Origin of the sequence: Pseudoalteromonas sp. PAR1, from assembly GCF_947311895.1 — a bacterium.
Taxonomy (GTDB): domain Bacteria; phylum Pseudomonadota; class Gammaproteobacteria; order Enterobacterales; family Alteromonadaceae; genus Pseudoalteromonas; species Pseudoalteromonas lipolytica_C.
On record NZ_CAMZMY010000032.1, the window covers coordinates 1 to 42,037 of the forward strand.

Annotated in this window: 38 protein-coding genes; 29 read left to right on the forward strand and 9 right to left on the reverse strand. The window is 40.6% G+C overall.

All coding sequences use genetic code 11. The annotated features are described in order from the left end of the window. Positions 1–90: 90 nt before the first annotated feature. The 4 genes from QL229_RS18950 (at position 91) to QL229_RS18965 (ending at position 3,430) form a co-directional block, all read left to right on the forward strand. Complete coding sequence (locus QL229_RS18950) at positions 91–510, forward strand: hypothetical protein (protein ID WP_138558990.1); 420 nt, start codon at positions 91–93, stop codon at positions 508–510. Between the two features lie 125 nt (positions 511–635). Beyond that, a complete protein-coding gene (gene fos, locus QL229_RS18955) occupies positions 636–1,034 on the forward strand; it encodes a FosG/FosC2-related fosfomycin resistance glutathione transferase (protein ID WP_135926945.1) in 399 nt (132 codons plus the stop codon). Between the two features lie 142 nt (positions 1,035–1,176). After that, a complete protein-coding gene (locus tag QL229_RS18960) occupies positions 1,177–1,461 on the forward strand; it encodes a hypothetical protein (RefSeq protein ID WP_135926506.1) in 285 nt (94 codons plus the stop codon). A gap of 1,066 nt (positions 1,462–2,527) precedes the next feature. After that, complete coding sequence (locus QL229_RS18965; protein ID WP_138558281.1) at positions 2,528–3,430, forward strand: alpha/beta fold hydrolase; 903 nt, start codon at positions 2,528–2,530, stop codon at positions 3,428–3,430. Here QL229_RS18965 and QL229_RS18970 read toward each other — a convergent pair. The 3 genes from QL229_RS18970 to QL229_RS18980 form a co-directional block, all read right to left on the reverse strand. Then, positions 3,363–4,847: a sulfotransferase gene (locus QL229_RS18970; protein ID WP_138558282.1), complete on the reverse strand. Its 1,485-nt coding sequence runs from the start codon at positions 4,845–4,847 to the stop codon at positions 3,363–3,365. The genes QL229_RS18965 and QL229_RS18970 overlap by 68 nt on opposite strands. Positions 4,848–4,991: 144 nt before the next feature. Next, on the reverse strand, positions 4,992–7,577 hold the full coding sequence (locus tag QL229_RS18975; protein WP_135926509.1) for a TonB-dependent receptor: 2,586 nt from the start codon (positions 7,575–7,577) through the stop codon (positions 4,992–4,994). Positions 7,578–7,863: 286 nt separating this feature from the next. Beyond that, complete coding sequence (locus QL229_RS18980) at positions 7,864–8,019, reverse strand: oxidoreductase-like domain-containing protein (protein ID WP_138558283.1); 156 nt, start codon at positions 8,017–8,019, stop codon at positions 7,864–7,866. 106 nt (positions 8,020–8,125) lie between these two features. Here QL229_RS18980 and QL229_RS18985 point away from each other — a divergent pair, with 106 nt between their 5' ends. Both QL229_RS18985 and QL229_RS18990 read left to right on the forward strand, forming a co-directional pair. Continuing rightward, on the forward strand, positions 8,126–8,536 hold the full coding sequence (locus QL229_RS18985) for a hypothetical protein (RefSeq protein ID WP_135926511.1): 411 nt from the start codon (positions 8,126–8,128) through the stop codon (positions 8,534–8,536). An 88-nt stretch (positions 8,537–8,624) separates the two neighbouring features. Then, positions 8,625–9,986, forward strand: coding sequence for a leucyl aminopeptidase family protein (locus tag QL229_RS18990; RefSeq protein ID WP_135926512.1), 1,362 nt, complete (start codon positions 8,625–8,627; stop codon positions 9,984–9,986). Between the two features lies 1 nt (position 9,987). Here the strand turns inward: QL229_RS18990 and QL229_RS18995 are convergent, their stop codons facing one another. Together QL229_RS18995 and QL229_RS19000 are read right to left on the reverse strand one after the other, a co-directional pair. Continuing rightward, positions 9,988–10,374: a VOC family protein gene (locus QL229_RS18995; RefSeq protein ID WP_135926513.1), complete on the reverse strand. Its 387-nt coding sequence runs from the start codon at positions 10,372–10,374 to the stop codon at positions 9,988–9,990. Between the two features lie 70 nt (positions 10,375–10,444). Next, positions 10,445–11,518 (reverse strand): ketoacyl-ACP synthase III, encoded by a 1,074-nt coding sequence (locus QL229_RS19000; protein ID WP_138558284.1) that lies wholly within the window; start codon positions 11,516–11,518, stop codon positions 10,445–10,447. A 151-nt stretch (positions 11,519–11,669) separates the two neighbouring features. Here QL229_RS19000 and QL229_RS19005 point away from each other — a divergent pair, with 151 nt between their 5' ends. From QL229_RS19005 to QL229_RS19065, 13 genes are all read left to right on the forward strand, one after another. Continuing rightward, positions 11,670–12,980, forward strand: a complete 1,311-nt coding sequence (locus tag QL229_RS19005; RefSeq protein ID WP_138558285.1) for an amidohydrolase family protein — start codon at positions 11,670–11,672, stop codon at positions 12,978–12,980. An 8-nt stretch (positions 12,981–12,988) separates the two neighbouring features. Then, positions 12,989–13,393 carry a DUF4440 domain-containing protein gene (locus QL229_RS19010; RefSeq protein WP_135926516.1) on the forward strand — a complete coding sequence of 135 codons (405 nt, stop codon included), beginning with the start codon at positions 12,989–12,991 and terminating at the stop codon, positions 13,391–13,393. 17 nt (positions 13,394–13,410) lie between these two features. Next, positions 13,411–14,622 (forward strand): ATP-binding protein, encoded by a 1,212-nt coding sequence (locus QL229_RS19015; RefSeq protein WP_138558286.1) that lies wholly within the window; start codon positions 13,411–13,413, stop codon positions 14,620–14,622. Next, positions 14,619–15,152, forward strand: coding sequence for a response regulator (locus QL229_RS19020; RefSeq protein WP_138558287.1), 534 nt, complete (start codon positions 14,619–14,621; stop codon positions 15,150–15,152). The genes QL229_RS19015 and QL229_RS19020 overlap by 4 nt, the downstream gene beginning before the upstream one ends. A 153-nt stretch (positions 15,153–15,305) precedes the next feature. Continuing rightward, positions 15,306–15,710, forward strand: a complete 405-nt coding sequence (locus tag QL229_RS19025) for a DUF1761 domain-containing protein (RefSeq protein WP_135926519.1) — start codon at positions 15,306–15,308, stop codon at positions 15,708–15,710. A gap of 41 nt (positions 15,711–15,751) precedes the next feature. Further along, positions 15,752–16,003, forward strand: coding sequence for a hypothetical protein (locus QL229_RS19030; protein ID WP_055021979.1), 252 nt, complete (start codon positions 15,752–15,754; stop codon positions 16,001–16,003). Positions 16,004–16,151: 148 nt separating this feature from the next. Further along, positions 16,152–16,421 (forward strand): hypothetical protein, encoded by a 270-nt coding sequence (locus QL229_RS19035; protein ID WP_138558288.1) that lies wholly within the window; start codon positions 16,152–16,154, stop codon positions 16,419–16,421. Positions 16,422–16,596: 175 nt separating this feature from the next. Beyond that, on the forward strand, positions 16,597–18,579 hold the full coding sequence (locus QL229_RS19040) for a TonB-dependent receptor (protein WP_138558289.1): 1,983 nt from the start codon (positions 16,597–16,599) through the stop codon (positions 18,577–18,579). A gap of 23 nt (positions 18,580–18,602) precedes the next feature. Then, positions 18,603–20,342, forward strand: a complete 1,740-nt coding sequence (locus QL229_RS19045) for an ATP-binding protein (RefSeq protein ID WP_138558290.1) — start codon at positions 18,603–18,605, stop codon at positions 20,340–20,342. Then, positions 20,339–21,709 carry a sigma-54 dependent transcriptional regulator gene (locus QL229_RS19050; protein WP_138558291.1) on the forward strand — a complete coding sequence of 457 codons (1,371 nt, stop codon included), beginning with the start codon at positions 20,339–20,341 and terminating at the stop codon, positions 21,707–21,709. The genes QL229_RS19045 and QL229_RS19050 overlap by 4 nt, the downstream gene beginning before the upstream one ends. A 212-nt stretch (positions 21,710–21,921) precedes the next feature. Further along, complete coding sequence (locus QL229_RS19055) at positions 21,922–22,881, forward strand: porin (RefSeq protein ID WP_281547314.1); 960 nt, start codon at positions 21,922–21,924, stop codon at positions 22,879–22,881. A gap of 57 nt (positions 22,882–22,938) precedes the next feature. Then, positions 22,939–24,369, forward strand: a complete 1,431-nt coding sequence (locus tag QL229_RS19060; RefSeq protein ID WP_249930243.1) for an SLC13 family permease — start codon at positions 22,939–22,941, stop codon at positions 24,367–24,369. A 139-nt stretch (positions 24,370–24,508) separates the two neighbouring features. Continuing rightward, positions 24,509–25,921, forward strand: a complete 1,413-nt coding sequence (locus tag QL229_RS19065) for a coniferyl aldehyde dehydrogenase (RefSeq protein ID WP_240704555.1) — start codon at positions 24,509–24,511, stop codon at positions 25,919–25,921. Between the two features lie 71 nt (positions 25,922–25,992). Here the strand turns inward: QL229_RS19065 and QL229_RS19070 are convergent, their stop codons facing one another. Continuing rightward, positions 25,993–26,715 (reverse strand): tetratricopeptide repeat protein, encoded by a 723-nt coding sequence (locus QL229_RS19070; protein WP_135926527.1) that lies wholly within the window; start codon positions 26,713–26,715, stop codon positions 25,993–25,995. 549 nt (positions 26,716–27,264) lie between these two features. Between QL229_RS19070 and QL229_RS19075 the strand changes: the two genes are divergently transcribed. From QL229_RS19075 to QL229_RS19085, 3 genes are all read left to right on the forward strand, one after another. Next, positions 27,265–28,116, forward strand: coding sequence for a DUF6279 family lipoprotein (locus QL229_RS19075; RefSeq protein WP_138558293.1), 852 nt, complete (start codon positions 27,265–27,267; stop codon positions 28,114–28,116). A 111-nt stretch (positions 28,117–28,227) separates the two neighbouring features. After that, positions 28,228–30,063, forward strand: coding sequence for a serine hydrolase domain-containing protein (locus QL229_RS19080; RefSeq protein WP_281547315.1), 1,836 nt, complete (start codon positions 28,228–28,230; stop codon positions 30,061–30,063). Positions 30,064–30,181: 118 nt separating this feature from the next. Further along, the gene (locus QL229_RS19085) at positions 30,182–31,225 is read left to right on the forward strand and encodes a GGDEF domain-containing protein (protein WP_138558295.1); all 1,044 of its coding nucleotides are present in this window, start codon (positions 30,182–30,184) and stop codon (positions 31,223–31,225) included. Between the two features lie 12 nt (positions 31,226–31,237). Here the strand turns inward: QL229_RS19085 and QL229_RS19090 are convergent, their stop codons facing one another. After that, complete coding sequence (locus QL229_RS19090) at positions 31,238–32,182, reverse strand: LysR family transcriptional regulator (protein WP_055199166.1); 945 nt, start codon at positions 32,180–32,182, stop codon at positions 31,238–31,240. A 118-nt stretch (positions 32,183–32,300) separates the two neighbouring features. On the opposite strand from QL229_RS19090, the gene QL229_RS19095 reads away from it, so the two are divergent. From QL229_RS19095 to ppiC, 7 genes are all read left to right on the forward strand, one after another. Further along, a complete protein-coding gene (locus QL229_RS19095; RefSeq protein ID WP_138558296.1) occupies positions 32,301–33,467 on the forward strand; it encodes an efflux RND transporter periplasmic adaptor subunit in 1,167 nt (388 codons plus the stop codon). 6 nt (positions 33,468–33,473) lie between these two features. Then, positions 33,474–36,620: a multidrug efflux RND transporter permease subunit gene (locus QL229_RS19100; protein ID WP_135926533.1), complete on the forward strand. Its 3,147-nt coding sequence runs from the start codon at positions 33,474–33,476 to the stop codon at positions 36,618–36,620. Beyond that, positions 36,613–38,019, forward strand: a complete 1,407-nt coding sequence (locus tag QL229_RS19105; RefSeq protein ID WP_138558297.1) for a TolC family protein — start codon at positions 36,613–36,615, stop codon at positions 38,017–38,019. Before QL229_RS19100 ends, QL229_RS19105 begins: the two co-directional genes overlap by 8 nt. A gap of 13 nt (positions 38,020–38,032) precedes the next feature. Then, positions 38,033–39,055 carry a zinc-binding dehydrogenase gene (locus QL229_RS19110; protein WP_135926535.1) on the forward strand — a complete coding sequence of 341 codons (1,023 nt, stop codon included), beginning with the start codon at positions 38,033–38,035 and terminating at the stop codon, positions 39,053–39,055. Positions 39,056–39,081: 26 nt separating this feature from the next. After that, positions 39,082–39,456: a DCC1-like thiol-disulfide oxidoreductase family protein gene (locus tag QL229_RS19115; protein ID WP_249930244.1), complete on the forward strand. Its 375-nt coding sequence runs from the start codon at positions 39,082–39,084 to the stop codon at positions 39,454–39,456. A 58-nt stretch (positions 39,457–39,514) separates the two neighbouring features. Continuing rightward, complete coding sequence (locus QL229_RS19120) at positions 39,515–40,147, forward strand: lysoplasmalogenase (RefSeq protein WP_138558299.1); 633 nt, start codon at positions 39,515–39,517, stop codon at positions 40,145–40,147. A gap of 63 nt (positions 40,148–40,210) precedes the next feature. Further along, positions 40,211–40,489 carry a peptidylprolyl isomerase PpiC gene (gene ppiC / locus QL229_RS19125; RefSeq protein WP_055021968.1) on the forward strand — a complete coding sequence of 93 codons (279 nt, stop codon included), beginning with the start codon at positions 40,211–40,213 and terminating at the stop codon, positions 40,487–40,489. A 220-nt stretch (positions 40,490–40,709) separates the two neighbouring features. On the opposite strand, the gene QL229_RS19130 is transcribed toward ppiC, so the two are convergent. After that, positions 40,710–41,243 (reverse strand): DinB family protein, encoded by a 534-nt coding sequence (locus tag QL229_RS19130; protein ID WP_138558300.1) that lies wholly within the window; start codon positions 41,241–41,243, stop codon positions 40,710–40,712. A 108-nt stretch (positions 41,244–41,351) separates the two neighbouring features. Then, positions 41,352–41,939 carry a hypothetical protein gene (locus QL229_RS19135; protein WP_099028683.1) on the reverse strand — a complete coding sequence of 196 codons (588 nt, stop codon included), beginning with the start codon at positions 41,937–41,939 and terminating at the stop codon, positions 41,352–41,354. Between the last annotated feature and the right edge of the window lie 98 nt (positions 41,940–42,037).

The following is a 42,037-nucleotide window of genomic DNA, read 5'->3' on the forward strand; positions in this document are numbered from 1 at the left end:
CACCGAGTAGGTAGCGGCTCAGTCCAACAAGCGATTATGCAACACAAACTGCGTGTCGCATAAATACTAAAATGTTAGGTGTACATATAGATGCAACCCAGATTAGAGCTCGAGTTTTTGCAAGATGATCCATCCAAAATATGGGTTAAGGCATGCAATGAGCGATTCGCAGGAGAAACGGAGCAGTATTTTAATGCTCAATCGCTGCGTGATCTCGCAGAAAATTTGTCTAGTTTTCCCAAGTCTAATTCGGATGAAATAATCTTCGAAGTAGGTGAAGTCGGCTCATCTTATGGACACTGTTTTCTTAAGTTTTATTGCATCGATTCTGCTGGCCATACTGCTGTATTTATTTCAGTTTCAGATGGCGAATCGAATTCAGCAAAATTTACGGTTCAATTTGAAGTTTTATCATTGGATATGTTTGTTTCTTCAATAAATTTCGCTTTAAAATCGGGTAATGGTGTTTCCGAATTAATTGGTATTAATGCATATACACAAAACATTTGAGTGTAAGTACACCTAACAAGCGCATTAAAAATGGACGTCTAAAGTTTGGCTGGCGCTCATTCTTCGCGATTTTAGCCAAGCTTTATCCGCCCATTATGCGGGCGTTATGTTTAATGGAGAAAGCGGTGATTTTAGGACTAAATCATATCACTATTGCAGTTAGTGACTTGGAATCCTCTCTTGAGTTTTATAGAGATATTTTGGGGTTCACTGCTCATGCTAAATGGGACAAGGGAGCTTACTTATCTGTAGGTGAACTCTGGTTTTGTCTTTCACTCGATGAACCTTGCCTAAAAGCCGACTATACCCACGTCGCTTTTGATATTGCATCTGAAGAATTTGACGCCTTTGCGAAGCGCATCGTTTCATTGGGGGTAGATGTTTGGAAAGAGAACAAAAGTGAAGGGCAATCACTGTACATTTTAGACCCTGATGGCCACAAGCTAGAGATACATTCAGGTTCGCTGGAAAGCAGGTTAGAATCTCTAAGAACGAAACCATATAGTGGGCTTGTTTGGCTTTAAACATAACAAACTGCTCAAGATGGACTGTCAACGCTCGGCAATTTTGATTCTAGTTTGATACAGTGTTTACGGTGGTTTGTTCAAGTAGAGTAGCTATGCGTTGTCAGCCACTTAGCAAGGGCGTTATGTTGCTAGGAGAGTTATGAGTACTACTGAGAAGTGGAAGCTAATATCAGAAGAGTTACTAGCCGCGTATAAACTTTTGCCCTCAGATATTAAAGAGTCTGATTTTGGTTACAGTAAAGAAGATTTTTTACATTACTTATCAGTAAACGAGCTTCGTTTGGCTATGGAAGAATTAGATGGTGTAATGGAAAACAACATCAGCCCTGGTGTTTTGTTTTGGGAGCATATGATTAATGCCGCAAACTTAATGAACCGACCTGAACATGCTACAAAATACGAGCGGTTTAAAATAGCAACATAACAAGGCAAATAAAGCGGGACTGCTAAAAGTTTGCTCGGTTCCTCTCCGCATCACATTTTAGCAAACTATTAATCAGCCCCTTATTGTGGGCGTTATTGATTAAATACTCTAACGTGTTTTTGTCCAAAGATGGGTTATAAATATAACTGCCACAAAGCGAGTTAACGTAAATGCTCTAAGGATCTATTCTTCAGAGGTAGCTAAACATTGAGGTTCCCTCTTGAGCGTTTTGTTACGGAACGACCTTCATCAAAATCTTTGTGTGCACACGTTGCTTCTCTACATTCTTGGTACCATAGCCCGAAGGGTATTTGCTTGATGTACTGGACGGAAAATAATTCGTATTGATTTGTATATTCGGATGCGATGAGAAGTTCGAATTAAAAAGGCTCCGGTAAGTTTATTTTAAATCCAGAAGCTTTCTCATTCAGTATGTTTAGAATATCTAGGCCTAAAATACATTTTGATTTTTCGGTTCAATGCTCCATTGTTTCATAATATTGATGAAGGTCTTAAATCCTACTAGTGAAAGCTGGGAAGTCCAGTTTTCCGTCAGAAATAATCGTTCCTGGTTAGTAAAGGAAATACCAAACTTTGATAGCTTAAAGATATTAATAAACCTAAATAATGCCTAATAAAGCAAGCAATAAAGCATATAATGCCAACTTTATTGTGCATCATGATTGCTAGAACTTATAAGTGAAGCCCACGAAAAATGTTTGTTGGTTAGACATGCCCTCGCGTTTATTCGGTGTTTCCTACATTAAATTTTGTATCTTTATCTATAAAGACATTAGCCCCGAAATCATAGAAATCATCAAACAAACTTTTTCAGCACCATTTCATAGCTTTTCGTTAGTGATCATTTAGCCAAAGGCTTCTGTAACTAGAACTTCTAATATCAATGAATAATGGCCCTGCATTGGAGTTACAATTTAGTCAAAATCTCATCGTGCCTGAGATTCTCATTTTGAATGGCAATCGCCACGCCAAAACTTGCTTTGCTGAATAGACTGGCGTAACTTAATACTGGTACGATGAGTCTATAAGAATAAAAAGGTCAAACGTGACGATTAAACAAGAATCGGTGTTTATTAAACTCGCCGAAAGCCAAACTCTACATTTACGTCGTATCAGTAAGACTGATGCGAAAGGCCCTGCGGTGTTTTTTATGCATGGTGCCGTTGAAAATGGCAAAATCTTTTACACCCACAGCAATAAAGGCTTGGCGCCATTTTTAGCTGAGCATGGTTATGTATGCTATGTAGCTGATTTACGCGGTCGTGGTGAGAGTAAACCTGCGATTTCAAAGCATGCAAAGTATGGTCAGACTGAGGCTATTTTAGAAGATATTCCTGCATTTCTAGATAAAATTAAACAGCTTGAAGGCGAGCCTGCCCGTTATTGGGTTGCTCACTCATGGGGCGGGGTGTTGATGAACAGTGTGTTTGCCCGTTTTCCTGAATTGATTGATGATGTGAAAGCTTGCGGCTATTTTGGTTCTAAACGGTCTTTGTATAATCATCATCCGAGCAAGTATATTCAAGGTAATATAATTTGGTATGGCTTGGCACCCTTAGTTGCCCGTAAGCATGGCTTTGTTCCGGCTAAAAAGCTGAAGTGGGGCAGTGATGATGAAACCCGTAAATCGCATTACCAAAGCATGCAATGGGCTAAACGTAAACCTTGGGTCGACACCGATGATGGCTTTGATTACGCCAAAGCATTAGCCGATAAAGCGCTACCACCTATCATGCACGTTGCGGGTATCAAAGATAAAGCACTATGTCAGCCAATTGATATTGCAAAATTTATGGAAGAGTCAGGCACTGGCAAGCAAACCATGACCATTTATGGCCGTAAGTTTGGCCATAAGGTCGATTATGATCACATTAATATGCTTACTCACCCACAGGCGCGTTTTGATCAGTTTGTTGATCTGCTGAACTGGTTTGAGGCTCATTCATAAGCGTGTGTATAGCGCTCTCGTAGCGTTTATATTTATCAATTGCTTTGTCGTTAAGCGGCTGTCTTACAGCCGTTTTACTGAGCGTTGCCACTGGCTTTTTCGATTTATAAAAATTTAAAAATTGCTTGTTATACTCAATGTTTAAGAATTTACACAATGCTGTTAATGTTTGTTCGCTTTCACTCACTAGTTCCTCATAGCTTAAATCAAAAATAGCTTCTGGCATTACGTTGTGCCAATGTGCCATTAACTGCTGATATAAATCATAGTATTGTTTAAACTCGGGTAGAGAACAAAAGTAGGGCTCATTTTCTGCGAAGTAGTTGCTAAACACCGACCAAGCAATGGCATTGTAATCCCGTTGCATATTGATGAATTTAGCGTTTGGAAACAATAAATAAATTAGCCCAAGTGATTGATAGTTTGAAGGTAGCTTATTGATCATAAAGGGGCGCACCACTGGTGCTTGCTTTAAGCGTTCAATATAAATATTTCGGGCTGTGTTGATGAGCCCTTGATCTAATTCAGCTAAGCAATCAGGGTAGGGGCGCTGAGTTTTTTGTTCAATATAAGCAACAACCTGATTACTGATACTGGCATCTTCTCCGAGGCTCGCAAAGTCACTATGACTTGTTAGCATTTGCTCTATGAGGGTAGAGCCGCTACGTGGCATACCAATTATGAATATTGGTGTAACTGTCCCTTTAAAAGTTTTATCGCGTGAGGCAATTAATTGGGCGTGACTTTGTTCAATAACACGTTGATAAAATGGAACTAGCTCAGCGGTTTTAAATTGCGTCAATTTAGACTGAAACTTATTTGCAAGCTTGTAATAATCAAACGCCTGTTGTGTATCACCAAGTACATCGTAACTCTTGCCGAGGGCGTAGTAACAGACCATTTTTAAGCGGACGTTATCGGTCAACGTTAAGAAGTGGTGGAGTTCGTTTATATAGTTTTGTTCGTTGTTAAACCGAGCAAACTGTACCAACTCAAATAAAATATAAGCTTTTACAGGGTAGTTACCCATAGTTAGCGCATGTTTTAAGGTGTTATAGGCTTTATCGAGTTCGCCATAAGTCAAATAGTGTTGGGCTAAGTAATAATGTGGTTCAGGGTTATGGCTGGCAATTGATTTTGCGTATTCAAGTACAGTCACTGCATCTTGCGGTGAGTGAACGCCATTAAAAGCATCCGCTAAGGCATGCAGTGGCTCGAGCATGTGCGGCAGTCGCTCGCAAGCTCGCTGTAATAGATATACTGCCGCATCATAGCGTTCTAGGCGCAGAGCGATTCGCCCTAAACCAAATAATGCTTCGCCATTTTCGGGTTCAGCATCAAGAATCGTTTTAAAATGAAACTCTGCTTCTTTTAGTTTGTTTTCAGCAAGTAGTTGATTCGCTTTTTCTAACAGCATAATGATGGGGCGATGTTTATTATTTTTATTTACTATAAAACGAAAAAGGCGAAATGTCTTTCGCCTTGATTAACTATAAATATCCAGAAAAGTCTGGGGTATAGACTCTCTAGGTTGATCTCTCAACCTAGAAAGCACCTCTATTTAGAAAGTATATGTTGCTTTCACGTAATAGAAGCCACCGTTAATACCATATGGTGAAGTCTCGTAGTATTTACCACCCCAGTTGTTATTAGGGATGCCAGTACGGTCGAAGAAATCAAGCTTTTCTGCTTCTTGGTCGAATAAGTTTGTCGCACCAACTGACAAGCTAATTTCTTCAGTTAGGAAGTAAGTAACTTCTGCATCAATTGTTACTGCTGCATCAGCTGTTTTAGCTGTTGCATCGTAATCTACGTGAACGCCTTGGTATTCGCCATAGTAGTTAACACGTGTAAATGCAGAGAAGTTCTCCCACTGTTGTGCCCAGCTAAGCGTTGCACGGTGATTTGGTAAGTCATTTTCTAAACGGCTTACTTTAAATTCACCTGTAATTGGGCTCGACTTAGTTACTTCAGTGTCGTTCCAGTTATACGCTAAGCTGAATGTTGAACTACCACCTAATAATTCAGTTGAATAGTTTGCAACAGCGTCAACACCTTGTGTTGTTGTATCAAAGTCATTTGTGAAGAAGCTTACTTGCGCTAAGTTTTGTACGTTTGGTACACCAGCCGCTTCAAGCGTGTCTTTGTCTGCTTGGCTCAACTCAATTTTGTCTGATTGACTGATACGATCATCAACTTGGATGTTGTAGTAATCAATAGTGAAGAATAAGTCGCCAATTGTCCATACAGCACCAAAAGTGTAGCTTTGCGATTCTTCAGGTTGAAGTTCTGTACCACCTAATTGCACAGCAATTGGGTTTGTTGGTGGTAATAGTGCTGAGTCAACTAGAACACCGCTGCTTAAGTTAGTTTGTACGTTACTTACGTTAGCTTGACCAACTGTAGGAGCACGGAAACCAGTACTGATTGAACCACGAATATTCAGGTCTTCAGTTAAGTGGTATTGAGCTGTTAACTTATAGTTAGTTGTTGAACCGAATGTATCGTAATCTTCATAACGTAGCGCTAAGCCCATTAGGAAGTCGTCAGTGAATGGTGCTTCAACATCAACGTACGCTGCATAGTTACGACGTGTATATTCGCCTGCATCAGATGGTTTGAAACCAGGGAAACCATTTGAACCGATACCAAAACCTTGCTCTGTTAGTGGGCCCGCAGTAAATGAAGCTACGTCGCCAGATACAACTGTAAACGTTTCTTCGTGCCATTCAAGACCACCTGCAACGTTAACGTCATACGCTAAACCAAAGTCAAAACCTTTTGATAAATCAGCGTTAAAGTTTTTCTCTAATTGTGAGTACTTACCAGGGCTAAAGTCACGCGGGCTGTCTGGGCCTAATGATGCATTGATTGTGTCATAAATGAAATAGCGTGATTCGTTGTAACCTACTGTACCGCTTAAGTCATAGTAAGCACCTTCAAGGAAACCAGAAGTGATTTCACCTTTAGTACCAATTGTTAATGCAGTATCTGTGATGTTACCACCGAAGTTAGGAGTAAAACCGCCCGGAAGCATTTCGTTAAACGCAAAACAATCTGGGTTGTTAGCAACTAGATCGATGTATCTTTGGTTATCTAAAACGTTATCATCAATCATGATATCGGTAGGACAGTTACCGCTCATATCGCCAGTTAAATCACCAACAAGTAGTGTTTCACCGCCATCATTTGAATAAACACCCGGACGAGTATGTGGGTTACGATAGTAGAAACCACCACGTACATCACGCTCAGAGTAGTTACCAAACATATAGAATTGCGCTGTGTTGCTTATATCTAAACCGATGTTACCGAAGATCGAGATATCGTCATCAACCTCAGGTGCACCCCAAACTTGCGCAAGAGAAGATACTTCTGGTACACCCGCTGCGTTAAGTGCAGCAGCATCTGGGCGTTGAACTGAACGGCTTGTCGCGTCAGCTGTTTTATATTGGAAGCTTAAGTTAGCAAAGCCGCTATCGGTAAATGGTAAGCCCACGTTACCTGAAATTTGCGTTGTATCGCCATCGCCTTCATAGTATTCGCCTTGACGAATTTCGAAAGAGCCACCTTCAGAGGCATCTTTTAATACAAAGTTCATTACACCGGCGATTGCATCAGAACCGTATTGAGCTGCTGCACCATCACGAAGTACTTCAACTTGCTTTAAGGCAATGCTTGGAATAACTGAGATATCGGCACCCTGAGCACCATCATTGATACCACCACCTAAGAAAGCGATTACTGATGCACGGTGACGGCGTTTACCGTTAACAAGCACAAGTGTACTGTCAGAAGGAAGACCACGTAAGTTTGCTGGACGAACAAGTGATGCAGCATCACTGATTGGGTTTTGGTGAACGTTAAAAGATGGTACAGAGCCTTTTAGTAGCTCAAGCATATCGGTGTTACCACCTTTGTCTAGCTCTTCACCACCGATGATATCGATTGGTACCGGTGAGTCACCGATTGAGCGAGGTGCAGAGCGGGTACCAACTACCGCAATCTTCTCTACATTTTTATTAACCTTTGTTTCTTCAGTTGCTTCTTCTGCCGCAATTACAGATCCAGATACAAACAGACCTGCAGTTGTTGTTGCTAAAGCAAATTTAATTGCTTGTTGCAGCGCGCTATTTTTGAATTTCATTCTGACTTCCCCAGTTAGAATAGTTATGATTAGGTCACCAACTCTAAATTGGTGTAAATAACTTATACAGACTGTGAAAATAATTTGCAAATTGTTAATTTAATGTTGTTTTGGTTGTGTTGGTTATTCTGGTATTCACTTTATTTGGATTATGTATATGAATTTTAAGGGGATAATTTATTCTTTGCGATTCATTTTTTTGTGAAAATTTATATAAAATATCTAAAAAAATTTTAAAAACAGAAAGTTTTGAGTGAAATGTAGGCAAAAAAGGAATTGGAACGGTCTATTTTGTTTGTTGCTTATCGTTCAGTAGTTGCCACTGTTGAAGCTTTTCTTTGTATTCATCCCACACGCATGGGCAACAGCTACCACCACCGCAACATTCATCAGAAGCGGGCTTTGTTGGTTTTTGCTCGTCCTTTAGTTGTTTTTGATTCATTTGAATTAATGAAAAATAATTAATAATAGAGTGCTAAGGATAAGTCAAAAACTAATATAAGTAAATTATGCTTTGTGAACTTCGTATGCTGTGTGAAAATACCTAAATGCGATTATACAAAGTTATTCATAGGGCTCCATTCAGAGTAGCCAAAATTACCAAAAAGCGTCAAACATTACGTTTTAAGCGCGCTATGGTAGCACTTAAAATCGCGCTTGCTCAAGAAAAGCAAGAAACCAAAGAAATGCTTCATATATATAGGCGGTACACTCAAGGCCTAGCTAGTAAAGAAGAGTTACATACTGCTAATGAACAATTCTTAGATATCTTGAAAGGCTTAGGTTTGGGTGTATTTGCTGTATTGCCATTTGCACCCATTACCATCCCCCTTGTTGTTAAGTTAGGGCAGTGGGTTGGTGTTGATGTATTACCAAGTTCATTCAATATTAATAAGTCACTTAAAGAGCTAGACCAACAAGTCGAAAAAGAAGAAAAAGAGAAGCAAAACAAACACTGATTTGGGTTTGGCAATCTGATTTTGCCTATACCTTTTGTACCAAGATATTGGTATGCTTAGTTATCTTTTCTTTATAACGAGTCGTTTAATGAGTGCATTAATTCGCCATTCTTCAACGGGTATTCCCCTTTCTTTTATTGCAAAAGCAAATCTTACCGATTGGTTAACTGAGCAACCACAATCACTTCAAAACTGGTTATCAAACTGTGATTTTAAAAATAAAGGCATTGCCCTTATTGCTGATAGTGAGTCGGGTTCATTGGAGCATGTTTATTGCTTAGTCAATGATCTTAATGACTTTTGGTTAGCAGGCGACCTATCTACGAAGCTTCCTGCAGGTTGCTATCAAATCCAGGGTGATGACACTTTCGTTGAGCAAGTTGCACTTGGTTTTGTGTTAGGTGGGTACGAGTTTAGTGAATATAAAGAAAAAGCTTCACCGCGAGCGCAGCTTGCTATTGCTGATGAGAGCCTAGTTAAGCGTTTAACTGAGCATGCCAGCGCAATTAATTTAGTGCGTGATTTAGTCAATACACCTGCTGCAGATATGATGCCACAACATTTATCACAAGTGATGGCTGATTTAGCTGACACCTTTGATGGTGAGTTCAGCGAATGGGTGGGTGATGAATTATTAGAGCAAAATTACCCAACGATTCACATGGTTGGTCGTGCTTCGGAAAACAAACCGCGTTTACTTGATTTACGTTGGGGTGCAAAAGATGCTCCGCAGATTACCTTAGTTGGTAAGGGTGTTTGCTTTGATTCTGGCGGTTTAGATTTAAAACCAAGTTCTGGCATGCGTAACATGAAAAAAGACATGGGCGGTGCCGCGCATGTTATTGGCCTTGCACAGTTAATTATGGCTGCCAACTTACCAATTCGCTTACGTGTATTGGTACCTGCGGTTGAAAATGCGGTTTCTAGAAATGCATTTAGACCAGGTGATGTGATCAAAACACGTAAAGGGATCACTGTTGAAATTGATAACACCGATGCCGAAGGCCGTTTAGTTCTGTGTGATGCACTTGCTGAAGCACAAAACGATAATCCAGATCTAATCGTAGACTTTGCAACCCTAACAGGCGCTTGTAGAGTAGCATTAGGTACTGAATTACCGGGCTTTTTCGCCAATAATCGTGATGTTGCGAACAAATTAATAGATGCAGGCGAAAGCTGTCATGACCCTGTTTGGCAACTTCCTTTATTTGATCAATACAAAGCATTATTAAAAAGTGATGTAGCAGATATCGCCAATTGTGCTTCAACGCCATTTGGTGGTGCAATCACTGCCGCGCTTTACTTAAAAGAGTTTATTGAACCAAGCACGCCTTGGGTTCACTTTGATGTGATGGCTTGGAACGTTCGTTCATTGCCGGGTCGTCCAGCAGGCGGTGAAGCATTGGGCATTCGTGCCGTGTTTAATTATCTACAAGATCGTTTTCAATAATTTAGAGTTGATATAGCTCTAACGGTAAATCATCGGGATCGGCAAAAAATGTAAATTGCTTCCCGGTGATTTCATCCACTCTTATTTCTTCTACGCTAATACCTTGTGTTTCTAAATAGTGTTTTGATTTTGCAATATCGGCAACTTTAAACGCTAAATGGCGAAGTCCTTGAGCTTCTGGGTAGCTTGGTCTTTGTGGCGCGCCAGGAAACGAAAACAACTCTAATTGGCTGCCATCAGGAAGCGCTAAATCTAATTTATACGAGTCACGTTCAGCGCGGTATAGTTCGTGAATAATCGGCAGTTTTAAAACTTCACTATAGAAGTGCTTTGACTTTTCATAGTTGCTACAGATGATTGCAGCGTGATGTATGCCTAATAACTCCATGGTCTAATCCTTTTATGCTCATAAAAAAACGCGGACTAAGCCGCGCTTTTCTATTAATGAGTGTAGGGTATTACTCTGCCGCTTTACATGCCGCAACAGCTGGTGCAACAAGTTCAAGACCTGTTTTATCACACTCAGGTAGAGCAGCATCAGATACCGCAATTGGTGTCACACGATCGCCCCATTTAATATAACTTGCAGCCCAAGTTAAACCAGCACCAAAGGCTGCTGACATAATGTTTGAGTTAGGCTTGATGAGGCCTTGCTCAACAGCTTCACAAATTGCAATTGCAATTGTCGCTGCAGACGTATTACCGTAATCGGCAATGTTCACCATGACTTTGTCGTCAGCTACTTTTAAGCGTTGCTGAATGGCTTGGATGATACGTAAATTAGCTTGGTGAGGAACTAATACATCAATATCATCAAGTTGCAATTGCGCTTGGTTTAGCACGTCATCACAGGCTTCACTCATGCCTTTAACTGCACGCTTAAATATCTCACGACCTTCAAATAATAAATTTGATGGACCAATTGGCTCATATTTATTTAAATCGCTACCAAAGTTCTCAATATGCAGGATATCGCGGTCTTCACTATCACAGCCTGTTTTAGTCGCAAGTAAGCCTGATGGCGTATCTGAGGCTTCTAACACAACGGCACCCGCACCATCACCAAACAGTACAGCACTGTCTCGACGTGACCAGTTGACATACCAAGTCATGCGCTCAGCAGCAATAACCACGGCCTTTTTAATCATACCGGCACGAATTTGTGCTGTGGCAGCTTGTAAAGCGTATAAAAAGCCTGAACATGCAGCGTTAGTATCCATTGCTGCAGCGCCAACAGCGCCAATGTTTTTTTGCACTAATGAAGCAGTATTTGCCACCATCGTTGATGGTGTACAGGTTGCTAATAACACTAAGTCTATGTCTTTGCCGTCAACGCCAGCACAAGCTAGAGCATGTTTTGCAGCAACAGTAGCAAGTTCAGCAGTAGAAACATGGCTGACACGGCGAGATTTAATGCCTGTACGTGTAGTGATCCATTCATCGTTGGTATCAACAATGTTACTTATTTCATCGTTGCTAATGCTAGCGGGTGGTATACATTTACCCCAGCCAGTAATTTGGGCATAAGACATAATGTGTTCTCTTTATGTGGTCAGACTTGTTAAAATTTTTCAAAGTTATACCAAAAATCACCTCTCAACACTAGCTTAACGCTTTACTGCGTCGTAAATAATGGCATTTGTTCGATATTTAAGTTAAACCTAGTATAAAAAAGAGGCGATTATGAAAAAAATAAACTTAAAAATAAGCACATTATCGGTACTGTCCTTATTATCTTCGTTTACGGTTAATGCACAAACCACCATTATTCACGCTGGAAAAATGCTGGTAGGCACTGAGCAAGATGCCAAAGAGCAGCAAACACTGGTTATTGACGATAACAAAATTACTGCAATTAAAGCAGGCTATTTAACAAAACAGCAGTTAAACCTTAGTAATGCAGATGTTATTGATTTAAAAAATCAGATGGTTTTACCAGGCCTGATTGATATGCACGTTCATGTTACCTTTGAGCGTGATGCAAAGCGTAACCCACACCAATGGGCAACTGAATACGAAGCAGATTATGCACTTCGTTCTCTAAAATATTTACAGCACACAGTCGATGCCGGTTTTACTTCTGTGCGCGACCTTGGTAGCAGCTATAAAGTGATCTTCCCATTAAGACGAGCTGTTGAACGTGGCGACATTGTTGGTCCGCGTATTTTTGCTGCAGGAGACATGATCACACCGACCGGTGGTCACGGTGACATGCATGGCTATCGTCGTGATATTACCAAAGCAACACAAGGCGGTGGCTTGGGTGTGTGTGATGGTGCTGATGATTGTACTCGTGCGGTACGTGATGTTATCAAAAGTGGTGCCGATGTGATTAAAATTACCGCGACAGGTGGTGTGTTGAGTAATACTGCTGCGGGTGTGAATCAACAATTTACTGATGAAGAGCTCAGTGCCATTGTTAACACGGCTCATCATTTAGGTCGCAAGGTAACGGCCCATGCTCATGGCACAGAAGGTATAAAAGCGGCACTCAGAGCTGGGGTTGATTCAATAGAACATGGTTCATTTTTAGATAAAGAAACCGTTAAATTATTTAAAAAGCAAGATGCTTATTTAGTCCCAACTTTACTTGCTGGTGCTACAGTAAAAGAAGAAGTGCAGAATAACCCAAATATGCCAAAAGCAATTGCTGATAAAGTCGAAGTTGTAGCGCCTAAGATGGAAGCATCGTTTAAGTTAGCGCTTAAAAATAACGTGAAAATTGCTTTTGGTACTGATTCAGGGGTGTCTAAGCATGGTGATAATGCCAAAGAATTTGAATTACTGGTTAAATACGGTATGACACCTAAAGAGGCAATTAAGTCCGCAACTGTTGAAGCTGCTAAACTATTAGGCCAAAGTGATAACCTCGGTGACTTGAGTGTTGGTAAACAAGCAGATATTATCAGCGTTAATATGAATGTGCTTGATAACATTAGTGAACTTAGACAAGTTAACTTTGTTATGAAGGGCGGTAAAGTGCTCAAACAGTAAGGGTTACTATGGGCGGCAAAATTAAAGAAACTTTATTTAATCATTTGATTGATGCCGAAAGGCAGCTGTTAGAGCCTGAGGTAAGACAATCTGCAGAAGCACTTGATGCTTTGCTAGATGATGACTTCATCGAAATTGCAGCAGATGGCACGTCTTTTAATAAGTTCCAAGTATTAACCCGTTTGCCGACTGAGGTGGTACCGCAGTTTTACAATCAACATTTTAAAGGCCGTATGCTAAGCGATAACATAGCGCAATTGAGCTATCAGGCGGCCTTTAGACGTTCTGCTCGCTCAGAATTTAACTATTCAATTCGTATGTCATTGTGGCGTTTTAACGGTAAACAATGGCAAATGGTGTTTCATCAAGGCACGCCATGTGCTGTTTTTACAATTTCTATGGATGATGAATAATCATTAACACCTCTGCTATGCAAACTGATCCGGCTCTTAGCCGCTTACTGGTGTTAAGAAGTGCCGCAATTGCAGTGCAATTTATTGCTGTAATGGTTGTGTACTTCTTATTTGAACATCAAATTGCCTTACTGCCTTTACTATCCGTTATTCTAATTGAAGCTATTTTTCAGCTGTTGAGCATATTTGCTTATCGAAAAGTAACAAAAGCGAAACCTTCTGCTGTATTAATGCAGTTAACTGCTGATTTATTGTTTTTGACGATACTTTTGTCATTGAGTGGTGGGGCAACTAACGCGTTTGTGTCGTTATTGTTGTTACCCATTATGATAGCTGCGGTATCTGTTAATGCCAAAGGACTTGCCTATACCGCAGTGCTGGCAATTGCAGCTTATAGCTTTTTATTGATAAAAATGCCTGAACACACCATGCACCAAATGCAAATGACTCATCATTTTATTGGCATGTGGATTAATTTTGTTATCAGCGCCATTGTTATCGCATTTGTTATTGGCACATTAAATAGCACGTTAAGGGCCAGAGAAGCTACTATCGCAAAGGCCCGTGAACAGCAACTTAGGCATGAGCAGCTATTAACACTCGACGGCGCTGCCGCGCAAGTTACGCATCAATTAGCAACACCTCTTGCAAATTTGCAGCTTTTATTTGAAGAGTTGCAAGAACAACAAGCTGATGATCCCATTGTGCAAGAAATGGCTAAGCCATTGGCACAGTGTAAACAGCAGCTTGAACATTTTAGGGCACTATCAAATGCCTTAAGAACCGGTGAAACACAAAAGGTGATCAGCGCTCAAACATTACAGCATACAATTGAAGATGCCATGACATTGCATTTTCCCGAGCAGAGCTTACAGTGGCTCAATGATGCACCACAGTGCTCCATTTTGAGTGATGCTATGTTATTACCAGCAATTTTGAACTTGTTACAAAATGCAGTTTTGGCGAATATAAAAAACCAACAAAATACTATAGAAGCTAACTGGCAAATAGATAACCAACAACTGTCGCTTTCTTTAAGAGATTTTGGGCCAGGTTTTAGTGAGCAACAAATGTCCGCATTAGGAGGACAGTTAATGCCAAGCAAAAGCGGTATGGGTATGGCAGTACTGCTATCAAATGTAACTTTAGAGCGTTTAGATGGTTCATTAACGCTATGTAATCACCAACAGCAGGGTGCAATTGCCACCGTAAGTCTTAAGATCGTATGAAACTGTTAATAATCGAAGATGATGTAAACCTTGCCACCACACTGGCAAGGCGTTTTACAAAACATGGCTTTGCATGTGAGCTTGCCCATAACAAAGAGCAAGCAATGCAAAAACTAAACGCTGTTGATGCGAGCCATTATTTGGTTGATCTAAAACTCGGTGACGACAATGGCTTAACCTTAATTAAACCGATAAGAACACAGTTTCCAACTGCTCGCATTGTGCTATTAACCGGTTTTGCTAGTATCGCTAGTGCTGTTGAAGCAATTCGTTTAGGTGCTAACGACTACCTACCAAAACCTGTTGATTTTAATTCATTATTAAAAACATTATTGGGTGACGCTGAAGCAAACCCATCATTAGAAGATACAAAGCCGAGCCAAGTTATGTCGCCAGAGCGATTAGAATGGGAGCATATTCAACATGTACTCCATAGTAATAATGGCAATATTTCCGAAACAGCACGACAACTCAATATGCACAGGCGAACTTTGCAGCGCAAATTACAAAAAAAACCAGTTCAACAATAAATAAGCTGTTTCCTTGGTGGGAACGCGTGTTAAGTGACATCCTAAAGTATTATTTTGATGTAGACAGGTATAAATCTAAGTCTTTTTGGTTTGCTGCATCGCAGATCCTTAACTACAGTCAAATTAGTACTGTTCGTTGTATGAGTTTGCAATATGCATTTTTCAGAACTTAATTTTTTTGCTATTTTTTTTGCTGGCCTTGCCTCATTTCTTCTAGGCGCGCTGTGGTACTCACCTTGGCTATTTAAGCGAATTTGGATGGAAAGCTGTGGTTTAACAGAGCTTGATTTACAAAGTATCAATCCAATTAAAGTCTTTGGTGGTAGTTTTATTTTATGCTGCATAATCGCCTTTAGTTTATCCTTATTCATTGGCTCGCACGTCAATGTAGGAGTGGCAGTAGGTACTGGCTTTATTATTGGTTTATGTTGGGTTAGCTGTGCCTTGGGGATTGGTTATATTTTTGAGCAGCGTCCATTAAAGCTTTTTTTGGTGAATGCAAGTTACTCTATATTACAGTTTTCGCTTATTGGCCTTGTTTTGGGACTGTGGTCTTAACATGGTAGGATCAGCGTTTTAGAAGTAAAATCGGGTAGTTAATGGCTAAACCAAATAAAAAAGGTCCAACTAAAACAGTCGATATTTTTTGCTCACAATGTAAAAGCCAATTATTTAAATACCGCAAAGGTGGAAAAGGGGCCTTGGTTAAATGCTTTGTTGAGCGTATTAGCCAAGACTTTACCAATGAAACAGGTATTTGCCCTGACTGCCAACGTCAATTTGCCCGCGAGACCATGATCCGTGGCGCACCTGCTCTAAAAATCATCGGTGGTAAGGTGACGCATAAATAGGTTTTAAAATACGGACATTTATCCTCGTTTATTCCTCATGCTCTGATACTATTGACCGGTTTGCTGTTTCAATGAATGAAAACAACCCTCCCCATGGATTGGGCCAGTTGTATGGGTATAAACACATGAACAAAATGGATTCACGCACGTGATAGCACTTTTATTTGATATTATTGGCATGACAGGCACATTCTTAGTGGTTGGTGCTTTCTTTTTATTACAACTGAATAAAGCATCGCCAACCGGCCTTGTGTATAACATGATGAACTTAACAGGGGCAATTCTGTTGCTGATTAGTCTTTGTTATAACTTTAACCTTGCTAGTTTTGTTATCGAAATTTTCTGGATAGCAGCGTCACTTATTGGTTTATATAAGTACATCAAAGCAAAGCGTACAAGTAATATTGAAACAGCTTAATTAAGCTTCATATTAAAACCCATTTTTAGTTTAAAATGGGTTTTTTTGTATCTACTTCCGAGAACTCTTCAACTAAAATTATAAAAACATTGCAAGCTTGCCAATCTTTTGTATTAATAGTGTAAACAATGTGTTGCTTTTGCAGCATGGGCTATTAGTACAGGTATCTCGCAGCGTGAAGCTATTTAGATGTTCAGCACTTTTTTCAATTGTAGTTGCTTCAACCACCTCTTCGGTTGCTCATTCAACTGAAGAACAAGACTTATTTTCTTTAAGTTTTGAGGACTTGCTTGAGGTACATGTTGATCTGGCAACTAAAACTACTGAGACCTTGTCGTCAGTTCCTTCTACTATGACGGTGTTTAATCGCAAGCAAATTCAAGCACTCGGTATCGATAATGCGTATGAGATAATGAACTTCGTACCAGGTATGCAATCAACTCGTGGAGATTGGGTTGGCGCCGTGCCTAAAGACCATGCTCGGGGCGTTTATCTTGATAGCGGTAATGTATTAGTGATGATCAATGGTGAGCGAGTTAATGAGTCATCATTTGGCAAAGCCTCTGTTTACATGCCTTATATTCCTATTGAAGTCATCGAAAAAATAGAGTTTATCCGCGGTCCAGGCTCAGCGATTTATGGTAGTAATGCGTTTTTAGGGGTGATGAATATTGTTACCTCTAAAGAGCGAAATGCTATGCAACTCGTGGTTGGCAATAATGGTCGCTATGGGGCAACAGGGCAGTTTAACCGCACTGTTAATGACAGTACCGCTGTGTATGCGACATTTTCTTATGATCAAAAAGACGGTGAAAGCTATCCGCAAGGGGTTAAAGATCCACTTGAAGCAATTTATCTCGAAGCGGGTGTCAATTACAAAAAGCTCAAACTAAGTGCTCGTTACAACAAAACAGAACTCGATGAGTTTTTAAACCTTGCAGGCTACTCAAAGCAAAACCAACATACTAGTGATAACACCTTTGTTGGCATTAAATATAACTGGGTTAATAACGATAAGCTAAAGCTTGATTCAAGTTATTCATACACTGAGCATAATATTTCTAGCGAAGGTTTAATCGTTGCATTTGATGATATGCCTGACTTTTTAGTTGGCCCAGCTTGGCAAACTACAGATAGTAAGTTTGAAACTGAGTTGAGTTATCAATTTAATAATCAATGGCAGCTTGCTGCAGGAGTAGAGTACTCAGAGGCTAAGCAAGTTGAAGCTGGAGTTCGCACCAGTTATTACGACGACCAATCAGGTCTGATAATTATAGATCCTAGCTATTATCAGCAGGGTATTGTTACTGTGATGGATTTTCCTGAGTTTGCGGCCCTCAAATACACCTTTGAAACATATAGTGCGTATGGGCAACTAAAAATCCCTTACACAAAAGCATTTACTTTATATGTTGGAGCACGCTATGACGATGTGAACAACATCGACAGCAAACTTTCGCCTCGTCTTGCTGGTGTATATGTCATAAACCCAGAGCATACCGTTAAGTTACAATATGGCGAGTCATTCAGAACACCTGTTACTAACGAGCTTTTTTCAAATGATGATGTCACAGTAGGCAACCCGGCACTTCGCTCTGAGTCAGTAAAAACCACTGAGCTGGTTTGGCATTTTCAAACATCTGAGTTACAAGCTAATGCAGTGCTTTTTTATAATGAATTAAACGACTTTATAAACATTGAACCTACACAATCTAATGATGCCTTATTTACCTTTGCAAACTCCTTTAATAGCCAAAACAGTGGTATTGAACTTGATGGTACTTGGCAATCAAATAAAGAGTTCTCTGTAACAGGCACCTATACTCAATACTTTGAAGACCCAATTAATGCAAGTTTCAAGCGGTTTGCAAGCTTAATAACTAGTTATAACTTATCTGACAGTTGGCAACTAAGTTTAAATGTATTGTGGCGAGACAAAGTTGAGGTGAGCTCGGTGAGTGGTGCCTATTTTAAACAGTCAGCCTATACCTTGCTAGGCGGTAGCTTAAAGTGGCAGCTAAATGCCAAAAGCCAGCTAATGCTTAAGGCAGAAAACCTGTTAGGCAAACAATATAACGTGTTTGATCCACGCATGGACAATGGCGCAGTTGCTGGTACAACTGAAGATTTATCGTTACACTACCAGTTCAATTTCTAGTTGCGCTTATCTCAAAGGTTTGAATGTCGTCATTAAGTAAAAAGTTAGTTTTTGCAGGTGCAATGCTTGTATTGTTGCTTGTGTTAGTTTTTTACCTTGGACGCGCTCACGATTATCAACAAGCAGAGCAACAAAGTCGTGTTCAAGCTACTCAGTTAAGTCATTATTTTTCAAGCGAGTTAGCCCGCTTTAAAACTATTCCTACCTTAGTTAGCGCCAATGATTTGGTTAAATCTTTTTTGGTTAATAAAGGTACTGGCGAACAGGCTGTTAACTATTACCTCGAAGATATTCAACGAGCCAGTGGTGCATCTGATGTTTATTTAATGGATTTAACAGGCTCGGTCGTGGCAAGTAGTAACTGGCAAGTTGATTACACCTTTTTGGGCAGTAATTTTGCCTTTCGGCCATATTTTTATTTAGCCAAGCAAGGTGAAAAAGTTGCTTATTTTGCTTTAGGTATGCGTTCCAGTGAGCGGGGGATTTACTTTTCAGAGCCCGTTATAGAGAAGGGCAAAGTGATCGCCGTTGTCACTTTAAAAGTAAATGCTAAAAAGTTTGAACAAGACCGCCAGCTTCTTAATGCATCAGACAGCACCCATTTTTATATCGCGCTAGAAGATAGCGTGATTGTGATGTCGGATGTCGCCGATTGGCGTTTAAAGTCACTTAATACACTAAGTGATGAACAAATGGCCGCTTTGGTTAAGTCACGCCGATACTTATCACATAAACCAAGTTTGCTTATGTACACCAACAAGCCATTAAGTGAAAAAACCGCTCAGCAAAGTATTCAACTTGATGGCAAAGAAGCGCGCTTTATCAGTGCGACAGAAACAATAGATATTATAAACGCTAAAGCTAATGTGCTGGTGGATGTGACGAATGTCGAGCTTGCGCAAATCCCAAGGCTCCTCTGGTTTTGTGTGTTTTATGCCATTGCGGTGGTATTAATTCATATGGCGATGGTGCGTTTTGCTGGTTATAAAAAGCTTTTGTTTTCAAGACACAGCCTTGAGCAAGAAGTGATTGAACGAACTCAAGCGCTCGAAAAAGCCCAAAAAGCGCTGATCCAAACAGCCAAACTTGCAACGATAGGTCAATTAAGTGCAGGCATTAATCATGAAATCAATCAGCCTTTAAGTGCTATGAATACTTATTTAGTGAGTGCAAAACGGTTACTTATCAAAGGCAATATTGAGCAAGCCAGCGAAAATTTAGTGCTAGTGCAGTCACTCATAGAGCGTGTCCATAAGATTGTAGCGCAACTTAAGCATTTTAGTAAACCGGCGCAAACTCAACTTAGGCAGCAAAGCCTGGCAAGTATGTTAAAAAATGCCTTAATGATTGCCAGTGCACAATTAAAACAAGACGATATCGAAGTGAAAGCCGCTGATATTGACGCACACATAACCGTGTGGGTTGACAGCGTTAAGTTTGAACAAGTATTGGTAAATGTGATCACTAATGCCAGCCAAGCAATGAGTGAATCTGAAAAACGCGAATTGAGTTTTGAGCTCGAACTTTTCGATGACCGCGTAAAACTCTCTATTCTTGATACTGGCCCGGGTATTGATCAACACGCGTTAGGTAACATCTTTGAGCCATTTTACAGTACTAAAACCAGCAATGGCTTGGGTTTGGGCTTATCGATTTCACGGCAAATTATCGACTCATTTAACGGTCGATTATCTGCGCACAACCGCCCTGAAGGCGGCGCACAATTTATAATAACCTTACAAACAAATAAGGAACCATCATGAGTGTAGTTGCAGCGACCTGTAATCAGGTAATCGTTATTGATGACGAAGCGGTGATCCGCGATTCATTAAAGCAACTCCTTGAGATTGAAGGTTATCAAGTTCAGTGTTTTAGTGAACCAACCGCGGCGCTTTCAAAATTGAGTCGTCGTTTTGAGGGAATTGTATTAAGCGACATAAACATGCCAAAAATGGATGGCTTGGCATTTTTAGAACAAGTTAAAGCCTTCGATAGCGAGTTACCGGTTATTTTTCTTACCGGCTTTGCTGATGTATCTGTTGCCGTGAAAGCTATGCAGCTTGGCGCTTATGATTTATTTGAAAAGCCTCTAACAGAGCAGTTGTTAGATTGTATCGCTCGCGCTTCAGAAAAGCGTGCTCTAGTGATGGAAAACCGCGCGTTAAAAATAGCAGTAGAGAAAACCTCTGCGCCCGGTGTGCGTATTTTAGGTGAAACAGAGCAAATGCAACAAATGATGCATTTACTCAATGCGGTAATTGACACTCCCGCCGATGTTTTAATAGAAGGTGAAACAGGCACAGGCAAAGAGTTAGTTGCCCGTTACTTGCATGATCAAAGTAATCGTTCTGGGGCTAATTTTGTTGCCATAAACTGCGGCGCTATCCCTGAGCAACTTATTGAGAGTGAACTTTTTGGTGCAGCCAGTGGCGCCTACACTGGTGCAACGCAATCTCGCCAAGGTAAGTTTGAATTTGCTAAAGGCGGTACTGTGTTTTTAGATGAAATAGAGTCAACACCTGCAAGCTTACAAGTAAAGTTATTGAGGGTGCTTGAAGAGCGAAAAGTAACCCCTGTAGGTGATAACCACGCCATTGATTTAGACGTGCGCATAGTTGCGGCCACAAAAGTCGACTTAATGACACTGGTCGAAGCAGGGGAGTTTAGAGCCGATCTCTATTACCGCCTAAATTTAGTAAAAGTGAGTATTCCGGCATTGCGCGACAGAAAAGCCGATATTCCATTACTTTTTAAACATTTTAGCTCAATAGCGGCTACACGTTTTCATAAACCACCGGCACCGTTGAGTAGTGAGGCAAAACAACGACTCCTTGCTTATGATTGGCCTGGCAATGTGCGAGAGCTTAGAAATCAAGCCGAGCGTGCTGTATTGCTGGGCTCTGATCTAGCCTTTGCCTCATACAGCGAATCAAACAATGAGAACGAACTTGCTCAGGACTTAAGCCTAGCCGAAAAAATTAGTTTTTATGAGCAATCACTCATTGAAGAAGCCCTTGAGCGTAACAACGGTAGCATCAAAGACACCATGGTCACCTTACAAATTGCGCGTAAAACTCTCTACGACAAGATGACCAAATACGGTATTAATCGCGAAATGTTCAAAGACTAAACAACCCTCTCAGATTAAACTCTTCACATGGGTGGAAGTGGTGACAGCATGTTTTTAAAAATGTGTGGATATCCACCCATAAAAGCCAGTCTTAGATAGATGAATAAATCTAACGTATTGTTATTTATTGGTTTTTATAAAATTAACTAAGTTGGCAACCAACTTGCCTTACTTGTTAGGAACAACAATTTGAACCTAATAAGGGGCGCATAATGACAACAATATTCACTCATACAAAAACACGCGTAGCAGCGGCTGTAATTTTAGCGAGCACAACAGGCTCAGCAATGGCAGCAGAGTACGCTGTATACGGTAAAGCAGAAGTTCAAATAGCAAACACAGATACCGGCGTTATGCGCTATGCTGACGAAGGTACACAAATTGAGGCACCTTTTTCGCGAATTGGTATTAAAGGCAGCCACAAACTAACAGAATCGCTTAAAGCGGTATTTAAATATGAAGTACAAGTAAAAGGCTTTGAGCACGATGACACAAACGAGCCATTTTCAGCGCGTAATACTTATTTAGGGCTTGCTGGAGATTTTGGTGAGGTCGTTGTGGGCCGTAACGACACTCGTTTTAAATACTCTGAAGGTAAACTAGACGGCTTTAACGAAACACAAGCAGATATCGCTCAGCTGATCCCAGGTCAAGACCGTATTGGCGATACCATTACTTACAGCTCAAAAACGTATGGTGGCGCATCACTTGCGCTAACTTATGCACCAAAAGATGACAGCAGCAACGATGAAGATGGTTTTGCGGCAACGGTTATTTATGGTGACCGTGCATTAAAATCTAAAGACTACTATGTTGCTATCAGCCATGTTGATGCGCTTAACAAGTTAACAGCAAGTCGTGTGGTTGCAGCATGGAAACATGAAAACCTCCAGCTTGCGGGTTTGTTCCAGCGCAGCGAGTCAACAGATGGCACGAAAGAAGGCAATGGCTATGCACTCAGTGCAAGCTATGCAATTGATAAATGGGTACCTAAACTGCAATACGTTAAAGATGACTCAAAAATTCGCCATGCTGAAGAAGGTAAACAATGGACAGCGGGTGTTGACTATAATTTTGATAAACAAACCACAGCATACTTATTCTATACTGATTTAGATTTAGAACTTGAATCAGACAACAGCGTTGCAATTGGCCTTAAATACAAGTTCTAAGGAGTCGGTATGTCATTAGTAAATCAAACAAAAGATGGCTCACAGCCACGCCCATTAATGAGCACAGTAATGTTACTTCTGGGCCCATTAGTGATGTTATTAACCTGTATTATTGAGCCTCCAGCAGGTATGAGTGTAGCTGCACTTCGTACCGCAGGCCTTGCATTTTGGATGGCTTCTTGGTGGGTCAGTGAAGTTGTGCCAATTCCTGCGACTTCATTATTGCCACTTGTAGTATCACCTCTTGCTGATATTGCAGCAATCAAAGGGGTCGCGTCACCGTATGCACACCCTTTGATCTTTTTATTCTTAGGCGGCTTTTTGATCTCAATCGCGATGGAGCGTTGGGGTTTACACAAGCGTATTGCACTTAACACTATGCTTCGTGCCGGAACTAAACCTAGCCTGCAAATTTTAGCCATGATGTTAGTAACAGCATTCTTATCAATGTGGATGTCAAATACTGCAACAGCAGTAATGATGCTACCTATTGCTATGTCGATTACTATGTTGGTTAAACAGTCTAACCCTGACAATGACCAATTTGGTAAAGCATTGTTATTATCAATCGCTTATGGCGCAAGTATCGGTGGTATTGCAACGCTAATTGGTACGCCACCAAATGCACTAATGGCTGCGTATTTATCAGACAGCTATAAGATTGATATTGGCTTTGCCGAATGGATGAAAGTAGGTGTACCACTTGCGACTGTTATGCTTATTTTATGCTGGGTTTGGTTAACTAAATTTGCTTATAAAGTAGATACACAATGTGCAAAAGCAGCGAGTAAAGATACTAAATCGCTATTTTTATCACAGTTGCAAGAGCTCGGTGCTATGCAGCGTGCAGAAAAAGGTGTAGCAATAGTATTTGTTTTGGCAGCTGTTTGTTGGATCTTCAGACCGTTACTGGCTGATCTTTCTGGCTTAAAAATTTCTGACACCGGTATTGCTATCGCAGCAGCCTTATTATTATTTGTGTTACCAGCAAACAAAGGTGATGGTGAGCGTATTCTTGACTGGGAAAGCGCAGCTAGAGTGCCATGGGGTGTGTTACTTTTATTCGGTGGTGGTTTAACACTGGCTGCACAAATCAAATCATCAGGCCTTGCGGAATACATTGCCCACATGATTGAAGGGGCAAGTGCAATTCCATTGGTTTTAAGTGTACTAGCAGTGGCTACCTTAATTACCTTCTTAACTGAGATCACTAGTAACACAGCAACAGCAGCAGGTTTCTTACCACTATTAGGCCCGGTAGCTGAATCTGTATTTGGAACGCCGCTTGTGTGGGTTATTCCGGCAGCGATTGCGTGTAGTTGTGCGTTTATGATGCCAGTTGCGACACCGCCTAATGCGATTGTTTTTGGCTCTGGGCAAATTCAAATGCGCGATATGATTCGTTCTGGTTTTGCACTGAATATTATTGCGATTGTTATGATCACTCTTGTCACAATGACAATTGCTGGAGCAGTATTTGGTTTTTAATAACTAGATTATCTTCTCAACCATTTTCCAACCACCGACAGCGCTCCTAGTGAGCGCTTTTTTTTTTGATACGACTAATGTTGCCCATACATGCATTGCTGGTTATAGTTGATAAAATCGCTTTGAAAGAGATGACGTTTTGACTGACACAGATGTACCTTTGCAAATACAATTTAAACAACTTGATGAGGCATTTTTAGCTCAGCCTTATTTACCTATCGCCAGTCGTATTAAGCTGTTGAAACAGATTAAAACTCGGCTTATTGAAAATGAACAAGCATTGGTCGCTGCAACGAGTAAAGATTTTGGTTATCGTACTTCCTTTGATACCGTACTTGGTGATTTATTACCAACGGTTAAAACAATTAGCGACATAATTAAACGTTTACCTAAATGGTCACGTAACGAAAAGCGTGCAGTTGGTATTAGTTTATGGCCTTCAAATGCACATATTCTGTACCAGCCAAAAGGTGTCGTAGGGGTTATAGCGCCGTGGAATTATCCTATTCAATTATCTTTAGTACCTGTGATAAGTGCCTTAGCAGCAGGTAATCGGGTAATGTTAAAGGTTAGTGAGTTTACACCCCACACTAACCAGGTAATCAAATCAATAATGACTGATGAGTTAGCACAGCACTGCGTTGTTGTTGAAGGAGATGCCCAAGTAGCCGCAAATTTTTGTGATATCCCATTTGCTCATTTGTTATTTACAGGTTCAACTTCTGTTGGTCGTAAAGTCATGCAAGCAGCAAGTAAGCATTTGACACCTGTTACTTTAGAGCTTGGCGGAAAATCACCCGTTGTTATTCTCGATGACGTAAATATTAAGATGGCGGCAAAAACACTGTTATTTGGAAAGCTCAACAATGCAGGCCAAATATGTGTTGCCCCAGACTATGTATTTGTACCTAAAAAGCTTGAGCACCAGTTGGTATTGCAGCTATGTGAACTGTATAAAAAAGTTTATAAACAAGGTGTTGAGGGCAAAAACTTAACTTCAATAATATCAGATGCTCAGTATCAACGTTTAAAGTCATACCTACACGATGCAGAGCAAAAGGGGGCGCAACTGTTTAGCCCACTTGATGATGATCAACATGATGACTTAAAACATCGTATGGGCTTGCATTTAATCACACAAGTGAATGACGATATGCAAGTTATGAAGGATGAAATTTTTGGCCCTCTGTTACCAATTATGACCTACGAAACAGAGCAGCAAGTCATAGATTACATCAATCACCGCTCTCAACCTTTAGCCCTGTATATTTTTGGCCATAATAAAGAACAAATCAAAAGAGTCAGTCAATCTATTCGCAGTGGAACTTTAGCAATTAATGATTTACTTATGCAGGTGACAGCAGATCAATTACCGTTTGGCGGAATTGGTGAGTCTGGAATGGGTAATTACCACGGTATTGAAGGGTTTAAAACTTTCAGTCATGCGCGCAATACTTTGGTTTCGGGTAAATTCAACCCACGCACACACTTGTTATTAAAGCAGAATAAGTGGCTTATTAAGATATTAAAATGGATGTACTTGCGCCCTTAGGCGCAAGTACAAAACATTTAATGCTCATTTTTAGCTAACTAGTTATCACTGAATTAAGCAAGTAGTTACACTTATAAGCGGCCATCAGGGGCATATAAACCTGCCTGAATTTTTGCGTAAATTGCATCAGCTTTTTCTTTTGCGGCTTCAATTTCTGCAGGTAACATACTGCGTTCATCAAGCTTGCGGCTATGGCTTGCATCCATGTTGCCGTTGTATTCAGCAATGGTATTCCAAATATAAGATTTCTCTAGGTTTTTTGGAACGCCAAGGCCTTCATAGTACATCAAAGCCATATTAAACTGGGCAAGTGTGAAATTATTCGCTGCCGCCTTTTGATACCAGCTAAGTGCAGTGCGGTAATCTTGTAATACACCTTCACCATTTGCATACATAACACCTAGGTTATATTGAGCTGCGGGGTGATTCTTCTTAGCTGCCATCTCAAACAGCGAAATAGCTTTTTCTTTGTCGAGTTTTACACCTTTGCCTTCTTGGTAAAGAACTCCAAGTGCAAACATCGAATCAGCGTGAACTTTTTTTACGGCTTGTTGATAAAGCTCAGCTGCTTTTTGGTAGTTACGCTGTACACCAAAACCACCTTCGTACATTTTAGCAAGTTCATACATTGCCGGCGCAAAGCCCCGATCTGCTAAATAGTTGTATTCTTTTAATGCTTCTTCAAAGCGACCTTCATTAGCCGCTAATTGAGCATCTTCTAGGCTAGCATGTACAAAAGGTGAGAGGATTAATGCGCTAGTAAGCAATAGTGATTTCAAGTTAGGCTTGATCATTGTCTGCCTCCAAATGTGTGTTAGTTATCAACAGCTACAAACTTAGATATTGATAAATGCATTGCCAAACTCGCAAAAGGGCAAAACATTATTTTTAGTTTAGACCCAACAGTATTAAATGCCCAATTTGAAGGCAATAGCAAGTACATAATTAAAAAAGTAGACACAAGATACAGATTTTACAGAAAAATTAAAGAAATAAAAAAAGCCCATGATGGGCTTTTTAGTGTCATATCTACCGTCACCGATATGAGCAATGTAGCAAGTAAAGTGTAACGTTTTATGTCGCTGCTTGGGTCGAGGAAGCCGCAAACAATCAAGTGTTAAATCTTGAACAAATCCAGAAAAACACCATCAAAGCCTTATAGACATTGATATTGTTGTGAGATTAATAGCCTACCTGAACTTGTTGATAACGATTATTACTTAGATTAACGTGGGCGTCAACACTTAAATGATAATTAATTTCATTTAGAGGATCTTGCTGATTATTTATTCTCAGTGTTAACTTAATAAGGTACTAATTAAAATTAGATTAATAAATTGAGCATGATGAAAAAAATAGCAAAGTGTTTAATCACATTGAGTTTACTTTTGGCAGTTGCTGGTTGTTCTCCTAGCTTCACTTATAACAATTTAGGTTGGCTGTCAGGATTCTGGATTGATGATTATGTTGACTTAAACAATGAGCAAGCTGAAAAATTTGAACATATAGTTAAAACCAGCCGTGATTGGCATCGAGAGACTCAACTGCCTCTTTATAAACAGGACTTAGAAAGTTTAAAACTAATGTTAGAAACTGACGTTAATCACGCTCAATTAAAACAGCATTTCAGCCAAGCAAAGCAACATTGGCAGACACTAGTTGATAAGCTAGGACCAGAATTGATCGATTTAGCAAACGCATTGAGTTATGAACAACGAGTTGAATTTGTAGCGGCACTGCAAGATAAAATCAATGAAGAATATTTAGAGCATCAAGAAAAATCTGCTGAGCAGCACAAACAAGAACGTCTAGATGAAAATCTTGAGAATTATAAAGAGTGGTTTGGCTCAAAGTTATCAGCTGATCAAAAAGCACTGATCGAATCGGCATCTAACACTCGCATTAGTACATTTTTACTTTGGATGCAGTACAAACAAAAGCGCTTAGATGCTTTAAAATCTTTGTTTATGCAAAAAACTAAGCCTGCGGATTTTGATCAACAGTTAGCGGTGATCATTAATAATCGTTTGGCTTTTATGAGTGATGAATTAATCAAAGCTGACGATAAAAATCTAGATGACTACGTAACCTTACTGCTTGCCTTAAAACCAACTCTTACAGACAAACAGCGTCGAAATGTTAGTGAAGAGCTTGATGATCTAATCGATGATGTTACAGATTTAATGAATGACTAAATAATCACACCTCGCTCATAGTCGTATTTTTAATAAATAACTTTCTAGCTTGCGGTTAGTAAATACGCCGCAGGTCAACTTCTTGTTGCCTAAGGAATGGTTTAATAAAACATGAAACACCTTGTAAAATTTTTAGTTATTGCTGTAACGGCATTATTTTTTGTATCTCATGTAACCTTGGCTAACGAAAAGTTTGGGTCAGAAATAGAGTTAAGTAATCAAATTGAACACTCTTTGCATAACGAATCTCTAATAGGCGTTGTTTGGTCAACAGTGAGTGCAAATAAAATTGCGCAAGGTGCAAAAGGCTATGCAGACTTTACGAATTTAAAACCTATGACGACAGCTAATAAGGTGCAAACAGGCTCTATCGTTAAAACACTTATTGCTACTGGGGTGTTGCATCTTGTAACAGATAAAAAACTCTCCTTGGATACCCCGGTTACTGAAATATTACCAGATATTGGCTTGCAAAATCCTTGGGCCTTGAACACACCAGTTCGGGTTAGACATTTACTTGATCATACGTCAGGGCTTGAAGACATTCGGCTTTGGCAATTATTAACGACACAAGCAAAGCCTGATACGGCTCTAAAAGAAACCTTTACTGAAAGTCAGTTGCGTATTAGAAATCGCCCCGGAAGCCGCTTATCCTATTCTAATCTTGGTTATGCAATTTTAGCTATGGTGATTGAAGCCGTTGTTAAAGAGCGCTATGAATCTTACTTAGATAAACACTTGCTTGAACCGCTGGGTATGCACATGAGTACATTTAATTTTGTTTCTCAAGTCGGGCAGTTTAGCGATCCTGCGCTTGCTATGGGCCATTTTGAAAATGGCGTTAGCCAAGCCACGTTACCAATGTTTTTAAGACCGGCAGGGCAGTTCACAACGACAGCTTATGATATGGCTTTGTTTGCGCAGTTTTTAATGGGCGATGGCAAGATTAATGACCGTATATTTATTGAACCGACATTATTAACAAGCATGGGAAAGCCTTTTAAAACAGAAGCTACCTTAAATAATTTAACTGATATCGGCTATGCGCTAGGCGTAACTACACGCGACCGGCATAATGTGGTTGGCAAATGCCACAGTGGCTCTACTTTAGGTTACCGCACCAACTTTTATTTTTTTCCTGAGCAAAAAAAAGCATTTTTTATCGCTTTTAATGCCGATGTAGAAACTGCAAATTACAAACAATTTGATAGCATGCTGATTAGCAACCTTGGTGTAAATAAGGCCGATGCAATAGCTCCATCAATAGCGCAAGTAGCGCTTGATGAATGGCAAGGGTTTTACACGCTTTCCCCAAACAGAATGAAAAGATTTGCCTATTTTGATCGCCTACTTCATTTTGCAACAGTGAGCTCAAATGGCGAAACGCTAACACTGTCACCATTTCAGTCTCAGCAAAAAACCTTGCTAGCTATAGGCGGTAATTTGTTTCGTGAAGAAACAAAGCGATTTCCTTCACACACTCTGTATATTTCTGAAAATGGTCAACATATGATCAGTGATGGTTTTCGAACATATGAACAAACCAGTCTTTGGAAGTTACTGCCGATGTGGCTCAGCCTCGCCATCGGCGTAATCGCCATACTATGGATATTAGTATATGGCGCTATTTGCTTGGTTAAGGGGCAATTACGCTTGTCGTCACCTCTATTATTGCCTTTTACGGCGACGTTATTTCTTTTTGTACCGCTGCCTTTATTTTTAACTCAATCATTTTTAAATATTGGTGAGTTTACACTTGCCAGTGCATTGTTAGCATTAGCCACGACAATATTACCGTTTGCTATGACTTACGGGTTATGGCGTATATTTACTCATGAAAAGTTGAGTAAAATGAATTTGTTAAATAGTTTAGCAATGGTAGCAGCTTTGCAATGGTCACTCATTTTAGCACTTTGGGGTGTATTTCCGTTATTGCTTTGGAGCTAAAATGTTTAACAATTGTAGGTAAAAAAGCGCATTGTTATGCACTGTTTGGTAATAAAATGTTCCTAATTATGGTGAATCACGTTAAAATCTGCTGACTATAATTACGGCAGGAAATCTAATGGATATCGGCGCACTGAGAGGTACTCAGGCTTTACGAAATAACGTTCTGAAATGGATGGGATTTTGCTTGGGTGTGCTTGCTAGTATCTTTGCCGTTTTTAATTTACTTGTTACAAACATGATTTTATTAGGGGCACTTGAAGTTATCTTCGCCCTGTTCTGTTTTTATATTTTCTTTTATACACGAAATCACAATGGTCATCGCTGGCAATCCGTTACATTATGTATTTTTTTAACGGTTTTAATCACGCTCGGCACGTATTTAAGTAACATAAAAAGCGTGTTGTTTATTTGGACCTGTTCATTACCTATTTTGTTTTACTTGCTGTTAGGTAAACAAGTTGGTTTGTACCTTTCACTAATAGCCGCTGTCACTCAAGCCGCGATTCTGTTAGCTAAACCCAGTTTAGAACCCCTTAATACTATTAATTTCTTGCTTAATTTTTCTTTCACCTACATCAGTATTTGGGCGGTGTCTCATACCTTTGAAAACAGTCGTGCAGAGTATGGTCAGCGACTCGAAAACTTAGCTTTACTTGACCCGTTAACGGGGGCTGGTAATCGCTTAGCAATGACACACTATTTTGAAATTGAACAAACAAATAAACATGGTTTGTTTATCCTTATGTTAGATCTTGATTTTTTTAAAAAAATTAATGATCACTATGGCCACGAAATGGGAGATCGCGTTTTAATTGAGGTGACTAGGTTTTTCAGACAAAGGATTACTAAAGGATATGTGTTTCGTATTGGTGGTGAAGAGTTTGCTATTTTTTTACCAAACAGCGACCCTCAAGGTGCATTAGATTTTGCACAAGAATTAAGGGAGCAGTTAGCATCGACAATTCACAATATTGACGAGCAAGCGATCAACCTTACTGTGAGTATCGGTGTTGCTTGCTATACACCAAATCAAACCCTAAAAAGCTTTATAAAACGAGCTGACGATGCGCTTTATCAAGCTAAACAGCAAGGCCGAAATAGAGTCGTAACGGCTTATGAGTTAAACCAACAATTAACCCGGTGTAATAAAGCGAGCTAGCGCTTTATAGACTTAACCCTTGTACATAGTGTCAAAGTCAGGAATGTTCGCTTCCCATACTGGAATATCTTTGCCTATGTATTCACGCATAGCATCAAAGAATAAACGTGTTCTTACTGGTAAGTCTCTGTGTGGGTAAACTGCATACACCGCACTGTAATCGAGTAATTCCATATCGGTTAAAATAGGCACGAGATCGCCACGTTTAACTTCATCATCAAGAATAAAAGCCGGTGCTAGCACATAAGCATTGCCTGAGATAGCCTTCATCAAAAGTACTTCGGCATCGTTCGCACGAAAGACGCTTTTGATATTTTGCTCAATAATATCGCCATCGGCATTACGATAACGAATACCGCCAATGCGTTTACTTGGGCTTGAATAGCTAGCAGCAGGTAATTCTTTTAAGTCTTCAACATGTTTAGGCATACCGTATGTTTCGATGAACTCAGGTGAAGCTAAAAGTAACATACGGTTGCGGGCGATTTTACGAGCAATGAATGACGAGTCTTTTGGTTCGCCAACACGAAACGCTAAATCATAGCCCTCTGATACTAAATCAATCAGTCTGTCGTCTAAACGAAGCTCCACTTCAACTTGCGGAAAACGCTTTTGAAAGTCATTAATGACTGGCTGAATATATCGTTTGCCAATAATACTTGATGAGGTAATTTTTAACGTACCTCGGGGTTCTTGGTGGTAATTCTCTGCAAGTCTTACGGTATCTGATAACAAATCTCTGAGTTCAGCTGCTTTTTTTACCATTTCAGCGCCAGCGGCAGTTAACGAAAAGGAACGCGTAGTTCGATTAAGTAAACGTACCCCTAATTCATCTTCAAGACGGCTAATTTGTTTTGATATGACTGAACGGTCTATATTTCTAGACTCTGCGGCTTTAGCAAATGAGCCTCGTTCAATCACTTCAAGTAACATTAATAAGCGGCTGGTGGTATCCATAGCAGTTCCTTAAACTTTATTGGTGCCATTCTGGCATTAATGAATTTAAAAATCTATCGTTTTTATCCTCTAATTAGTTCCGTAACATTGTCTCCAATCTATTAACAGGAGAGTCGTGATGAACAAATCTATTCTTGCAGTGGCAGTGACCATTGCGAGCTTAACGCTTGCAGGGTGTGGCACAGAAGCCAACCAAGCAGCGCAGCAACAGCATTTACAACCTATCGATGTAGCACAAGTACTTGTTAAGCCGGTACAAAATTGGCACACCTATACAACGCGTTTAGAAGCACCCCAAGAAGTTGCCCTTATGCCGCGTGTTTCGGGTGTGATTGATAAAATTAACTTTAAAGAAGGTGACAGCGTTAAAGAAGGCGATTTGCTTTTTACCCTTGATGCTCGTCCTTTTGCTGCCGTGGTTGATAGCTTAAAAGCGCAAATCGAGAGTGCAAAGGCGGCACTTGAGCAAGCAAAAAGTGAAGCAAAACGAGCAGAGCGCTTAACTGAACGTAAAGCGATTTCTACTGAGCAAGCTGAATCTCGTAAATCAACGCTAAGACAACGCGAAGCGCAATTGCTAGCTCTACAAGCTGAGCTTACTGCCGCTGAGCTTGATTTAGCATTTACCCAAGTGCGTTCGCCAATCGATGGCGTTGTATCGCGCGCTAATATCACCAAAGGTAACAACGTACTTGCCGGTCAAAGCGTGTTAACAAGCATTGTGTCAAACCAACAAATGTATGCCTATTTTGATATTGATGAGCGCACGTGGAATCAGTCATTCGCTGATGTGACTGCTCAAAGCGAACAAGCGGTTGTGATGCAAAAAGTGGGTGAAACCAGCTTTAACTACAATGGCAAAATCAACTTCATTGATAACCAAATTAATGAAACTACCGGTACTCTTCGTGTTCGTGCCGTGTTCGAAAACGATGAGCAACAACTGCGAGCAGGTTCATTTGCTCGTATTAAGCTTGCAGCCAATAAAGTAAGCGAAAAAGTAATCGTGCCAGAGCGTGCAATTGGGACTGATTTGAAAAACCGTTTTGTACTCACTGTCGGTGAAGGCAATGTTCTTGAATATAAATTAGTGACAGTTGGTGAGCGTTACGGCAGCCTACGAGCGATTACATCGGGCTTAAACGAAAACGATGTGATAGCCGTAAATGGCCCTGCGCGTGTAGGCCCTGGTATGCCTATTTCACCAAACACAGTCACTATAAATAGCGACGGAATTGCATTCACTCTTTCAAATAATCAATCTGATCTAGTCGCGAAGAAGTAGGGCAAAATGAAATTTTCACACTTTTTTATCCAGCGACCCATCTTTGCAGCGATGCTGTCGCTTATCTTTCTCATTGCAGGGGCAATCTCGTTATTTCAATTGCCAGTGAGTGAGTACCCAGAGGTAGTGCCGCCGACGGTTGTTGTGACAGCAAGTTACCCAGGTGCAAACCCAACGGTGATTGCTGAAACAGTGGCGACGCCACTTGAGCAAGAAATCAATGGTACTGAAAACATGTTGTATATGTTTTCGCAAGCAACCAGTGATGGTCGCATGACGTTAACGGTAACGTTTGCGTTAGGCACTGATTTAGACCGTGCACAAGTCCAAGTGCAAAACCGTGTAAACAGTGCGCTACCACGCTTACCGCAAGAAGTTCAGCGTTTAGGTGTTGTAGCCGAAAAATCATCACCAGATTTAACCATGGTGGTGCATTTATACTCACCAGAAAAAACGCACGATACGACCTACTTAGCGAACTATGCTGATTTGTATATCAAAGACCAAATTGCACGTCTTCCTGGTGTGGGTGATGTTCGTATGTTTGGTGGTGGTCAATACTCAATGCGTGTTTGGCTTAACCCTGATGCACTCTCTGCACGTGACTTAACAGCCATGGACGTAGTAAATGCATTACGCGCGCAAAACCAACAAGTTGCAGCGGGTAGCTTAGGTGCGCAACCTACCTCGAAAAGTAATCAGTTTCAAATTCTGATGAACGTAAAAGGGCGCTTAAGCTCACAAGAAGAATTTGAAAATGTGATCATCAAAGTAGGTGAGCAAGGTCAGCTTACACGCCTAAGTGATGTAGCACGCCTTGAATTAGGTCAAGACACCTATGCACTAAGAGCAATGTTAGATGGTCAACCAGCCCTTGCTATGCCGGTATTCCAACGTCCGGGGTCAAATGCGATTGAGCTTTCTGATCAAGTACGTGAAACCATGAAAGTATTATCAAAAGACTTTCCGGCAGGTGTTGAATACGACATTGTTTATGACCCAACTATTTTCGTACGCGGCTCAATCGATGCTGTTATCAAAACGCTACTAGAAGCAATCGCGCTAGTGGTAATCGTTGTCGTGGTGTTCTTACAGACATGGCGTGCATCGGTAATCCCACTGATTGCAGTACCAGTGTCTTTGATTGGTACGTTTGCGGTTATGCAATGGTTAGGTGTATCGATTAATACCTTATCGCTATTCGGCTTGGTACTTGCCATTGGTATTGTTGTTGATGATGCCATCGTGGTGGTTGAAAACGTTGAGCGTAATATCGAGCAAGGTTTATCACCACTTGAAGCAACAAGAGTTGCGATGACAGAAGTAACAGGGCCGATTATCGCCATTGCACTTGTCCTATGTGCGGTATTTATTCCTACGGCTTTTATTACGGGTTTATCTGGTCAATTTTATAAGCAATTTGCATTAACCATTACTATTTCAACGGTTATCTCTGCGTTTAACTCGCTAACACTATCGCCTGCGTTATCGGCGTTACTATTAAAAGGTCATGATGCAAAACCAGACCGTTTAACTAAGTTATTAAACCGTGTATTCGGTAATTGGCTGTTTAAACCTTTTAACCGCTTGTTTGATAAAGGCGCTAATGGCTACGAAAAGCTGGTACAAAAACTAATTCGTATGAGTGTCATTGTATTAGTTGCTTATGTTGCACTTGTCGGTGGCACAGTTAAATTGTTTGATGCTGTACCGGGTGGTTTTATTCCACAGCAAGATAAGCAATATTTAGTGGCTGTAGCACAGTTGCCTGATGCAGCAAGTTTAGACAGAACCCAAGAAGTTGTGCAAGAAATGGAAAAAATTGCATTACAAGTACCGGGTGTTGCAAACACAGTATCGTTTCCTGGTCTATCGGTGAATGGTTTCACAAATAGCCCTAACAGCGGCATTGTATTTACTCCGCTTGCCCCTTTTGAGGAGCGTCAAGATCCGAGTATGTCGGCAATGGCAATTGCGGCCCAGTTAAATCAAAAGTTTGCCAGTATTGATGAAGCGTTTGTTGCGGTATTCCCGCCACCGCCAATTCAAGGTTTAGGTACAACGGGTGGCTTTAAACTACAAATTGAAGACCGTGCTAATAAAGGCTTTGAAGCACTCTTTAATAGCTTACAAGCAACCATTGCTAAAGCGCAGCAAGACCCTGCATTAATGGGCCTCTACTCAAGCTTTAGAATTCAAGTTCCACAAATGGATATCGACATTGACCGTGAGCAAGCGCTTATCCAAGGTATTCCACTTGATGAAGTATTCAATGCCTTACAAGTGTACTTAGGTTCTATGTACGTGAATGACTTTAACTTGTTTGGTCGTACCTATCAGGTTAATGCACAAGCTGATGCTGATTACCGCCAAGATCCTGAGCAAATTTTGAATCTTAAAGTGCGTAACCGCATGGGTGAGATGGTGCCATTAGGCTCTGTATTAACGGTCACACCAACAACAGGCCCAGATCGTGTAATGCACTATAACGGTTATCCTACAGCTGAATTAAATGGTAGCCCAGCACCAGGGTATAGCTCTGACCAAGCGCAACATGCGATTGAAGCAATCCTTGCAGAGACATTACCAAATGGTATTGAGTTTGAGTGGACGGAAGTAACTTATCAGCAAATATTAGCGGGTAATACCATGGTGTATGTTTTCCCACTAGTTGTATTGCTTGTGTTCATGGTACTTGCGGCGCAATACGAGAGCTTAAGATTACCACTGGCTATTATTTTGATTGTGCCTATGACGATTTTCTCGGCCTTGTTAGGTGTGTGGTTTGTCGGTGATGACAACAACATCTTCACGCAAATCGCATTAATTGTACTGGTTGCACTAGCAAGTAAAAACGCCATCTTGATGGTTGAGTTTGCAAGAGATCAGCATAAAGGGGGGATGTCTCACCTTGAAGCTATCATCAAAGCGTGTCGCTTACGACTTCGCCCAATATTAATGACATCAATTGCCTTTACGGCAGGTGTTGTACCACTTGTTTTAGCAACAGGTGCTGGTGCTGAGATGCGTCATGCCATGGGGAACGCAGTGTTCTCAGGCATGATTGGTGTAACTGTGTTCGGCTTATTGTTCACCCCGGTGTTTTATATGTTAGTTACTAAAAAATCGCAGAAGGAGCAACACGATGCATAAGCCTCTTCATGCAATCTTTAAACAAGGCAAACTAGTCAGTGCGATGCTGTTAGCCGGTGCACTGGCTGGCTGCGCACAAAGCGTCGATATGCAAGAGCAGCAAGTGAGCCTGACACAATTTGTTAGCGATACACAAATAGGTGCACAAAACGAAGGTGCGAGCGAAAACAACTGGTGGCGCCGTTTAGATTCGCCGCAGTTAAACAATTTAGTGACTGATGCATTAGCAATGAATCACGACCTAAAAACCAGTCAACTTCAACTTGATGCAGCCATTGCCCGTTTAGGTGTAGCCCGTGCGGATTATTATCCGCAGGGCAGCCTAAGCGTAGGCGCAGAGCGCAGCAGCTTAGATGGCGCAATTTCGCGCCAATCAAACGCAGGGGTTAATGTTAATTGGCAGCTTGATTTGTTTGGTCGTATCACCGCACTTGTCGATGCTGCTAATGCGGGTGCACTAAACCAAGCCGAGCAGTTAAGAGCATTACAGGTTGAAGTGGTTTCAGCTGTGGTGCAAGGCTATGTGAGCTACCAAGGTAATGTGCAAAAGCAGGCTATCATTGAAATGCAAATCGAGGCACTCGAGCAAAGTATTGATGTGCTCAAAGCGCGAGTAGAAGAGGGGGTTGCGAATGAACTTGACCTTAATCGTACCCTTGCGCAGTTAAAGCAGCAACAAGCGCTTATTCCTGAGCTTAGCTACTTGCAATATCGTGACCTCGCAACCCTTGCGGTGCTAACAGGGCGACTTGCAAGCGATATAACACTGGTTGAAGAGCCTGAGTTATTAAGCCATGAATTTAGCGTGTCGTTTAGTAAAGCCAGCGAAGCAATGGCTCTCAGACCAGATATCACCAGTGCTTTATATCAGTTTAGTCAGGCTTATTCATTGAGTGTTGCAGCCTCAAAAGCACTTTTGCCAGATATTAGTCTGGCAGGGGTTGCAGGTGTGGTGAGTTTAACCAGCAATGGTTTAGAAGATACCGTACAACAATGGCAAGTAACGCCAAAAGTTGAATGGTCATTACTCAGCTATCCTGCATTATTAGCTCAGCGTGATGCACAGCAGTTTTTAAGTGAAGCCGCTTACAGTGACTATCAAAGTAAAGTATTAAAAGCGATTAGCGATAGTGAACTTACTTTGCAAAGACTAGTCAAACAGCAGCAACAGTTAAATTATGCTGAACAGCGTTTTAATTATGCGAATAAAGCATTTGGTCAAGCTCAAGCAATGTATCAAGAAGGACAAATTCCTTACTTAGAGTTGTTAGATGCGAGACAGGATGTTTTAATAGCGCAAGAGAACGCTGTTGATTCAACAATTGCTTCATTGCAGGCCAAAGTAAGTGCTTATCAAGCGTTTAATGGTCGTTGGAGCTTTGAACTAAACAACCTTTAACCCAGAGTATTAAATGTCGCATATTCAACAAACTACAGATCTTCCGTCAACAATGCGCGCGCTAGCAGTGGTTGAGCCCAACGACGCAATTGCGTTAGCTGAGCTTTCTTTGCCAGTACCGAGCCCTGAAGGCAATGAGCTTTTGATAAAAGTTGAATATGTGGGCTTAAATCATGTAGATGCCAACTTTGCAAAACAAGGTTTTTGTAAATGGCATTACCCGCATGTATTAGGTCATGATGCTGTTGGGGTGGTTGTTCAGGCAAATAAAGGTGTATTCCCTGGTGTTGGTGCACGCGTTGTATGGCACGCCAGCCTTGGTGATCAAGGTGTGTTATCTGAATACACCACGGTGCCTAATTATGCGGTATCGGTTGTGCCAGATAACGTATCACCTGCAGACGCTGCAACCTTACCTTGTTCAGGTATGACGGCATTAATTGCCCTTGATAAGTTGCAGCTGAGCGAAGGGGATTCACTATTTATTGACGCAGGGGCAGGTGGCGTTGGCCAATTTGCTATTCAATTTGCTAAGCAACGTGGCGCAACCGTATTTACCACTGCCAGCAAACACAATCATAAGTTACTTAAGCAATTAGGTGCTGATGTGGTGTTTGATTACAAAGACCCAAAACTTGAAGATAAGATTCGCCGTGAATTAGGCCCGCAAGGCTTTGATGCGGTGCTTGATTGTATTGGTGGCGATACCACCATTCGTAACGTCGAATTAATGCGCTTTTGTGGCCGTATTGCCTGTTTAAATGAATTACCTAAGTTTGAACAAGAACTGATGTTTAGACGCGCACCAAATATTGGCATTGTATCGTTAGGCGGAGCGTGGCTTGCAAATAGCTTATGTGCGCAACAAAAGCTGAGCTTTATGGGTAACTTATTACTCGATAATGCAGCCCGTGGCGAGATCAAATTGCCGCAAATCCATGCTGTAGACTTTACCGCCGAGGCTGTTTCAGCGGCATTAAATAAACAACTTGCTGGTGGCTTTACCGGTAAACAAGTTGTGCAAGTAAGCGGCTAATCTTGCAAACTCACTGCCCAGTCATCTTGTTTGATGGTCAGTGCAATCTGTGCCATTTTTGTGTTCAGTTTATTGTTCGCTTTGATAAGCAAATAACCTTTAAGTTATGCCCCATGCAAAGCGATAAAGGTGAGCGTTTATTAAAGGCTCACAAAGTTAAAGATCCACTTTCCTCAATGTTAGTCATTGATAAAAACCAGTTATATAAACAAAGTGACGCTGTGTTATTTATCGCAACTCAATTAGGTTTTCCATTCTCTTTGGCTAACGTTTTCAAGCTACTGCCAAAAGGCATTCGCGATCGTATGTATGATTGGCTTGGCCGCCATCGTTATCGGTTTTTTGGTAAACAAACACAATGTAAGTTACTGACTGAAAAACAAAAGCAGCATTTTTTATAAACATTTAAGGTAAAGCTTGCTATTCTCGTTATTGGGAACAAATAACAATAATAACAATATGAACATACTCTTTCTAATTTTAAGTACGGTTTACATTGCTTTACTGCTCTTACAACCAGCATTACCTCAGCCTTCACTAGCGCTTTTTAAAACCTTACCAATCGGTATATTGATTGTGATGGTATTAAAAGCACGCGGTCAGTTACAAAATCGCACTTTTACTACTTTATTGTTTGCACTTAGTTTTTCCGCACTAGGTGATGTGCTACTTGCCATCGATAGTGGGCAGCTGTTTATTAGCGGTTTAGCAGCATTTTTTGTAAGTCACGCTTTTTATATTATTACCATGTTGCCAATTAAAAATTGGCGAATAGAAATTGTACTCCTTTATCTATTTTTAGCAATTGTCATTTTTTGCTTATTCTATCCAAACTTAAATGACATGCTCATTCCCGTGCTTTTCTATATGTTGGTGCTCACTATAATGGCAAGCTTAACTTGGATGACAGATAAATCGAACGGTTTATTAGTGCTAGGTGGCGCAGTGTTTGTTTTATCAGACTCTATACTTGGCCTAAACCGCTTTTATTTTGAAATAATACATGCAGATATCGCAATCATGTGTAGTTACTATTTAGCGCAATTTTGTTTGATTAAAGGGTTTTTGCAGGCAACGAGTAAACATAAATAGCCGTAGTGGCTCAGTGTTGATTGCCGTGATAAAATGCGCGCGTTTTAATTTTCGAGATTTCCCATGGCAAATACAGCGCACGCACTGCACATTCTTGTTAAACATAAAGAACAAGCTGAAGACATCATCAAGCAACTTAAAAAAGGGGCTAAGTTTCAGACTCTAGCTAAAAAACATTCAACTTGTCCGTCGGGTAAAAAAGGCGGCGATTTGGGTGAATTCAGACGCGGTCAAATGGTGCCACAGTTTGACAAAGTAGCTTTCAGCGGCGAAATCTTAGAGCCACATCTAGTGAAAACGCGCTTTGGTTGGCATGTAATTAAAGTGCTATACAGAACGTAAAGCCAAAACCTGCCTAAATAGTGTAAGACATGTTGTTAGTCCTTAATATTTATTATTAGTGAGTTGAAGCCTGTGGTTTTAACTCATTTTTGGACAAAAACACGTTAGAGTATTTAATCAGTAACGCCCACATAAACGGAAGCCGAAGCGAAGCGTAGGCTGTCCAGTGGAGGCCGCGCTTTTTGCGGCCGGAACGTGTTTGATGTGCTTGTTATACCTTTTACGCATTTGGAATTTTGACCAGTAAATCAGTAACACCAACCTCAACACCTGCTTGGCTAAGAAGAGTGGAAGCTTGCCCACGGTGGTGAGTTTGATGATTGAAAAAATGCTGAATAAGGTGACCAAATTTTTTGTTAAACGGCTCACCTTTGGTATTGCTATACGACAGATTAGATTCCAAAGCTTCGTCTGTAAGTTCATGTGCAAAATCTCGGATAACCTCATCCATTTTGATTCGCGCACTCTCAAGATTTTTAAATTCAGGGTACAAAATGGCGCCCAAGGCTTTTGGGGTATTAAGATCCCGAACGTAATCAAGAGTTTTCAATTTTGATGGGTGATCAGCAAATCGCTTGAGCCAGATTATGTCTCCAACGAGAATGTGATTAAGCGTGCCGATGATTGATCCAAAAAATGCTCCTCGATCATTAGATAGATCATCGGCGTTCAATTTGGATGCGGCTAGATAGATGCTTTTATTCATCCACTGATTGTAATCTGCCATCAGCTCAAAATTTGATTTTAATGACATGACTTTCCTTTAGGTATAACGCCCGCATAACGGGCTAATAAAGCTTGGCTACAATTGGTGAGGCACGAACCAAGCCAAGCTTTGTTAGTCCATGCGTTGATGCGTTTGTTATATTTTTACTTTAGATAGCAACGTGGCTATTAATTCTGGTTTAGTTATTACTAACCATAGTACCAATACCCAATAGATTAATTGCACTATTTTAATACCTGTCTCAGCAAACTTTGAAGTTGTTTCAATGCCACTTGCATTGAGCATAGCTTTTGGCAGAAATAGCAGAGTTTCAAGCCAGAATAATGGACTAAGACTACGTTTAGTTTGTGAAAGGTAATAGCCTTTAACACGTTTTAGTGTAGAAATGGCTTGCTCTTGCACATCATTGTTTAAATAAAGCAGATTATCTATAACCGACATATTTTGTTGAGCTACATATCCATAACCTTTGGGATCCATGTAGCTAATGATTGGCTCACCAATACCTGACTTTTTAATACGTCGTTTGATTTCAGACATATTTGAAGTTATCCAGTCGGCGCTTTTCCCTGATTTTGATTTTTCATCTTCGGTTGGATTAGAGCCTTGCCCTTGTAAATATGAACGATGATGTTTCATTACTTGCTTAATAAAGTACCAATCGTTGAATGCAATAAGTGCATATAAAATAGGGAGAATTAAAACAATAAAGATTCCGTTCACAACAAATCTCCGAGAAAAATATAACATTTTAGTATTTATGCGACACGCAGTTTGTGTTGCATAATCGCTTGTTGGACTGAGCCGCTACCTACTCGGTG

Bases quoted from the DNA above. Each gene is read 5' to 3' on its own strand.
- QL229_RS18950 (WP_138558990.1), top strand. From the start codon at position 91: ATGCAACCCAGATTAGAGCTCGAGTTTTTGCAAGATGATCCATCCAAA.
- QL229_RS18960 (WP_135926506.1), top strand. From the start codon at position 1,177: ATGAGTACTACTGAGAAGTGGAAGCTAATATCAGAAGAGTTACTAGCC.
- QL229_RS18970 (WP_138558282.1), bottom strand. From the start codon at position 4,847: ATGCTGTTAGAAAAAGCGAATCAACTACTTGCTGAAAACAAACTAAAA.
- QL229_RS18975 (WP_135926509.1), bottom strand. From the start codon at position 7,577: ATGAAATTCAAAAATAGCGCGCTGCAACAAGCAATTAAATTTGCTTTA.
- QL229_RS18980 (WP_138558283.1), bottom strand. From the start codon at position 8,019: ATGAATCAAAAACAACTAAAGGACGAGCAAAAACCAACAAAGCCCGCT.
- QL229_RS18985 (WP_135926511.1), top strand. From the start codon at position 8,126: ATGCGATTATACAAAGTTATTCATAGGGCTCCATTCAGAGTAGCCAAA.
- QL229_RS18990 (WP_135926512.1), top strand. From the start codon at position 8,625: ATGAGTGCATTAATTCGCCATTCTTCAACGGGTATTCCCCTTTCTTTT.
- QL229_RS18995 (WP_135926513.1), bottom strand. From the start codon at position 10,374: ATGGAGTTATTAGGCATACATCACGCTGCAATCATCTGTAGCAACTAT.
- QL229_RS19000 (WP_138558284.1), bottom strand. From the start codon at position 11,518: ATGTCTTATGCCCAAATTACTGGCTGGGGTAAATGTATACCACCCGCT.
- QL229_RS19005 (WP_138558285.1), top strand. From the start codon at position 11,670: ATGAAAAAAATAAACTTAAAAATAAGCACATTATCGGTACTGTCCTTA.
- QL229_RS19010 (WP_135926516.1), top strand. From the start codon at position 12,989: ATGGGCGGCAAAATTAAAGAAACTTTATTTAATCATTTGATTGATGCC.
- QL229_RS19015 (WP_138558286.1), top strand. From the start codon at position 13,411: ATGCAAACTGATCCGGCTCTTAGCCGCTTACTGGTGTTAAGAAGTGCC.
- QL229_RS19020 (WP_138558287.1), top strand. From the start codon at position 14,619: ATGAAACTGTTAATAATCGAAGATGATGTAAACCTTGCCACCACACTG.
- QL229_RS19025 (WP_135926519.1), top strand. From the start codon at position 15,306: ATGCATTTTTCAGAACTTAATTTTTTTGCTATTTTTTTTGCTGGCCTT.
- QL229_RS19030 (WP_055021979.1), top strand. From the start codon at position 15,752: ATGGCTAAACCAAATAAAAAAGGTCCAACTAAAACAGTCGATATTTTT.
- QL229_RS19045 (WP_138558290.1), top strand. From the start codon at position 18,603: ATGTCGTCATTAAGTAAAAAGTTAGTTTTTGCAGGTGCAATGCTTGTA.
- QL229_RS19050 (WP_138558291.1), top strand. From the start codon at position 20,339: ATGAGTGTAGTTGCAGCGACCTGTAATCAGGTAATCGTTATTGATGAC.
- QL229_RS19055 (WP_281547314.1), top strand. From the start codon at position 21,922: ATGACAACAATATTCACTCATACAAAAACACGCGTAGCAGCGGCTGTA.
- QL229_RS19060 (WP_249930243.1), top strand. From the start codon at position 22,939: ATGAGCACAGTAATGTTACTTCTGGGCCCATTAGTGATGTTATTAACC.
- QL229_RS19070 (WP_135926527.1), bottom strand. From the start codon at position 26,715: ATGATCAAGCCTAACTTGAAATCACTATTGCTTACTAGCGCATTAATC.
- QL229_RS19075 (WP_138558293.1), top strand. From the start codon at position 27,265: ATGATGAAAAAAATAGCAAAGTGTTTAATCACATTGAGTTTACTTTTG.
- QL229_RS19080 (WP_281547315.1), top strand. From the start codon at position 28,228: ATGAAACACCTTGTAAAATTTTTAGTTATTGCTGTAACGGCATTATTT.
- QL229_RS19085 (WP_138558295.1), top strand. From the start codon at position 30,182: ATGGATATCGGCGCACTGAGAGGTACTCAGGCTTTACGAAATAACGTT.
- QL229_RS19090 (WP_055199166.1), bottom strand. From the start codon at position 32,182: ATGGATACCACCAGCCGCTTATTAATGTTACTTGAAGTGATTGAACGA.
- QL229_RS19095 (WP_138558296.1), top strand. From the start codon at position 32,301: ATGAACAAATCTATTCTTGCAGTGGCAGTGACCATTGCGAGCTTAACG.
- QL229_RS19100 (WP_135926533.1), top strand. From the start codon at position 33,474: ATGAAATTTTCACACTTTTTTATCCAGCGACCCATCTTTGCAGCGATG.
- QL229_RS19105 (WP_138558297.1), top strand. From the start codon at position 36,613: ATGCATAAGCCTCTTCATGCAATCTTTAAACAAGGCAAACTAGTCAGT.
- QL229_RS19110 (WP_135926535.1), top strand. From the start codon at position 38,033: ATGTCGCATATTCAACAAACTACAGATCTTCCGTCAACAATGCGCGCG.
- QL229_RS19120 (WP_138558299.1), top strand. From the start codon at position 39,515: ATGAACATACTCTTTCTAATTTTAAGTACGGTTTACATTGCTTTACTG.
- ppiC (WP_055021968.1), top strand. From the start codon at position 40,211: ATGGCAAATACAGCGCACGCACTGCACATTCTTGTTAAACATAAAGAA.
- QL229_RS19130 (WP_138558300.1), bottom strand. From the start codon at position 41,243: ATGTCATTAAAATCAAATTTTGAGCTGATGGCAGATTACAATCAGTGG.